Origin of the sequence: Ornithinimicrobium carbonis, from assembly GCF_050703245.1 — a bacterium.
In the GTDB taxonomy this organism is placed as follows: Bacteria; Actinomycetota; Actinomycetes; order Actinomycetales; family Dermatophilaceae; genus Ornithinicoccus.
The window spans coordinates 2,432,627-2,487,902 of record NZ_CP192647.1 but is presented as its reverse complement, the minus strand read 5'-3'; the positions used below and the strand labels follow the sequence as shown (position 1 = coordinate 2,487,902).

Annotated in this window: 54 protein-coding genes, 3 tRNA genes, 1 other RNA gene and 7 pseudogenes (2 of these 65 cut by a window edge); 35 read left to right on the top strand and 30 right to left on the bottom strand. The window is 71.4% G+C overall.

All coding sequences use genetic code 11. From position 1 onward, the window contains the following. The 3 genes from ACQ95T_RS12445 to ACQ95T_RS12435 all read left to right on the top strand — a co-directional run. Positions 1-997, top strand: the 3' portion of a protein-coding gene (locus ACQ95T_RS12445) for a toprim domain-containing protein (RefSeq protein WP_431472975.1). 422 nt of this gene lie to the left of the window's left edge; the window shows 997 of its 1,419 coding nt (coding positions 423-1,419); the start codon falls outside the window, past its left edge; it ends in the stop codon at positions 995-997. A 1-nt stretch (position 998) separates the two neighbouring features. Further along, positions 999-1,580, top strand: coding sequence for a hypothetical protein (locus ACQ95T_RS12440; protein WP_425941041.1), 582 nt, complete (start codon positions 999-1,001; stop codon positions 1,578-1,580). A gap of 113 nt (positions 1,581-1,693) precedes the next feature. Then, positions 1,694-1,766: transfer RNA gene (locus ACQ95T_RS12435), tRNA-Asn, on the top strand. 155 nt (positions 1,767-1,921) lie between these two features. Here ACQ95T_RS12435 and ACQ95T_RS12430 read toward each other — a convergent pair. Beyond that, positions 1,922-2,128: a helix-turn-helix domain-containing protein gene (locus tag ACQ95T_RS12430; protein WP_114906025.1), complete on the bottom strand. Its 207-nt coding sequence runs from the start codon at positions 2,126-2,128 to the stop codon at positions 1,922-1,924. Positions 2,129-2,291: 163 nt separating this feature from the next. Between ACQ95T_RS12430 and ACQ95T_RS12425 the strand changes: the two genes are divergently transcribed. The 3 genes from ACQ95T_RS12425 to ACQ95T_RS12415 all read left to right on the top strand — a co-directional run bounded on the left by ACQ95T_RS12425 (position 2,292) and on the right by ACQ95T_RS12415 (position 3,407). Next, a complete protein-coding gene (locus ACQ95T_RS12425; protein ID WP_075958334.1) occupies positions 2,292-2,495 on the top strand; it encodes a toxin-antitoxin system HicB family antitoxin in 204 nt (67 codons plus the stop codon). Positions 2,496-2,498: 3 nt separating this feature from the next. Continuing rightward, entirely contained in the window at positions 2,499-2,858 is a 360-nt protein-coding gene (locus ACQ95T_RS12420) for a type II toxin-antitoxin system death-on-curing family toxin (protein ID WP_425941039.1), read from the top strand. Between the two features lie 138 nt (positions 2,859-2,996). Then, entirely contained in the window at positions 2,997-3,407 is a 411-nt protein-coding gene (locus tag ACQ95T_RS12415) for a GNAT family N-acetyltransferase (RefSeq protein ID WP_134774227.1), read from the top strand. 81 nt (positions 3,408-3,488) lie between these two features. On the opposite strand, the gene ACQ95T_RS12410 is transcribed toward ACQ95T_RS12415, so the two are convergent. Further along, on the bottom strand, positions 3,489-3,740 hold the full coding sequence (locus ACQ95T_RS12410; RefSeq protein WP_425941036.1) for a hypothetical protein: 252 nt from the start codon (positions 3,738-3,740) through the stop codon (positions 3,489-3,491). Positions 3,741-3,923: 183 nt separating this feature from the next. On the opposite strand from ACQ95T_RS12410, the gene ACQ95T_RS12405 reads away from it, so the two are divergent. Next, positions 3,924-4,271 (top strand): PadR family transcriptional regulator, encoded by a 348-nt coding sequence (locus ACQ95T_RS12405; RefSeq protein WP_303374655.1) that lies wholly within the window; start codon positions 3,924-3,926, stop codon positions 4,269-4,271. Then, positions 4,268-5,260: a hypothetical protein gene (locus tag ACQ95T_RS12400; RefSeq protein WP_303374654.1), complete on the top strand. Its 993-nt coding sequence runs from the start codon at positions 4,268-4,270 to the stop codon at positions 5,258-5,260. The genes ACQ95T_RS12405 and ACQ95T_RS12400 overlap by 4 nt, the downstream gene beginning before the upstream one ends. Positions 5,261-5,380: 120 nt before the next feature. Here the strand turns inward: ACQ95T_RS12400 and ACQ95T_RS12395 are convergent, their stop codons facing one another. Then, entirely contained in the window at positions 5,381-5,620 is a 240-nt protein-coding gene (locus ACQ95T_RS12395) for a hypothetical protein (protein ID WP_425941034.1), read from the bottom strand. Positions 5,621-5,790: 170 nt separating this feature from the next. Here ACQ95T_RS12395 and ACQ95T_RS12390 point away from each other — a divergent pair, with 170 nt between their 5' ends. Next, positions 5,791-7,047: an IS256 family transposase gene (locus ACQ95T_RS12390; protein ID WP_425941857.1), complete on the top strand. Its 1,257-nt coding sequence runs from the start codon at positions 5,791-5,793 to the stop codon at positions 7,045-7,047. A 194-nt stretch (positions 7,048-7,241) separates the two neighbouring features. On the opposite strand, the gene ACQ95T_RS12385 is transcribed toward ACQ95T_RS12390, so the two are convergent. Next, positions 7,242-7,703 (bottom strand): NUDIX domain-containing protein, encoded by a 462-nt coding sequence (locus ACQ95T_RS12385; RefSeq protein WP_425944309.1) that lies wholly within the window; start codon positions 7,701-7,703, stop codon positions 7,242-7,244. Positions 7,704-7,823: 120 nt separating this feature from the next. Then, complete coding sequence (locus tag ACQ95T_RS12380) at positions 7,824-8,420, bottom strand: hypothetical protein (RefSeq protein ID WP_425944307.1); 597 nt, start codon at positions 8,418-8,420, stop codon at positions 7,824-7,826. 661 nt (positions 8,421-9,081) lie between these two features. Between ACQ95T_RS12380 and ACQ95T_RS12375 the strand changes: the two genes are divergently transcribed. The 8 genes and pseudogenes from ACQ95T_RS12375 to ACQ95T_RS12340 all read left to right on the top strand — a co-directional run bounded on the left by ACQ95T_RS12375 (position 9,082) and on the right by ACQ95T_RS12340 (position 16,551). Next, positions 9,082-9,312: a hypothetical protein gene (locus ACQ95T_RS12375; RefSeq protein WP_425944305.1), complete on the top strand. Its 231-nt coding sequence runs from the start codon at positions 9,082-9,084 to the stop codon at positions 9,310-9,312. A gap of 347 nt (positions 9,313-9,659) precedes the next feature. Then, positions 9,660-9,995: a hypothetical protein gene (locus ACQ95T_RS12370; protein WP_289019947.1), complete on the top strand. Its 336-nt coding sequence runs from the start codon at positions 9,660-9,662 to the stop codon at positions 9,993-9,995. Positions 9,996-10,004: 9 nt separating this feature from the next. Further along, positions 10,005-10,658, top strand: coding sequence for an ABC transporter ATP-binding protein (locus ACQ95T_RS12365; RefSeq protein ID WP_431472974.1), 654 nt, complete (start codon positions 10,005-10,007; stop codon positions 10,656-10,658). A gap of 77 nt (positions 10,659-10,735) precedes the next feature. Continuing rightward, positions 10,736-12,880 (top strand): hypothetical protein, encoded by a 2,145-nt coding sequence (locus ACQ95T_RS12360; protein WP_219977699.1) that lies wholly within the window; start codon positions 10,736-10,738, stop codon positions 12,878-12,880. 120 nt (positions 12,881-13,000) lie between these two features. Continuing rightward, positions 13,001-13,161: pseudogene (locus tag ACQ95T_RS12355) on the top strand (IS3 family transposase); the annotation flags it as partial. After that, a complete protein-coding gene (locus ACQ95T_RS12350) occupies positions 13,159-13,461 on the top strand; it encodes an integrase core domain-containing protein (RefSeq protein WP_425944313.1) in 303 nt (100 codons plus the stop codon). The pseudogene ACQ95T_RS12355 and the gene ACQ95T_RS12350, both read left to right, overlap by 3 nt. Before the next feature lie 1,105 nt (positions 13,462-14,566). Next, positions 14,567-15,277, top strand: coding sequence for a tyrosine-type recombinase/integrase (locus tag ACQ95T_RS12345; RefSeq protein ID WP_431472973.1), 711 nt, complete (start codon positions 14,567-14,569; stop codon positions 15,275-15,277). Next, entirely contained in the window at positions 15,277-16,551 is a 1,275-nt protein-coding gene (locus ACQ95T_RS12340) for a helix-turn-helix domain-containing protein (protein ID WP_431472972.1), read from the top strand. The genes ACQ95T_RS12345 and ACQ95T_RS12340 overlap by 1 nt, the downstream gene beginning before the upstream one ends. A gap of 524 nt (positions 16,552-17,075) precedes the next feature. On the opposite strand, the gene ACQ95T_RS12335 is transcribed toward ACQ95T_RS12340, so the two are convergent. Next, a complete protein-coding gene (locus ACQ95T_RS12335; RefSeq protein WP_431473830.1) occupies positions 17,076-17,381 on the bottom strand; it encodes a DF family (seleno)protein in 306 nt (101 codons plus the stop codon). 158 nt (positions 17,382-17,539) lie between these two features. Between ACQ95T_RS12335 and mobF the strand changes: the two are divergent. The 3 genes and pseudogenes from mobF to ACQ95T_RS12320 all read left to right on the top strand — a co-directional run. Beyond that, positions 17,540-18,388: pseudogene (gene mobF / locus ACQ95T_RS12330) on the top strand (MobF family relaxase); the annotation flags it as partial. Continuing rightward, positions 18,325-19,716, top strand: a pseudogene (locus ACQ95T_RS12325) (AAA family ATPase); the annotation flags it as partial. The pseudogenes mobF and ACQ95T_RS12325, both read left to right, overlap by 64 nt. A 559-nt stretch (positions 19,717-20,275) precedes the next feature. Then, positions 20,276-21,355 carry a hypothetical protein gene (locus tag ACQ95T_RS12320; protein ID WP_425944294.1) on the top strand — a complete coding sequence of 360 codons (1,080 nt, stop codon included), beginning with the start codon at positions 20,276-20,278 and terminating at the stop codon, positions 21,353-21,355. Positions 21,356-21,416: 61 nt separating this feature from the next. Here ACQ95T_RS12320 and ACQ95T_RS12315 read toward each other — a convergent pair whose 3' ends face one another. The 11 genes and pseudogenes from ACQ95T_RS12315 to ACQ95T_RS12265 all read right to left on the bottom strand — a co-directional run bounded on the left by ACQ95T_RS12315 (position 21,417) and on the right by ACQ95T_RS12265 (position 30,035). Next, positions 21,417-21,755, bottom strand: a complete 339-nt coding sequence (locus ACQ95T_RS12315; RefSeq protein WP_075957820.1) for a type II toxin-antitoxin system PemK/MazF family toxin — start codon at positions 21,753-21,755, stop codon at positions 21,417-21,419. After that, positions 21,739-21,936 (bottom strand): hypothetical protein, encoded by a 198-nt coding sequence (locus ACQ95T_RS12310; RefSeq protein ID WP_075957819.1) that lies wholly within the window; start codon positions 21,934-21,936, stop codon positions 21,739-21,741. Before ACQ95T_RS12310 ends, ACQ95T_RS12315 begins: the two co-directional genes overlap by 17 nt. 116 nt (positions 21,937-22,052) lie before the next feature. Continuing rightward, the gene (locus ACQ95T_RS12305; protein WP_431472971.1) at positions 22,053-22,652 is read right to left on the bottom strand and encodes a hypothetical protein; all 600 of its coding nucleotides are present in this window, start codon (positions 22,650-22,652) and stop codon (positions 22,053-22,055) included. 671 nt (positions 22,653-23,323) lie between these two features. Beyond that, positions 23,324-24,559, bottom strand: a complete 1,236-nt coding sequence (locus tag ACQ95T_RS12300; protein ID WP_425944290.1) for a tyrosine-type recombinase/integrase — start codon at positions 24,557-24,559, stop codon at positions 23,324-23,326. Between the two features lie 214 nt (positions 24,560-24,773). Further along, positions 24,774-25,715, bottom strand: a complete 942-nt coding sequence (locus ACQ95T_RS12295) for an amino acid ABC transporter permease (RefSeq protein ID WP_425944288.1) — start codon at positions 25,713-25,715, stop codon at positions 24,774-24,776. Then, positions 25,712-26,392 (bottom strand): amino acid ABC transporter permease, encoded by a 681-nt coding sequence (locus ACQ95T_RS12290; protein WP_425944286.1) that lies wholly within the window; start codon positions 26,390-26,392, stop codon positions 25,712-25,714. Before ACQ95T_RS12290 ends, ACQ95T_RS12295 begins: the two co-directional genes overlap by 4 nt. Positions 26,393-26,484: 92 nt before the next feature. Beyond that, positions 26,485-27,402: a glutamate ABC transporter substrate-binding protein gene (locus ACQ95T_RS12285; RefSeq protein ID WP_425944284.1), complete on the bottom strand. Its 918-nt coding sequence runs from the start codon at positions 27,400-27,402 to the stop codon at positions 26,485-26,487. Between the two features lie 12 nt (positions 27,403-27,414). Then, positions 27,415-28,187: pseudogene (locus ACQ95T_RS12280) on the bottom strand (amino acid ABC transporter ATP-binding protein). A 77-nt stretch (positions 28,188-28,264) separates the two neighbouring features. Continuing rightward, positions 28,265-28,338: transfer RNA gene (locus ACQ95T_RS12275), tRNA-Ile, on the bottom strand. Positions 28,339-28,419: 81 nt separating this feature from the next. Continuing rightward, entirely contained in the window at positions 28,420-28,842 is a 423-nt protein-coding gene (locus tag ACQ95T_RS12270; RefSeq protein ID WP_425944280.1) for a CBS domain-containing protein, read from the bottom strand. Positions 28,843-29,021: 179 nt separating this feature from the next. Continuing rightward, entirely contained in the window at positions 29,022-30,035 is a 1,014-nt protein-coding gene (locus tag ACQ95T_RS12265; RefSeq protein ID WP_425944278.1) for a C40 family peptidase, read from the bottom strand. Positions 30,036-30,443: 408 nt separating this feature from the next. On the opposite strand from ACQ95T_RS12265, the gene ACQ95T_RS12260 reads away from it, so the two are divergent. After that, positions 30,444-30,959: a DUF3145 domain-containing protein gene (locus ACQ95T_RS12260; RefSeq protein WP_425944276.1), complete on the top strand. Its 516-nt coding sequence runs from the start codon at positions 30,444-30,446 to the stop codon at positions 30,957-30,959. Between the two features lie 163 nt (positions 30,960-31,122). Here the strand turns inward: ACQ95T_RS12260 and ACQ95T_RS12255 are convergent, their stop codons facing one another. The 7 genes from ACQ95T_RS12255 to aceE form a co-directional block, all read right to left on the bottom strand. Further along, entirely contained in the window at positions 31,123-32,238 is a 1,116-nt protein-coding gene (locus ACQ95T_RS12255) for a glycosyltransferase (protein WP_425944274.1), read from the bottom strand. Between the two features lie 35 nt (positions 32,239-32,273). Continuing rightward, positions 32,274-33,536, bottom strand: a complete 1,263-nt coding sequence (gene fabF / locus ACQ95T_RS12250) for a beta-ketoacyl-ACP synthase II (protein ID WP_425944272.1) — start codon at positions 33,534-33,536, stop codon at positions 32,274-32,276. A 110-nt stretch (positions 33,537-33,646) separates the two neighbouring features. Continuing rightward, positions 33,647-33,895 carry an acyl carrier protein gene (locus ACQ95T_RS12245; protein WP_425944270.1) on the bottom strand — a complete coding sequence of 83 codons (249 nt, stop codon included), beginning with the start codon at positions 33,893-33,895 and terminating at the stop codon, positions 33,647-33,649. Between the two features lie 119 nt (positions 33,896-34,014). Beyond that, a complete protein-coding gene (locus tag ACQ95T_RS12240; protein ID WP_425944268.1) occupies positions 34,015-35,064 on the bottom strand; it encodes a beta-ketoacyl-ACP synthase III in 1,050 nt (349 codons plus the stop codon). Continuing rightward, complete coding sequence (locus tag ACQ95T_RS12235; protein ID WP_425944266.1) at positions 35,061-36,110, bottom strand: ACP S-malonyltransferase; 1,050 nt, start codon at positions 36,108-36,110, stop codon at positions 35,061-35,063. Before ACQ95T_RS12235 ends, ACQ95T_RS12240 begins: the two co-directional genes overlap by 4 nt. 108 nt (positions 36,111-36,218) lie before the next feature. Then, on the bottom strand, positions 36,219-37,397 hold the full coding sequence (locus tag ACQ95T_RS12230; protein ID WP_425944264.1) for a PucR family transcriptional regulator: 1,179 nt from the start codon (positions 37,395-37,397) through the stop codon (positions 36,219-36,221). An 89-nt stretch (positions 37,398-37,486) separates the two neighbouring features. Next, positions 37,487-40,246 carry a pyruvate dehydrogenase (acetyl-transferring), homodimeric type gene (gene aceE / locus ACQ95T_RS12225; protein WP_425944262.1) on the bottom strand — a complete coding sequence of 920 codons (2,760 nt, stop codon included), beginning with the start codon at positions 40,244-40,246 and terminating at the stop codon, positions 37,487-37,489. 141 nt (positions 40,247-40,387) lie between these two features. Here aceE and ACQ95T_RS12220 point away from each other — a divergent pair, with 141 nt between their 5' ends. The 6 genes from ACQ95T_RS12220 to ACQ95T_RS12195 all read left to right on the top strand — a co-directional run bounded on the left by ACQ95T_RS12220 (position 40,388) and on the right by ACQ95T_RS12195 (position 44,466). Beyond that, positions 40,388-40,687 carry a DUF3052 family protein gene (locus ACQ95T_RS12220; RefSeq protein WP_431472970.1) on the top strand — a complete coding sequence of 100 codons (300 nt, stop codon included), beginning with the start codon at positions 40,388-40,390 and terminating at the stop codon, positions 40,685-40,687. Then, on the top strand, positions 40,588-40,821 hold the full coding sequence (locus tag ACQ95T_RS12215; RefSeq protein WP_431472969.1) for a DUF3052 family protein: 234 nt from the start codon (positions 40,588-40,590) through the stop codon (positions 40,819-40,821). Before ACQ95T_RS12220 ends, ACQ95T_RS12215 begins: the two co-directional genes overlap by 100 nt. Next, positions 40,818-41,282 (top strand): peroxiredoxin, encoded by a 465-nt coding sequence (locus ACQ95T_RS12210; RefSeq protein ID WP_425944258.1) that lies wholly within the window; start codon positions 40,818-40,820, stop codon positions 41,280-41,282. The genes ACQ95T_RS12215 and ACQ95T_RS12210 overlap by 4 nt, the downstream gene beginning before the upstream one ends. Positions 41,283-41,357: 75 nt before the next feature. After that, positions 41,358-41,430 (top strand) — tRNA-Val (locus ACQ95T_RS12205). Position 41,431: 1 nt separating this feature from the next. Further along, on the top strand, positions 41,432-42,376 hold the full coding sequence (locus ACQ95T_RS12200; protein ID WP_431472968.1) for a Nif3-like dinuclear metal center hexameric protein: 945 nt from the start codon (positions 41,432-41,434) through the stop codon (positions 42,374-42,376). Beyond that, a complete protein-coding gene (locus ACQ95T_RS12195) occupies positions 42,373-44,466 on the top strand; it encodes a DUF7581 domain-containing protein (RefSeq protein ID WP_431472967.1) in 2,094 nt (697 codons plus the stop codon). The genes ACQ95T_RS12200 and ACQ95T_RS12195 overlap by 4 nt, the downstream gene beginning before the upstream one ends. A gap of 49 nt (positions 44,467-44,515) precedes the next feature. Here ACQ95T_RS12195 and ACQ95T_RS12190 read toward each other — a convergent pair whose 3' ends face one another. Next, positions 44,516-45,010: a YaaA family protein gene (locus ACQ95T_RS12190; protein WP_431472966.1), complete on the bottom strand. Its 495-nt coding sequence runs from the start codon at positions 45,008-45,010 to the stop codon at positions 44,516-44,518. Between the two features lie 284 nt (positions 45,011-45,294). On the opposite strand from ACQ95T_RS12190, the gene ACQ95T_RS12185 reads away from it, so the two are divergent. The 3 genes from ACQ95T_RS12185 to ACQ95T_RS12175 are packed head-to-tail and all read left to right on the top strand — an operon-like array spanning position 45,295 to position 46,927. After that, positions 45,295-46,617 (top strand): ribonuclease catalytic domain-containing protein, encoded by a 1,323-nt coding sequence (locus ACQ95T_RS12185; RefSeq protein ID WP_431472965.1) that lies wholly within the window; start codon positions 45,295-45,297, stop codon positions 46,615-46,617. Then, entirely contained in the window at positions 46,608-46,772 is a 165-nt protein-coding gene (locus ACQ95T_RS12180) for a hypothetical protein (RefSeq protein WP_431472964.1), read from the top strand. Before ACQ95T_RS12185 ends, ACQ95T_RS12180 begins: the two co-directional genes overlap by 10 nt. Further along, positions 46,769-46,927: a hypothetical protein gene (locus ACQ95T_RS12175; RefSeq protein WP_425944246.1), complete on the top strand. Its 159-nt coding sequence runs from the start codon at positions 46,769-46,771 to the stop codon at positions 46,925-46,927. Before ACQ95T_RS12180 ends, ACQ95T_RS12175 begins: the two co-directional genes overlap by 4 nt. A 65-nt stretch (positions 46,928-46,992) precedes the next feature. On the opposite strand, the gene rnpB is transcribed toward ACQ95T_RS12175, so the two are convergent. Both rnpB and ACQ95T_RS12165 read right to left on the bottom strand, forming a co-directional pair. Further along, an RNA gene (rnpB, locus tag ACQ95T_RS12170) (RNase P RNA component class A) lies at positions 46,993-47,372 on the bottom strand. Positions 47,373-47,395: 23 nt separating this feature from the next. Further along, complete coding sequence (locus ACQ95T_RS12165; protein WP_431472963.1) at positions 47,396-48,052, bottom strand: MBL fold metallo-hydrolase; 657 nt, start codon at positions 48,050-48,052, stop codon at positions 47,396-47,398. 82 nt (positions 48,053-48,134) lie between these two features. Here ACQ95T_RS12165 and ACQ95T_RS12160 point away from each other — a divergent pair. After that, positions 48,135-49,591, top strand: a pseudogene (locus tag ACQ95T_RS12160) (GuaB1 family IMP dehydrogenase-related protein). Between the two features lie 40 nt (positions 49,592-49,631). Here ACQ95T_RS12160 and ppgK read toward each other — a convergent pair. Together ppgK and map are read right to left on the bottom strand one after the other, a co-directional pair. Next, positions 49,632-50,387 carry a polyphosphate--glucose phosphotransferase gene (ppgK, locus tag ACQ95T_RS12155; RefSeq protein WP_425944240.1) on the bottom strand — a complete coding sequence of 252 codons (756 nt, stop codon included), beginning with the start codon at positions 50,385-50,387 and terminating at the stop codon, positions 49,632-49,634. Positions 50,388-50,439: 52 nt separating this feature from the next. Then, entirely contained in the window at positions 50,440-51,300 is an 861-nt protein-coding gene (gene map, locus ACQ95T_RS12150; RefSeq protein ID WP_425944238.1) for a type I methionyl aminopeptidase, read from the bottom strand. A 91-nt stretch (positions 51,301-51,391) separates the two neighbouring features. On the opposite strand from map, the gene ACQ95T_RS12145 reads away from it, so the two are divergent. After that, on the top strand, positions 51,392-51,625 hold the full coding sequence (locus tag ACQ95T_RS12145; RefSeq protein ID WP_425944236.1) for a hypothetical protein: 234 nt from the start codon (positions 51,392-51,394) through the stop codon (positions 51,623-51,625). A gap of 6 nt (positions 51,626-51,631) precedes the next feature. Here the strand turns inward: ACQ95T_RS12145 and ACQ95T_RS12140 are convergent. Then, a pseudogene (locus ACQ95T_RS12140) lies at positions 51,632-52,632 on the bottom strand (TIGR03557 family F420-dependent LLM class oxidoreductase). A 40-nt stretch (positions 52,633-52,672) separates the two neighbouring features. Between ACQ95T_RS12140 and ACQ95T_RS12135 the strand changes: the two are divergent. The 3 genes and pseudogenes from ACQ95T_RS12135 to ACQ95T_RS12125 all read left to right on the top strand — a co-directional run. Next, complete coding sequence (locus ACQ95T_RS12135) at positions 52,673-53,020, top strand: MGMT family protein (RefSeq protein WP_425944232.1); 348 nt, start codon at positions 52,673-52,675, stop codon at positions 53,018-53,020. Between the two features lie 4 nt (positions 53,021-53,024). After that, complete coding sequence (locus ACQ95T_RS12130) at positions 53,025-54,353, top strand: glutamine synthetase family protein (protein WP_425944230.1); 1,329 nt, start codon at positions 53,025-53,027, stop codon at positions 54,351-54,353. 53 nt (positions 54,354-54,406) lie between these two features. Continuing rightward, a pseudogene (locus ACQ95T_RS12125) lies at positions 54,407-55,276 on the top strand (bifunctional [glutamine synthetase] adenylyltransferase/[glutamine synthetase]-adenylyl-L-tyrosine phosphorylase); its annotated part runs 2,091 nt beyond the window's last position; the annotation flags it as partial.

Below are 55,276 nucleotides of genomic sequence, written 5' to 3'. Positions count from 1 at the left end.
CATGCTGCGCCGGATCCTGCGGGACGAGGCCGGACGGGCACCGGCCCGGGTCATCTTCACCTTCGACGGCGACGCCGCCGGGCAGAAGGCCGCGATGAAGGCCTTCGAGCACGACGAGCGGTGGGCGGCCCAGTCCTTCGTCGCGGTCGCCGACGAGGGGCAGGACCCCAACGACCTGTGGCTGCGGGGAGGGCCGGAGGCGGTCCGCGCGCTGGTGGAGGAGGCGACCCCGATGTTCGAGTTCGCCGTGCGCACCACCCTGGCCCCCTACGACCTGGCCCTGGCCGCGGAGCGGGTCCAGGCGATGCGGGCCGTCGCCCCCATCCTCGCAGGGGTCAAGGACCCGACGCTGCGACCGGAGTACGTCCGCGACGTCGCGGGCTGGATGGGCGTGGACCCCTCCGCCCTGACGGTCGAGGTGACCCGGGCGGCGGCCGCGCCCGCCCGGCCCGGACCCGCCCGGGCCGCCCCACCGCATACCCCCGCGGCGGAGCCGGTGGTCCCCGTGGCCGACCTGTCCGACCCGGTCCAGGTGGCCGAGCGGCACCTGCTCCAGGTGGCGCTGCAGTACCCCCTGGCCATCGTGGCCGAGGACATGGACGAGCTGCCCGCGGCCCAGCTGAGGGCACCGGTGCACCAGGCGGTGTGGCAGGCGCTGCAGCAGGCGGGGGGCGTGCACGCCGCGGCCAGCACCAGTGCGGCCGGCTGGACGCGCGCCGTGCTCTCCCGGACCCCGCCCACGGTGCAGGGGCTGGTCCGTGAGCTCGCGGTGGCGCCGCTGCCGACGCGGCTCGACCCGGGCACGGGGACGCCCTCGGAGGCCTACGTCGACTCGCTGGTGCTGCGGGTGCGCCTGGCCGCGTCCGAGCAGCGCATCTCCCAGACCATCAGCCGGCTCCAGCGGCTGACCCCCGGCGTCCCGGAGGCCCGCCGGGTCGACGAGGAGCTGATGGCCCTGCAGCGCGAGCACGCTGCCCTCAAGGACAGGATGAGCTGAGATGGCATGGTGGAGACGAGCACGGGCGGACCGGGACGGCCCGCCACGACCCGCACGGTCGGCGGGGGCTCCTCCGGAGGGGGTGCTGCCGGACCTGCTCCGGGGCGAGCAGGTCCTGGCGACCGCGCAGGAGGACGCGGACGGGCACTGGGTGGTGCTGACCACCTGGCGGTTGGTGGAGCGGACCGAGGAGGGTGCCACGGTGGTCGAGCGCCCCTGGCACGAGGTGGACAGCGGCGCCTGGGACCCCGACGAGTGGCTGCTCGCGGTGGACTTCGTCGACGGGGTGGGGCCTCGTCGCTGGCGGCTGCGCGACCGCACCGGTCCGGGGTCGGTGCCGGTCGTCGTGCGGGACCGCACGACGGCCAGCGTGGTCCTGACGCGGGGGGTGGATCTGGGCCCGCGCCGGACCGCCCGGGTGACGGTCCGCAAGGTGCTGCACAGCCGCGAGCTGGTCGAGCAGGTGCTGCTGGGTCCGGGCGCGCAGCTGGTCGACGCCCAGCTGGCCCGCGCCGTCCACGAGGCCCGGCGGGACGTGCGTGACCAGGCCGGGCTGGACCCCGACCCGCCACAGCTCGCCTGAGAGGTGCACCCCCGGGGGCCGGGTGACGGTGCTGAGCAGCGTGCTGCCGGTGAGACCGGCCCGGATTTCGGCGCCGTCGTGCCGTTTGCTACAGTCTCTTCGCGCTGCGACTTTCCCCTGTAGCTCAATTGGCAGAGCAGCCGGCTGTTAACCGGCAGGTTGTTGGTTCGAGTCCAACCGGGGGAGCGTTGTGAAAAGGCCTCTGAACTGCGGAAACGCAAGTTCAGAGGCCTTTCTCTTTTCGAGTGCAGCGACTATGCATCGTTCGCAGGTGGCTGCCTCTCGACCGGAGAGGAGCAGCCATGACCTTCTCGGTCGCTTCTCGGCACGACTCTGACCCCTCAGCCGGTCCGGCGCCACCCTCCGACTGGGCAGGAGTCGATGAACCTCTCGATCGAGTCGAGCTTGATCCGCAGCGTCTTGCGCCCGAGCCGGACGGCGTCGAGATGGCCGTCGGCGATGTAGCGGCGCACGGTCTTGGTCGAGACCGCGAGGACGTCGGCCGCCTCGGCCAACGACACGAGCTTGTGGGAGAGGGTGGCGGCCATGGTCGTCTCCTGGGGCAGGGGCGGCCTGTGTGACCGCACTCGTCCCCCAAGGCCGCCGAGCAGTCGCGAGTGGCCACCTGCGTCTGCCGCACGCCGAGCAATCGAGGCGCAGCGGCGCACGGGCCGCCCAAGGCGTCAGATACCAGAGTGATACCATCAGCGGATGGCGATGACTCTGCGGCTTTCTCCGGAGGACGAGCGCGCCTTGGCGGCCCTGGCCGAGGCCGAGGGTGTGAGCAAGCAGGAGGCGACGGTGCGGGCGATCCGGGAAGCGGCCGCGCGGCGCGGGCACGAGGAGCGTGTGCGCGAGTTGTCCGCACGGGGGCGTGAGCGGTACGCCGACCTGCTTGAGCGTCTCGGGCGCTGACCCTTGGAGTACCTGACTACGGAGGACCTGCTCGCCCTGGCATCGGACCTGCGCGTAGGTCCGATGCAGGACCTTGGCCTCTTGGACTCCGCCGCCCACCGTCCCCGCGCCAGCGTTTTCGGACGTGACGCCTATCCCGGCATCGATGCCAAGGCGGGTGCGCTGCTGGAGTCCATCGTCGTCAACCACCCGCTCGTCGATGGCAACAAGCGCCTGGGATGGCTCGCCGTAGTCGTGTTCTACGGCCTCAACGGCATCGACCTCCAAGCACCCGACGACGCCGCCTACGACCTGGTCATCGCCGTCGCCAGCGGCAAGGCCGACCACCAGGTGGCAGCCCGCCACCTGACCCAGTGGCACTAGTTCAAGCTACGGCTCGCGGCATGGTCGGACGCTAGGCGACGACAGCGGCAGAAGAGTGCACCACCCGGTGACAACACGCTCGCCGCCGGTCGCGCCTGGACCCAGGATGAGGTAGAGGAGCAGCTAGATTCTGGCCTCATGTCCTACACCGTCGCGCGGCGCAAGCCCACCGTCGAGGAGCACCGTCGATTGTCTGAGTCCGTCGGCTGGGCCGACGCCTTCTGGTGGGAGGCGATGCCCGCGTCCTTGGCCGGCTCTACCTGCGGTGTGGTGGTCCATCAGGACGGCGGTGAGCTCGTGGGGATGGGGCGGGTGGTGGGAGACGGTGCCTTCTACTTCTACATCCAGGACGTGGTGGTGCATCCGGACTATCAAGGCTGCGGGGTAGGACGGACCATCGTGGACGAGCTCGTGGACCAGATCAGGCAGCAGGCGCCGGGCCACTGTTTTGTCGGCCTCTTTGCCACACCGGCCGCAGAGACGCTCTATCGGAAGCTGGGGTGGGGAGAGCAGGAGATGCTCGGTATGTGGAAGGTCGTCAGGGACTGACGTGTGGGCGAAATGCGCGTCGACCGTCGGGATGACGGTCAGTCAAAGCACCAGCCGTCCTCGGCGCGGCAGAAGAGTGCGTCAGGCGGCTGCGTGGTGCGGGGCGCGACGGTCCTTGCGTAGCCATCTGAGCAGATGGAGCAGCGACTGGTGGATCGCAACTCCGACGGCGGTATTCAAGGCAGCCAGTCCAGCCGCTCCAAGGAACTCATTGGGTGACTCGATGATGCCGTCGAACCACAGAAGCAAGGGCCAGCCCAGGGTTCCGACCAGGAGGCAGGTCTTCCACCAGCGGCCGAGGACCAACCCGAACAAGAGCATCGTGGGAATCATCGGTCCCTCCTCAGATCCTCACCGTACGCCGTGAGCCCCGGTCCCTGGCCAGGATGCGATCAGCAGCAGGACAGTGCGTCTGCCAAGGGCGTCCGCCGTCGCGGCGAGCCTCTGAGGGTGTGAACCTCGTGGTGGACGGCGTGTCGCCGGCACATAGTCGTGTTACGCGAGTATTCATGTCCCATGAGTACCGGACTGAGGGAACCGTCGTTCTTGATCCTGACGGCATTGGTGAACCAGCCGCTGCACGGCTATGCACTGCTCGAGGCGGTCGAGGAGGCCTCCGGTGGTCGGGTGCGCCTGGCCGTGGGGAGCCTGTACGCCACGCTGGACCGAATGGCGGCTCAGGGGTGGGTCGCGGTGGCCGAGGAAGAGGTCGTCAACGGACGGCTGCGGCGGACCTACGAGATCACCGCTGCGGGAAAGAGCGTGCTCACCGCCGAGGTGGAGCGCATGAACTCGCTGGTGGTCGAGGCGAGCCGACGGCTTGGCTTCGCGCCCCGTCCGCGGCGGGCGGGAGGTGTGGCATGAGGGCATCGGCCTACGAGCACCTGTGTCACCTACTCACGCTGGCCTACCCCGAGCCGTACCGCAGCACCCACGGCGCCGAGATCGTCGGTGTGCTGCTCGACGCGGACGACCGCCGCCCGGGCACGTGGCGCAGGATCCGTGAGGTGGGCGGAGTCGTGGTCCATGCGGCCAAGGTCCGTGTCCTGTCGCCGCACGTCACTGGCGCTGAGGCTGCGCCACGCCCGTGGCACCTGGCGGGCATGCTTGTCATGATGGTGCTGGCCGTGGTGGCGACACAGGCCTGGACATCGGCTTTGGTACGCCTTGCTGACGCCGAGCGGGGAGACGGATGGCTGGACCCCCGCTGGCCGGTCCACGCGGCATGGCTCATCGCCGGCGTCATGATCTGGGCTCGCCGCCCGGCGGCAGCATGGGCGGCGATGCTGGTCGCAGCTGTCCTGGTCACCGCCTACCCGGTATTCGTCGCGACCGGCATCCCGTGGCCCGCTCAGGTGCCCGGTACGTGGGGCCACGCCACCCCGGCTGACCCATCGCCCGGGTTGCCGTTGACCGCCAGGGACGCCGCCTGGTGGGGCCTTTCCTTGGCTGCTGTGGCCATGACCGCCACCCCGCGCAGGCTCGCCACAGCCGTGGCCGCCCTCCCGCGCTTCGCGGTGGCGCGGGCCGCCCTCATCAGCGCCGGCCTCGCGGCAGTGACCGGACTGATCGCGCTTGCCGACGCCGCGGTCAACCACAGCTACTGGTTCACCGCCGAGCATGTGCGCACCTCGCCGCTGCCGGCATTCGTCGTCCTGGCAGTCCTGGCCGCACACCTGCGCGTGCGGGCGAAGACCGGAGCAGTCGTCCTGACCTTCGCCATCCTCGCGCTGGCCTCAGCCTCGGCAGCCCCGTCAATCTTCCAGCTGACAGCCGTCCTCACCGCAGCGGCCGGGGGTGTAGCCCTCGCACTGACCGCACACAGATCCATCAAGAGCCCCGCACGGGGATGAGTCGCGGCCACCCCGCCGTCCAGTGGCGTCAGGGCCGAGCGCCAACCGGCAGGACTTGAAAGCCACGCGCCCGCAGCGGCAGAACAGTGCGTCGCAGCCTCTTGCGGCTTGGTCGGCCAGCTAGTGCTCTGCGGCAAACCTCTTCAGTTCCTCGATGCCGAGCTCCTCATCTGAGTTCACCAGGAGTTCCTGCACATCCGCGGCGAACGGAAGTTGCAAGGGAGAAGAGCTGGCCGCGGCGTCGGGGTACAGCGAAACGCCAGGGTGCAACGAGGTGAGGAGGCCTGCTACCTGTATGTCCGACCGGTCACACTCTTGGGCGCCACGGAACCTCGCCACGTTACTCGCAGCGACCAGCACCGTGCGTGCCTCTTTACTGAAGGGCCGCATGTATCTCCTCGACATTCAGTGGAGTCCATCAGAGTGGTGTACGACGACCACGGTGGTGAGCGTGTCCTGCTGATGTAGGCGCGGTCACCGCGTGATCCTTCGAGTGAACCTTCCACAGCACTCTCGAACGGAGCATCACGATGACCGCTTCTCCCAGTATCGACCCTGAGGTCTTCCTGCACGAGCAGCTCGCGCAGGCGAGCCCGGACCTGATGCGGCACCTGCTGCAGTCCTTCATCAACACGCTGCTCTCGGGGCAGGCCGACGCGGTCTGCGGCGCCGACTACGGCGACCGCAGCGCCGAGCGGACCAACCGGCGTAACGGGTACCGGCACCGCGACCTGGACACCCGGGTCGGCACGCTGGACGTGGCGATCCCCAAGCTGCGCGAAGGTTCGTTCTTCCCCGACTGGTTGCTCGAGCGGCGCAAGCGTGCCGAGGCGGCCCTGACCACGGTCGTGGCGACCTGCTACCTGCTCGGGGTCTCCACGCGCCGCATGGACAAGCTGGTGACGGCGCTGGGCATCACCGGCCTGTCCAAGTCGCAGGTGTCGGTGATGGCGGCCGAGCTGGACGAGCACGTGGAGTCCTTCCGCACCCGGCCCCTGGACGAGGGGCCGTACACGTTCGTGGCCGTCGACGCCCTGGTGCTCAAGGTCCGCGAGGGCGGGCGCGTGGTCAAGGTGTCCGCGCTGGTGGCCACCGGCGTGAACGCCGAGGGCTACCGGGAGATCCTGGGCATCCAGGTCGCCACCGGGGAGACCACGGCCTCCTGGCTGGCGTTCTTCCGCGACCTGGTGGCCCGCGGGCTGACCGCGGCCGGTCCGGTGGGCCTGGTCACCTCCGACGCCCACGCCGGCCTAGTGGAGGCCATCGGCGCGACCCTGCCCGGGACCGCGTGGCAGCGGTGCCGCACGCACTACGCGGCCAACCTCATGGCCGCCACGCCCAAGTCGTCCTGGCCCTGGGTCAAGGCGCTGCTGCACTCGGTGTACGACCAGCCCGACGCGCCAGCGGTGCAGGCCCAGTTCGACCGGGTGCTGGAGACGCTGGCCGGCAAGCTGCCCGCGGTCGCCGAGCACCTCGAGGACGCCCGGGCCGACATCCTGGCCTTCGCCGCCTTCCCCAAGGAGGTGTGGCGCCAGATCTGGTCCAACAACCCCCAGGAGCGCCTCAACCGCGAGATCCGCCGCCGGACCGACGTCGTGGGCATCTTCCCCCACCGTGAGGCCATCATCCGCCTCGTCGGCGCCGTCCTGGCCGAGCAGCACGACGCCTGGGCCGAGCAACGCCGCTACATCGGCATCGACGTCCTCACCCGCTGCCGCCACGCCCTGGCCCCCACCACCACCGGACAGGAGGAAACCGCTGCTACGGTCCCCGCACTGACGGCCTGATCAACCCCACCGAGGGATCACCGTCGTACACCACTCCACCGGACTTGACCCGACATTCAGAGGTGGCGTCCTTCCCCAACTCGTAGTGACGATCCTGTCACGTTTGACGCTCTGAGCGCGGCAGAAGCGGATGCATCGAGTGAAGGGCCCCGGGGAGGAACGAACACGTCCTGGGAGGAGGTGCTCGTTCGGCCTTAGGTCCGCCGTCGGGTCAGTGCTGCACTGACCCAATCCTGCGTGCCCGTGGGATATAGAGGCAATGGTTCGGCGTCATCGTGCACGGATCGCCAGACGATGGGCACGACGCTGCCGTCAGACTCTGTGAGGGTGGCACCCGCCTTCGCCGGCATAGGGTTGAGCCGCCCCGAGTAGAGGAACACGATCTCGTGACCCTGCACCTCGTCGATGTGAAAGATGTTCCCGACGGCCGCAAGCAGCTCGAGGTCCTCTACGGCTGCCCCCAGCTCTTCGTAGACTTCGCGCAGTACAGCTTCCCTATGGGTCTCCCCGAATTCGACGCTGCCTCCGATAAGACGGTGGTAGCCCTCTGGGTTCTCGGCGGTAGGGACGTTTAGGGTAACTGCATGAGCCGAGGCAGCCTCGTTCGGCGCAATCAGCATCGCCTTGACACGGATCATGGAGCGGTCGACCGTCATGTGACGAGTCTAGTGAGGTGCACGTGGGATGCTGCTGCTTAACTCCAATAGCCCCGTATCCCAGACGCCCTTGGCGCGGCAATAGCGGACGGCGGCTGGTGTCAGGGTGATGGGTGCCTCTCACGGCGGTCCGGATGTGGGAGCATCGTCCCCCAGCGCCCGGCCCCTCACCACCGGCTGCGCCCGCGCCGCGGTCTCGTCTGCCCGTCGGGCGCGCTCGACGTGGTCGACGTGCAGTTGCACCACCGGGTGCTCGTGGAACTGACCTTCCAACACCGGTCCGCCGTGGAGGTACATGTCGATGGAGCGACCACCCGTCTGCCAATAGGCGGTAAAGCGGTAATCTTCGCCCTCGCGTCTAATCTCGTCCATCGGCTCACCCGCCATTTCGACAAGACGGGCGCGCAGCTCCTCCGCCAGCTCGGGCACGACGTCCTCCGACAGCCCGTGCCACAGGAACCAACTGATCCCGACGAACTCGTTCTCGAAGACGTGCCAGCCCACCGCCGGCCACGGGGCGCCCGGGCCACCGCTGTGCCAAGTCTCGCTCCCATGCTCTGACCGCAACCGTTCGGCACCCTCTGCCGCAATGCCGTGTCGCTCGAACCACGCGCTCCGTTCGCTCTGCGTCGTCGGCCATTCCGAGTCGACCAGCTCTCCCACGAGCCTGGCGACCTCCTCGACCGACGGCACGACCTGCCCCCCGTCACCGCCCATGACCAGCAGCGTAGACCCGCGCGCCGACAGGCGCACGCAGGCCGGAGGTGTATTCGTTTGCTCCGGATCTGGTCCGGCACGACGACCGGACGGCCCTTAGCGACCTCGCCTTGACACCGGGGAACTCGCCTGCGACCGGGGAGTGAGTGCTCAAGACGCTCCTGGGCCGTCGTTTCCCCACATCCGACTCTCATGTTGAGCAATCAGCGGCATGGTCGGATGGGGCGCTACGGCTCCATCGGCTCGGTGAGTGAGTCGTACAGCGAGGTCGGAAACGGCAGTTGTTCGTTCGAGTACGGACAACTACCCCAGCGGCGCCACGCGCGTCAGTGGTCTGCTTAATTGTGCATCCACTGACCGAGAAATGGCTCGGAAGGTCGGAACCCGTGCCCGTGTCAACCGCCCACGGCTGAGCGAAGAGAGCCAGCGCCTCGTACCCATCAGGGAACTCCACCGCAAGGTCAAGCCTTGATCCCGATCCAACGCCCCGACGAGGCGGTCGGCCTGTACGGCGTCGAGACGCAGCTAAAGGCCCAGGTCGCCTTCGACGACGCAATCGCCGGTACCACGCCGCGATGCTCGCCATGTTCGGGCTCGAGGACATGGCGGACCACCAACCAAGCCAGCATCCGTGAAAGGCGTGCTGGGCTAGGCTTCAGGAATGTCCAACTCGCAGCTCCTGCGCGCTCTCTCAGAGGCGCTCGAAGACCCCCAGGCCCTCCTGGCAGTCATCCTGGACTCCGAAGACCGAGAGGCCGCGATGGCCGCCCTCCAGGAGAGGTATGGCTGGGATGAGGTGCAGGCGATGACGGTGCTGGACATGCAGTTCAGACGGGCCACGCGCGCCGATCGGGACCTGATCATGCAGGAGTTCGAGCGCGCTCAAGACTGAGGCGCCGCGGCCTAGATGTCGGCGGACGCGGGTCCCGACCTGGGCTTGTAGCAGTAGTCCGACGCGGAAACGAGATCCGCACCCTTCACCCGCCAGTTCGCCTGGGCAGTCCTGGTCTCGAAGGTGAAGACCCCCTTCGTGTTCTGGCGACCGACCTCCTTCGTGCCGAGGTAGAAGGTCACCGTCTGCTGGCCGTTGACCCAGCCCGTGACCCCGATGTACTTCCTGCTTGATGATCCACCGCGGGGTTGTTGGCACGCAGTTCGAGGAGTATCGTCATCCCCCTCCAGAGAGAGGCGACTGTCCTCGGAGTGATCGGATGACATGTCATGAGAACAAAGAGGTTCTTGATTGGCGTTCTGGCGGCTCCCACCCTGCTTCTTGGCATTGGTGGGGGTATCGCGACTGCGGGGACCATCTACCAAGGCGGGGACTACTCCTACACGACGAGCGGTCACAAGCGGCCAGTGATCTGCGACATGGAGGCCGATGCGCGCACGGCCTACGTGCTGTGGGAAGCCGGCAACTACAACATTTCTGGACGGGTGAACGACATGGATGGGTCGTCCGGCTCCTGCTGGATGACCACCTATGACATCGCCACGAACGTGATGTTCCACAAGACGTGTGAAGACATCAACAACTGGCCGGACGCCTGCTCGAAGTGGCACAACCATTACTGAGCGATACCCGTGACCGCCGTTCTGGCGGACAGCATCGTGGGAAAGATCAACACGCACACGGTCTTTCCTAGGACAGCTTTCTCGGTCGAGCGTGGTGAGTGTCTGGCCATTACTGGCCCGTCGGGTAGCGGCAAGACGTCCCTGCTGAACTGTGTCGCCGGTCTGCTGCCACCGCACGAGGGTCAGGTTATGGTGGGCGGGGAAGACATCTACGCGTTGCCGGAGAAACAGCGCACGCGCATGCGGTTGACGCGCATGGGGATGGTCTTCCAGTTCGCCGAACTGGTGCCGGAAATGTCCGCGCTCGAGAACGCCTCACTGCCCCTGCGTTTGGCGGGAACAGCAGCCGCCCTGGCCCGGGTGGCGGCCATGGATCAGTTGCGTGCTACGGGAGTCGATTCGTTAGCCGAGCGATACCCTCACGAGCTGTCAGGAGGGCAGCAGCAACGAGTAGGAATCGCTCGTGCCCTCGCTCACGGGCCCGACATCGTGTTGGCCGATGAACCGACCGGCATGTTGGACCGCGCTGCGAGTGATGCTGCTGTGATGGAGGTGCTGCGTGAAGCTGCTGCTGACCGGGGATGCGCCCTCCTGATCGCCACGCACGATGCTCGGGTCTCATGCGCCGCGGACCGGGTGCTACGCCTCGACGAGCTCGTTTGATGCAGCGCGAACGCTGGACGCTGGCTCGTGGCGTGGCCTGGGATCGTGCTCCAGGTGCGAGAGTGCGGGCGGTCCTCGTGGCGTTCGTGGCCGCCTTCCTGATGCTCAGTGTATTGATCTCCTGCTCTCTGGTGATGCTGCGGCTGTTGCAAGACGAGCGGAGGATGGAGACCTCAGCCATACTCTCGCAGAGTCCCGAGCCAAGCGATGTTCACCTCCTCGTCAACGACGACCAATGGCGCGGGATAGACGTCACGGTAATCGCGTTGGAGCCGGGAACGGACTCGCCGTTGCCGGTGGGAGTGGAGAGTTGGCCACCGATCGGAGAATCCGTGGTGTCCCCAGCGCTATCGCGCCTGGCAGCCCAGCATCCAGAGCTGCGTCAGCGTTACAGTCCCGTCGCCGTGATCGACAGCCAGGGGGTGCCGTCCGGGGATGACCTAATGGTCTACAGCGTCCTCGCCCCAGGGGTGCTGAGCGGTGAGGACCAGGTGATCAGGGGCGAGGACGGAGTCTGGGTCGGTGAGGGCCCGGTTGCCCGGGTGAGTGGGTTCGGTGGTGATGGGCCGCCAGCGTTGACGCTGCGCCTGTTCCCCTCAGAGGCGGGCACCGCGGGGATGATCGGTGCCGGTAGCGCGATCTCCCTGGTCCTTCCGGCGCTGCTGGCAGTCATGGTGGGTCTTGGCGCGGGCAGTGAGTCCAGGCGCAGACGGTTCCGCATCCTGCACTCACTGGGCGCCTCCCGGGGCTACCTGGCTGGAGTCTCCTGGCGCGAGGTGGCGTTCCATGCCTGGCCCACGATGCTGCTCATAGCCTGCGCTTGGGCGGTGTTCGCGCCGATGATCACCTACCTTCCGGGCGTGGCCGAGACGGTATTCCCCGGTGACCTGTCCCTTCCCTGGTGGCTGCTGATGGTGGGTTTCGTTGGGTGCGCGGCGCTGGTCTCGGCCCTGGCCGCCGGGCAGGGCTGGTTCGCGGCCCGCGGGATGGCCGCGGCCAGGCCGACCTTGGAACCACGTACGCCCACGATCTGGTGGCTCGCGCCGGCTGCGGGGTCGGCAGGGTGTTTCCTGCTCGCCTCGGTGACCGGCGGCGAGCGGGCCACCGACCTGCGGTTCGCTGCGGTCGCCCTAGCGATCATTGGCATCCCGTTGGCCGTGCCCACCACGCTGCGTGCCGTGGGTGAGGCGATGACTCGCTCCATGGCGGCACCGATAGCCCTGGCTGGGTACACCCTGCGCTGGAGTCCGCGCACCTATGCTCGCCCGACGGTCGGGATCAGCGCCGCCATCGTCCTCTCACTGGCTGCCGCGGGATACATCGCCGTGGCCGAGCACCGTGAACAGCCTCGTGTTGTCACCAGCGCACCGCCCGTGGTGTCAGTGCAATGGCGAGGGGCCGAGCCCGACGCCCTGGACACCACCCACCCTCCCGGAGTATCCACCGTCATGCCCTTCGTCACGGTCGGGGAGGAGGGCGGGGACCAGCAGGTCCTCATCGGAGCGCGCTGCGATGAGATCGGCCCGGCCCTACGCGTACCAGTCACCTGTAACCGGGCCGACCCGCACACGCTGGTCAAGGGCCAGGAAGACATCAGGTTCCTGCTGAGGGCGCTGGGGGCGCTGGAGGATCCCTCCACGCCGCTTGAGCTGGCTACGCCGGCCTCAATCTACGCCGCGGTAGACGGGGCTCGCGGCGCCGCCCTGGTGACCTCCACTGAACTCCCCGTCGCTGCGTTGGCCGACACGGTAAGCACGTGGACAAGAGCTAGCCTGCCGTCCAGCGACGTCCGTGATGCCACGAGCGGCCAACCCCGCCCCTCTACTCTCGTACCGTGGGTCAAAGCTGCGGTCACCACCAGCCTGCTTGTCCTGGTCCTGACCGCGCTCCTGTCCTACCTCGACCGGGTGCGGGCGGCCGAGGCATCGCTCGGCCCGCTCCTGCGGATAGGAGCCTCGCGGGCACAACGACTCCAGATCAGCCTCGCCCTCACCCTGGTGCCGTTGCTCGTAGCCGGCGCCGTGAGCATCCTGCTGGGCTCCGGCCTGGGATGGCTATTCACCACAGGCACCGTGCCCTACCCTATCTCTGGGCTGATCATCTGCGGTGGCCTCATGGCGGCGGCACTTGCCACGAGTAGCGTCCTCGCCCTGGCAGGCGTCCGCTCTACCGATCGGACCTCTCCGCCATCCCGCATCCTGACCACGGAGACGTCCAGGTAAACCGGCTCTGCTCGACCACGCGAGTACGGCCAGTTCGCGGAGGGGGCTGGGCGAGAAGCTCCGTTCCGGCTCGCCGCCGTCGTCGTCGCCGTCGCCGTCAGCGGTGGTGTTGACCAGCCGAAGCGGCGGAGCTTCACCGCTGAGTTCAAGGCCGCGATCCCGCCGAGTACGACGCCGCCGACCGCGGTGAGCGGGGCGCGATCCTGCGCCGGGAGGGCTTGTACAGCTCGCACATCATCGAGTGGCGCAAGGCCGCCGCCGCCGGAGCGCAGGCCGGGCTGAAGTACGCCCCGGTCTTCCCCGAACGTTTCGGGTCCCTGGCCGACGCCGGCGCGTTCGCCGAGCAGTTCTTCGCCTACTACAACCACGAGCACCGCCACTCCGGCATCGGGCTGCACACCCCCGCCAGCGTCCACTACGGCACCGTCGACCAGGTCCGCGCCCAACGCCAGTCCACCCTGGACGCTGCCTACGCAGCCCACCCCGAGCGCTTCGGCCACCGCCGACCCCAGGCGCCCAAGCTGCCCCAGGCCGCGTGGATCAACCAGCCCTCACAGGAGGCCCTCATACAGACCGCCTGACGGAAACTGTCTCACCCGACTTGACACCTTCCGGGTACGCGTCCTGTCGGCCGCTAACGGTTCGCTCTGTGACCGACGCTCACCAACGGTATAGACATCCCCACTAGTGCATGGGTATGCCATCCAGCAAGAGCGCGCACATCGGCGGAGTCGTGATGTCACGCACCTCTGGGTGGAGCGCGTCACGCACTCCGTCGGGCAGCGCCGCCCTGTGGCCCACCGCCAGGCATGGTCCCGCGGCATGCCGGACGTGACGAGGCGGCGTTCGGCCCGCCGGCGCCGCGTGGTCGCGACGACGCGCGACTCGCTCCCGTCGAACGCCCTCCACTGCTGGCCACTGTGACCCGTCACCTTCGCCCTGCGACACGACCACGCCACCCAGACCGGCGACTCTGCGATGTATGCATGCTTGGCCCCGTCCGCTACCGACCGCCTAGCTTCCCATCCTGGCCCGCGCACGAGATGCGACCTGCGAGTCGACCGACGTCCCTACCGATTCTCCGCTGTGCTGAACCCGCACACACCTCTTTCATCCTGGCCCGAAGCGAGCATTATCGCGTCAGAAGTCACACCCGCCGGGGTCTGCGGATTAGTAGGGACTCCGACGGCCCCCCGCGGGCCCGTTGACCAGGGACGCCCAACTAGGTGTAACGTCAGGAGCAACAATATGGCTTCTGAGGCAACGACGGATCGGCGGTCCTGATGGTCGGCATACCGGGCTCGGCGGGGCTGGTCCTGGTCGCCGGGGTGGCTCATCTGAACGAGGAGAGCGCCGTCTTCGAGGCGATGCTGACCGGCTGGGGTCGTCAGCAGCGGTCCCGGCTGCTGGGCGAGAAGACCATCAGCGACCGGGTCCGGTTGGTCCGTCGGTTCACCGAGTTCGCCGAGTCCTACCCGTGGTCGTGGGGTCCTGGGGACGTGGAGGACTTCACGGTATCCCTGGCCAGCGGGGACGGTCGGCGGTCACCCTCGACGATCCGCGGGTACCACCTGGCGCTGCGGATGTTCTGCGATTACCTCACCGACGCGCGGTACGAGTGGCCCCGGCAGTGTCGCGACCGGTTCGGCTCGGTGCCCCTCGCAGGTGTGCCACGAGTGGAACACGGTGGCGCACCCGAACGAGTACGAGGGCCGTCCGGCACGGCGACCGCTCACCTACGGGGAGCTGCAGGATCTCTTCGACCACCTGGACGCCCAGGTCGAACGGGCCGCGTCCTCGGGCCGCAAGGGAGCGTTGAGCGCGTTGCGGGACGCGCAGGTCTTCAAGACCGCCTATGCGTTCGGCCTGCGCCGCAACGAGCTGTGCCGCCTGGACGTGGCCGACCTGCGCCCCAACCCGCACGTGCCCAGGTGGGGAACGTACGGCTCGGTGCACGTCCGCTACGGCAAGGCCGTTCGCGGCGGTACCCCGCGCCGCCGCACGGTCCTGGCGGTGCCCGAGTTCGACTGGGCCATCGAAGGGATGCGGCAGTGGGTCGAGCAGGCCCGTCCGCTGTTCGGCGTGCCTGGACATCCAGCCCTGTGGGTGACCGAGCGGCTCTCACGGGTCTCGTTGCGCCACTTCGACGCCCGTTTCGCGACGGTCCGCCACCAGGCGGGCCTGGACCCGGCGTTGTCGCTGCACTGCCTGCGCCACTCCTACGTGACTCACCTGGTCGAGTTCGGCTACCCCGAACGGTTCGTCCAGGAGCAGGTCGGGCACGCCTACGCCTCGACCACCGCGATCTACGCCTCGGTCAGCAACGACTTCAAGGACAAGACGCTCAAGGCCGCGCTGGAGCGCGTCTACGCACCCACCGATCAGGAGGACCAGTGATGACCGTCCGCACCGTGATGGGGTGGAACCTGCGTCAGGTGATGGCCACCCACGGCATGTACCAGACCTCCGAGCTCGTCCCGCTGCTGGCCGAGCGCGGGGTCCACCTGTCCCGTGAGCACGTCTACCGGCTGGTGGCCCGGACCCCGCAACGGCTGAACATGGAGGTCCTGGCCGCGCTGTGCGACATCCTGGACTGCGAACCGAACGACCTGCTGGTCCCTACCGTCGTGCAGGAGCAAGCCTCCAAGACCGGTACCGGGAGGGCGGACCGGGCATCGGTGACCTGCGCCCGATCCGGGCCCGGGTCCGCCGCCCTCCTGAGGACCGGTGAGCCCGCGCCCGCAGCTGCCGCGCCAGGACTGCGCGCACTGCGGGCGCCACGACCGATGCACCCGGGTCGTCCTGGAGAAGGCCGTCTGCCAGCGCTGCACGCTGCGTTTCGCCCGGACAGCCCAGCCCTGCCCCGGTTGCGGGCACATCAGGGTGCTGGCCTTCTACGACGACCGGCGCCGGCCGGCGTGCGCGGCCTGCACCGGCAACGAGACCGTCTACGCCTGCACCGCCTGCGGGCGGGAGGACTCCCCGTGGGGCCGGCTGTGCGGGCACTGCGCGCTGCAGGAGAAGGCCACCGTGCTGCTGTCCAGCCCCGACGGGGTCATCCACCCCCGGCTGCGGCCGGTGTACGACGCCCTGATCTCGGGCCCACGACCCCAGTCCACCCTGTACTGGTTCACCCGCTCCACCGGCCCGGCCACCCTGGGCGCGATGGCCCGCGGCGAGCTCGACATCTCCCACGCGACCTTCGAGGCCATGCCCGCGAGCAGGACGAACAGCTACCTGCGCGACCTGCTCACCGCCCTGGGGGTCCTGCCGCCCTTCCACGCCGAGCTCGAGCGGGTCAGCCCGTGGCTGGAGGAGCTGCTGAGCACCCTGCCGGCCGGGCAGTCCGAGGTCCTGGCCCGGTTCGCCCGCTGGCAGGTGCTGAGCAGGCTGCGCCGCCAGGAGCATCACGGGACCCTCACCCACGGCGCGATCTCGGCAGCCAGGGCGACCATCGTCGTCACCGCGCGCTTCATGGACTGGCTCACCGAGGACGGCACCGACCTGACCGACATCGGCCAGGGAGATCTGGACCGGTACGCGCAGCAGCACCGCGCCCGCGCCCTCGCGCTGCGACCGTTCCTGGCCTGGCGCGCCCGCACCGGTCTCGGAGGGAATCTGTCCGTGGCCACCCGCCCCAGCACCCAGCCCGCCGTCACCCTCTCCGATGAGGACAGGTGGGCGCACGTCCAGCTGCTCCTGCACGACGACACCATCCGCCTCTACACCCGCGTCGCCGGCCTGTTCGTCCTGCTCTACGCCCAACCCCTGGCCCGGGTCGTCCGCATGCGCGCCCACCAGATCACCGTCAACCCCGACGGCGTCGTCACCGCCACGTTCGACACCTTCCCCATCGAGCTGCCGGACCCGCTCGACCGCCTGGTTCGCACCCACCTGACCCGTCGGGGGCAGGCCTCCTACGCCAGCCGCGCCGAAATATGGCTCTTCCCCGGCGGCATTCCCGGCAAGCACCTGGCCACCGAGAACGTCCGCGCCCAGCTCGTCGAACGAGGCATCCAGCCCATGGCAGCCCGCAACGCCGCCATGTTCCAGCTCGCCGCGAGCATGCCCACCCCGATCCTCGCCGACATCCTCGGCCTGGCACCCAACACCGCGACCCGGTGGGCCGCCCTGGCCTCCCGCGGATGGAGCACCTACCCGCGCAACGCGACACCCACCTGCGCCGTGCTGATCCCTACGAAGCTGATGCTTCCGAGAGCGCTGCGACGAGCTGCTGCACGGTCGGCGACCCGGCCACCCCTTCCGGTGTGCGGTACAACCGGCACGACAACGCCACCGGCGCTGCTGGTTCAGCGAACGGATCCACACCATCGATCAGCACCGACGGCGAGCCCAGGAACCCGTAGGACTCCGCCTTCTCCGGCGTGTCCACCACCACGCGCTCCACCTCGACCGGCTCCCCGTGTACCTCGAGCGCCTCGCGCAGACGCGCCTGCGCCAGCTCCCAGTGCGGGCACCCGTCGAAGTAGAGGAATTGCACCTTCACCCGTTCATCCTGCCCCAGCTGCGCGTAGCGGAGGCCGGCGGGGTGTCCGCGATGCCGGTACCGAGGGGCTATAAGGACACGTTCCAATAGGGCTGTCCACCAGTACTCCGTGGCCACTCGCCAGCTGGCTGCGGCCTTGGGGTGCGTGCGTGATGACGCTGCACAAGCTGTCGGCGGGGTCGGGGTATGAGTACCTCACCCGGCAGGTCGCGGCGGGGGACGACGCCGGGATCGGTCGCCGCGGTCTGGAGGACTACTACGCGGCCAAGGGTGAGTCGCCCGGTCGCTGGGCCGGCTCCGGCCTGGTCGGGATCGACGGGCTCTGCGCCGGCGACCCGGTCACCTCGGAGCAGATGGCGAACCTGTTCGGCGCCGGCCGTCACCCGTTGACCGGTGTGGCGCTGGGTGCGCCCTACCGGGTCTACGACAGCGACGGGGGAGGGTTCGACGCCGAGGTCGCCCGCCGGCTGGACGCACGTGCTGACGACTCGACCGAGCCGGCGGAGCAGCTGGAGCAGGTCGCCGCAGCGCGCAGCGAGGTGGCGCGGGAGTTCTTCGTCCGCGAGCAGGGGAGGGAGCCGCGTGATGCCCGGGAGCTGGCTTCGGCGGTGGCTCGGTACTCGCGGCCGCAGCGGACCGCCGTGGCCGGGTATGACCTGACGTTCAGCCCGGTGAAGTCGGTGTCGACACTGTGGGCCATCGCCCCGCCCGAGATCGCCCAGGCGATGGCGGAAGCGCACGACGCCGCGGTGCAGGACGCGCTTGCCTTCCTCGAGCGGCAGGTGCTGTACACGCGAGAGGGTAAGAACGGGGCACGCCAGGTCGAGACCAGGGGCCTGATCGCGGCGGCCTTCACCCACCGGGACTCTCGCGACGGCGACCCCGACCTGCATACCCACGTCGCGGTCGCCAACAAGGTGCAGACGCTCGAGGGCAAGTGGCTCTCGATCTACGGGCGGGTGCTGCACCAGCATGTCGTCGCCGCGTCGGAGGCCTACAACACTGCCGTCGAGGCTCACCTGCGTGCTGCCCTGGGTGTCCGTTTCGTCGAGCGGCCGGGCGGGGGACCGGCGACAGGCGGCCGGTCCGTGAGGTCGAGGGGGTCGACCGCGCGCTGTGCGAGCTGTGGTCCCGGCGCCGGGGTGACATCACCGCCCGGCAGGAGGTGCTGTCCCGGGAGTTCCTGGAGGCGCACGGGCGTCCGCCGACACCGGTGGAGCAGATCGCCCTGGCTCAGCGGGCCAACCTGGAGACCCGGGCGGCCAAGCACGAGCCGCGATCCCTGACGGCGCAGCGCGAGACGTGGTGGGCGGAGGCGGCCGGGGTCCTCGGGGTGGAGGGTATCCAGCAGATGGTGGCGACCGTGCAGGGCCAGGCAGGGCGCCCTCTGCAGGAGGTCACCGACGAGTGGGTCGGCGAGGCGGCGCAGAGGGTGGTCGCCGAGGTCGAGGCGCGGCGGGCCACCTGGCAGGTCTGGCACCTGCAGGCCGAGGCCCAACGTCAGGTCCGTGGCCTGGACCTGCACCCGAGCATGGTCGCCGGCGTCGTGGGGCGGGTCGTCGACGCGGCGACGGTGGCGCGCTCGGTCAACCTCACCCCGGACCTGGATCCCATCGGCGAGCCGGACGGCTTGCGGCGACGCGACGGCACCAGCGTGTACCGCCACACCGGCAGCGACCACTACACCAGCCTTCGGGTCCTTCAGGCTGAGCAGCGGATCACCGCGGCCGCCGGCCGGAGCGATGGTGCTGCGCTCGCCCGTGAGGACGCTCAGCTCGCAGTCCTCGAGTCCTCCCTGCACGGGACGAGCCTCAACCGCGGGCAGGCGGACCTGGTCCTGGCGCTGGCCTGCAGTGGTCGCCGGGTGCAGCTCGTGCTGGCCCCGGCCGGGTCGGGCAAGACCACCGCCGTGCGGGTCCTCGCCGACGCCTGGCGCGGCCACGTCGGTCCAGTGATCGGACTCGCCCCGTCGGCGGCCGCCGCCACCGTGCTCGCCGAGGCGACCGGCGTACCGTCCGAGACCTTGGCCAAGCTCGTCCACGACCTCGACCACGAGCGCCCCTCCCAGCTGGACGAGGCAATCGGCCCGGACACCCTCGTGGTCGTCGACGAGGCGGGTATGGCGGACACGCTCACCCTGGACCGGGTGATCAGCCACGTCCTGGCCCGGGGCGCCTGCGTCCGTCTCATCGGCGACGACCAGCAGCTCGCCGCCGTCGGCGCCGGCGGAGCGCTGCGCGACATCGCCACCGCCCACGGCGCCGTACGCCTCGATGAGGTGGTCCGGTTCGCCGACCCCGCCGAGGCACAGGCGTCCCTGGCGTTGCGGGCCGGCGACGCCTCCGCACTCGGGTTCTACCTGGACCGGACCCGGGTGCACGTCGGGGACCTCGCCACCACCGTCGACGCCGTCTTCGACGCCTGGTCCCGGGACCGCGCCGGCGGGCGGGACAGCCTCATGCTCGCACCCACCGGCGAGCTCGTCACCAGCCTCAACACCCGCGCCCGGGCCGCGCGCCTGGGGAGCAGCGCCCCCGGTCGCGAGGTGGCCCTGGCCGACGGCACGCACGCCTCCGCCGGGGACGTGGTGATCACCCGGCGCAACGACCGACGGCTGGGCGTCGGCAGGTGCGACTGGGTCAAGAACGGTGACCGGTGGACCGTCACCGCCGTCGACGGACCCACCGTGAGCGTCCGTCACCTCAGCTCCGGACTCCGGACTCCGGACGCCGGTCGGCTACGTCGCCCAGCATGTCGAGCTCGGGTACGCCTCGACCGTCCACACGGCCCAGGGGATCACCACCGACACTGTCCACGGCATCGTCACCGGCCAGGAGTCTCGGCAGCTGCTCTACACCATGCTCACCCGCGGCCGGAACAAGAACCACGTGCACGTGGTGTCGGCCGCCGACCCCGACGGGCACACCCTGCCGCTGGTCGAGACGAGCAGCCCGGCCACGGCGACCGAGGTCCTGCAGGGCGTGCTGGCACGTGACGGTGCCGCGGTCTCGGCGACCACGGAGAGGGCACGAGCGGCCGACCCGGCGGCGCTGCTTCACGACGCAGCAGAAAGGTACGAGGACGGTGTCCTGGCCGGCGCCGAGAGGCTCCTCGGCCCCGGCTGGGGCGATCACCTGGAGTCTGCCGCCGAGGCTCTGGTCCCGGGTCTGCCCCACGCACCGGCCTGGCCCAGCCTGCGGGCCCACCTGATGCTCATCCAGGCCGACGGCCGCGACGCCGTCGGAGCCCTCACGGAAGGGTCCACCTACCGGGGGCTCGGCGACGCCGACGACCCTGCCGCCGTCCTGCTCTCACGTCTGGACCGCGCACCGGCAGGCGGCCCGCTCCCATGGCTGCCCGGCATCCCCAAGCGGGTGGGCGCCGATCCCGTCTGGGCCGGCTACCTCACCGCCCGAGCCGAACGGGTGCAGTCGCTGGCCGCCCAGGTGCGCCAGGGAAGCACTGCCGGCCAGCGGTGGGCGGCGCCCCTCGCGCCCCACATCAGTCCTGACCTCCTCGCCGATCTCACCGTGTGGCGGGCCGCCAGAGGCGTCAATCACACCGACTCGCGCCCGGTCGGACCGTTGGACGGCGGGGGAGCGGCCGGCCGGTACGCACGCGGCCTCGCCTGCAGGGTCACCGGTCAGCTGCCCGACGCGCTGCGGCACTGGGAGCATCTGATCGTCGAGCACGTCGGACACCGGGACTGGTTCACCCCGCAGCTGGCGCAGCGGCTGGACCGGCTGCACCGTGCCGGCGTCGACGTACCCGACCGGCTGGAGCAGGCGACGGCCCGGGGCCCGCTACCGGACGACGAGGCGACCTCGGCACTGTGGTTCCGCATGATCGACCCCCAGCAACAGGCCGCACTGCCCTCCCGCCGGACCGAGCCGAAACGGGTGCGGATGCGGCCAGAGGATTGCAGTCCTGCCCCCTCCGGTCCCGCCCCTTACGGTCCCAGCCGCTGAGCCACGGATGCCGGTGGGGTTGCTGAAGGTGACCCGACCGGAAGCCGTCCCGCGCGGCCAGTCACAGGTCCATGAGCAACGCAAGCGTCTCGCGGACCTCGCCGAGGACGACCGGGCCCACATTTCCCGTGCGTTCGTGAATGCGCGTCGTGGCGACGGAGCGCACATGCTGGCACTGCGCCGACGAGGGCGCCACCAGCCGGTTGCCCTCGTCGGGATCGATGACCACCTCGGTGCTGCTGTGACGCAGCGTCCGGGTCAGGGGGACGACCTGGACGACGTTCGGTTCCCCCCGCAAGACCCGATAGGCGGTCACCACGATGGCCGGGCGCCGAAGTCCCGCCTCGCTGCCCGAGGGCATCCCGAGATCGAGCTCGACGACGTCACCCGGCGTCAGCATCCAGCCACGCGCTCTCCTCGGCCGTGAGATCAGCCGCCAGGTCGCGCCCCATCGCGTCCTGACGCAGCGCCCGGATCGCGTTGCTCACGGTCTCGTCGATCGTCTCGTGGCGCTCGGCCGCGAGCCGAGTCACCCGTGCGTGCGTGTCCCGACTGATACGGATCGTCGTCGTCTCACCCATGAGACCAGCGTAGCCCGGTGTAGACGGATCCGTCTACAGCCGTGGACGGACCAGCGCTTAGCGCAGCGCGTCGCAGAGACTTGGCCGCCCCCGTACTTGCTGACGCCGGAGGTGGGTTACGGTGTCGACCGGCGGAACGCCTGGAGGCCGGCGACGGCCCCGGCTGCCCGGCGACGGACCGTGCGTGCCGACGCTGCGTAGTCCTCGGCGACGAGCTCGGCCACCGACGGGGTCATCAGGCCGCCCCGGCCCCGTCGCGCGGGTACGTTGAGCCGGGCCGCCTCCCTCGCCACGTCCAGGAGCAGGGCTCGGTCCTCGCGGGTCAGAGCGCCCGTGGCGGCAGCGTCCTCGAGAAGCTCAGCCAGCTCGCGCTCGGGGTCCGGCCCGGTGTCGAGGTCGGGCGCCTCCGGGACCGTCCCCATCGGGACCGCTGATGCCCAGACGCGGTCGCGGCGCAGCGCCGCGTCACCGACACCGAGGTCGGCCATCACCTCGCGCCGGGTCCGGGCCAGCAGCGTGGCTGCAACGCGTCGCGGCGGGTCGCCGCGGTAGGACCGAACTGTCAACCACAGCTGTCCGGCGACCAGAGCGTCGATGTCGGGGGAGAGGTCGGCCAGCTGCCTAGCCAGGTTCACCGCTCCCGGGACCAGGAGCCACGTGATCACCGAGACCGCTCCCACGTCGTGCTCGGCCGTGCGGGCGAGTGCCGCCAGCACCGCATCCCTCCCTTCCGGTGCCGTCTGCCCCAGCCGGCGCGGCAGGTCGAGCAGGTCCGAGACGACCAACAGCCCCGGTTCGGTCCGGCCCCAGTCATGCCAGTGGTCCCGCGCCCACCGCATGGGCGGTCGCTCGTGGGTGTCCACCCCAAGACAGATCGCTAAGCTCATCGTCGTCTCCTTCCACACCGCGTCGATGTGGCCCAGACGATGACGTGAGTGCGCTCCCGGTTACGTCTCCGGAAGCGTCCCCCCTGCACTCACGCCCGCGCCCCTGACGGCGTCGTCCCGTGGGTTGCTGGGCATGCCCGCGTGGCTCTGATGCGGGCGTTTGCGCAGGTCGCGGTGCGTCCCCCCAACGTCCCTAGCAACGTCTCTCCCTGGGCGGGGGCGCGTCTCTGGTCCTCTGTCAGGCAGCCGTCGCCTGAGCGCCCTGTCGAGCATCGCCGCAGGTCAGGGCCACGTCTCTGGGAAAGTCGGGGACGTCTCTGGGAAAGTCGGTTACGTCCCTGGAAAAGTTGGCTACGTCCCTCGCAAAGTTGATGGCGGCGAGGTGGTGCGGGGTGACGTCCAGCCCGCAGGGCTGGCCGCCCGAGCCACCAGGACTTAAGCCGGGGCCCAGTTGACCGGCCGATACCCAAGCGTGCGCAGCTCGTACCGGTCCGTTCCCGTCATCGTGTGCCCGCGGTCCCGAAGTCGACGGCTGCGAACGCAGCCGCGGTGAGCTCGTCCATCCGGCTCTGTGTCGCTCTCACGTAGCGCTCGGCCGCTTGGGTCGAGCTGTCCCCGAGGAACACCTTGACCTCGTCGATGTGCGCCCCGCGCTGGGCCATCCGCGTGGCGCCGGTCGCACGCAGATCGTGAAACCTGATGGGGCGACCCACCGCCTCGCGGACAGCGAGCCAGCCGCCTGAAGCCTTCCGGAACGTCGTCTCGGACAGCCAACCGCCATCGGGGGCAGGGAAGAGAAGCCCGTCCCTGCCCGTGCCGCACGATCGCAGGTGTTCGGTGACAGCGTCGACGACGGCGACGGGCATCCGCTGGTCGCGTGCTCCCGCCTTGCTCTTGGGGCCCTTCTCGTAGCGACGACCACCTGGGCCGGTGCCGACGGCGCGGTTGACCCGCACGACGGGCGGTGTCGCCCGCAGGTCGATGTCGGACTGGCGGAGCGCGATGATCTCGCCGAACCGCAGCCCGCAACCGAGGGCGAGCGCGACCATCGCCCGCCACTCTGGCCGGATGGTCGACATGATCAGCCGCAGGTCCTGGTCGTCGATCACTTCGGTCCGGACGCGGGAGCGCCCGCCGATGGAGCCGGCACCGTCGATCTTGAATGGGTTTACGGCTCCCGCAAGCACGCCGTCTGCGGCCGTCGCCGTCCGCATGATGGCCGAGCCGAGGGCGTAGCACTCGCGCGTCGTCTTCGGCTTGTCGTGGGGGAGCACGTCCTCGTACCAGCGGAGCACGACCGTCGGGGTGATCTGGTCGAGGGGGAGGTGCCCGAGGGTTGGTAGGAGGTACTTGTCGAGCCAGATCCGGTAGCCGCGACGGGTTGACTCCTGCAGGGGGCCGTTCTTGGTTCGGCGCGTGCGGAGCCAGACGGCGGAGTACTCGCCGAACGTGACGACGGCCTCTCGCTCGGCCCGCGCTCGCTCGGCCTCGGCGAGCTCGGCGAGGGTGACCCACGTCGCCCCGTCGGCGTTGAGGCGCCGCTCCTCGTCGCGGAGCCAGTCCCCGGCAGCCTCCTTGCCGTAGGTGGTGGGTTCAAAGGTGTGGGGTGCCGTGACCGTCTGGCCCCCGCGTCCGGAGGGGTGCCCGAGCGGGACCGTGAAGCGCGCCTGCCAGCGTCCAGACCGCATCCGCGTCACCTGCCCGAAGCGCCGGCGGGGCGATCTTGCATCGTTCATGCATCGGATCGTACGGCAAAAAGTGTCCTCTGATGGGCCTTCGGCGGACAGTTGGAGTCGCAGCAGTGCGGCTGTTTATGCAGGTCAGGGGCACGTATGTCCGGTTGTGTCTACGCAGGTCCAACAATCCTGCATGTTGGTTCGAGTCCAACCGGGGGAGCGGGAACCACGAGGGCCCGGCACCGATGGTGCCGGGCCCTCGTGCCGTCACGGGTCAGTAGCCGTCCTCGGCCGTTCCCGAGGTCGCCCCGGTCCCGATCGTGCCGTGCATGCCCACGCCGGCGGCCACGCCTGCGGCGTCGCCCATGGTGGCACTTCCGGGCGCGGCCTTGGCGGCGCTGCGCGAGCGGCGACGCTGCCGGTCCTCGATGGCCTCGGCGACCCGGCCCAGCCCGTAGTTGATGATGATGAACAGGGCTGCCGCGACCAGGTAGGCCGGCACGACGTTCGCCTCGGCCGACCCCAGCTGACGGGCCCGGGTCAGCAGCTCGGGGTAGAGGATGATGTAGCCCAGGGCCGTGTCCTTGACGATGACGATGATCTGGCTGACCAGGGTGGGCAGCATGGCCGTCAGCGCCTGGGGGATGAGGATGATCCGCCGCGTCTGCGAGGAGCTCAGACCGATCGACAGCCCGGCCTCCCGCTGCCCGTTGGGCAGCGAGCCCACCCCGTTGCGGATGACCTCGCACAGCACCGAGGAGTTGTAGAGCACCAGGCCGGTCACCGTGGCGATGAACGGGTTGAGCTCGTCGGGGAACCAGCCCTGGCGGGACAGGAAGAAGAACGTGAAGATCATCATGATCAGCACGGGCACGGCCCGGAAGAACTCCACGAAGACAGTGGTCACCCACCGCAGGGGCGCGAGGTCGGACATCCGGCCCATCGCCAGGACGAGGGCCAGCGACATCGAGATGACGATCGCGGCCAGGGCGGCGCGGGCCGTGTCCCAGAAGCCCGGGAAGTAGTAGTTCTTCCAGGTCTCCCACTCCAGGAACGGCATCCACTTGTCGGCCGTGAGCTGCCCACGGTCCCACATCCGCCATCCGATCCAGCCGAGCACCCCGAGCACGATGAGCGTGCCCACCAGCGCCATGATGCGGTAGAGCCGGACCGCCCGGGGACCGGGGGCGTCGAAGAGGACCTGCTGCGCGCTCATCGCCGCACCACCAGCTTCTGGGAGAAGTAGCTCACGGCCAGTCCGGTGGGAAGGGTGAGGATGACGAAGCCGACCGCGATGAGGAAGAAGTTCAGCAGGATGACGTCGGGCCGGAACTCGATCATGTTCCGCAGGGCGTAGGCCGCCTCGGCCACCCCGATCGCCACGGCGACCGTGGTGTTCTTGATCAGGGCGATGAGGACGTTGCCCAGCGGGGTGATCGCTCCCCTGAAGGCCTGGGGGAGGATGATGTGGCGCAGGTTCTGGGAGAACGTCAGCCCGATCGAGCGGGCCGCCTCGGCCTGGCCCACCGGGATCGTGTTGACCCCGCTGCGGATGGCCTCGGTGACGAACGCGGCGTGGTAGAAGGAGAGCCCGATGACGGCCAGCCGGAAGTTCAGGTCGGCGATGAAGGTGTCCGAGGTGCGCGAGGCGGGCTCGATCCCGAGCTGGCCCCACAGCCCCAGGCTGCAGAAGATGATGATGAGGGTCAGCGGGGTGTTGCGCAGCAGGGTCACGTAGGCGGCGCCGGCCCGCTGCAGCACACCCACGGGCGAGAGCCTCATGATGGCCACGATCGTGCCGATGATCAGGGCGAAGAGCGAGGACCACAGGGCCAGTCGGATGGTCATCCAGAAGGCTGCCAGGACGTTGAAGTCGTTGATCAGCTCGAGCATCGGGATCCTTCAGCGGGGCGACGGGGCCCGGCCGGCACACCCGCAGGGCGGTGCCTGGGGTGTGCCGGCCGGGATGGGCGTGCTGGGCGGCCTCAGCCGCAGTGTCCGCCGATCTCCGCCGGCGGGTTCAGGTCCGGGTTGGCCGTGTAGTCGGCGGCACCGAGGTTGTCCTCGATGATGCCCTCCATCGTGCCGTCCTCCCAGAAGCCCTGGAGGATCTCGTTGATCTCCTCGCAGCGCTCGGAGTCCTTGTTCAGGCCGACGCCGTAGTTCTCCTCGCTGAAGGGAGCACCCACGACCCGCAGCTGGCCTGCGTACTGGTCCTGGGCGGCATACCCCGCCAGGATGGTGTCGTCGGTGGTGAGGGCGTCGATGGTGCCGTTGGCCAGCTGCTCGACGCACTCGGAGTAGGTGCCGTACTCCTGCAGCTGGACGCCGGGCACCTCCTCCTGCACGTTCGTGGCCGAGGTCGAGCCGGTGACCGAGCAGAGCAGCTTGCCGTCCAGGTCGTCAACACCCTCGATGTCGCTGTCCGACGTGACGAGGAGGTCCTGCCCGGCGACGAAGTACGGCCCGGCGAACTGGACCTCCTCCTTGCGCGCGTCGGTGATCGAGTAGGTCGCGAAGATCATGTCGACCTGGTTGGTGGTGAGGAGGTTCTCGCGCTGAGGCGTGGGTGCCTCGCGCCAGGTGATGTCCTCCTCGGCGACGCCGAGGGCCTCGGCGACAGCGATGGCGACGTCGACGTCCATGCCGGAGTACTCGTCACCCTCCTGCAGTCCGAGACCGGGCTGGTCGAACTTGATGCCGATGGTCAGGCCCTCGCCCGAACCCCCGGCGGCTGCGTCCTCGGTGTCACCGGCGTCGTCGGCGGCGGCGTCGTCGGCGGTGTCCTCGGCGGCGGTGCCGCCGTCAGCGGCGTCGTCGGTGTCGTCGCCGCCGCAGGCGCTGAGCACCAGGGCCGAGGCCGCCAGGACTGCGGCGATGCGGAAGGGGGAGTGCTGCTTCACGGTGGTTCTCCTTCAGTGGGTGAGGATCTTGCCGAGGAAGTCCTTGGCACGGGCTGACTGGGGGTTGGTGAAGAACTCCTCGGGGGTGTTCTCCTCGACGATCGCGCCGTCGGACATGAACACCACGCGGTCCGCGGCCTTGCGGGCGAAACCCATCTCGTGGGTGACCACGATCATGGTCATGCCGCTCTTGGCCAGGGAGATCATCACGTCGAGAACCTCGTTGATCATCTCGGGGTCCAGGGCCGAGGTCGGCTCGTCGAAGAGCATCACCCGGGGCTCCATCGCCAGGGAGCGCGCGATGGCCACCCGCTGCTGCTGGCCGCCGGAGAGCTGGGCGGGGTACTTCTTGGCCTGGTGGGCCACGCCGACCCGTTCGAGCAGCGCCATCGCGTGCTTCTCGGCGTCCTTGGGCTTCATGCCCCGGACCCTGATGGGACCCAGCGTCACGTTCTCCAGGATCGTCTTGTGCGAGAACAGGTTGAACGACTGGAACACCATGCCGACGTCGGCGCGCAGCCGGGCCAGGGCCTTGCCCTCCTGCGGGAGGTCCTGACCGTCGATGGTGATGCTGCCCGACTCGTAGGTCTCCAGGCGGTTGATGGTGCGGCACAGCGTGGACTTGCCCGACCCGGAGGGCCGATGACCACGACGACCTCGCCCTCGTGCACGGTGAGGTCGATGTCCTGGAGCACGTGCAGGTCGCCGAAGTGCTTGTTGACGTTCTCCAGGACGACCAGCGGCGCGGCGGTCGCGCGGTCGGCCGGGGACGGCGTGTCGGTCATGACGGGCACACTAACGGCATCTGACCTGCAGCGTCAGCGGTTGTGCGGACAGTGTCACCGAGTTGTGACCTTGGGGGTGGGCCAGGTCGGGCTTGAACCGACGACCGACGGATTATGAGTCCGCTGCTCTGACCGGCTGAGCTACTGGCCCGGAGGAACGATCCTAACGGCCGGGGGAGGTGCCCCGGGACGGGCCCTGGAGGCGCGGGCCTGGAGCTCGGGCCTGGAGGCGTCAGCGCCGCAGGTAGTCCTCGAGCATGTCGCGCTCGGCCTCCAGCGCGTCGAGCCTGGCCTTGACCACGTCGCCGATGGACACGATGCCGCGCAGCCGGCCGCCCTCCACGACGGGCAGGTGGCGCAGTCGCTGCTCGGTCATCGTCGTGGCCAGCTGGACCAGGTCGTCCCCGGAGGTGCACGTGTGCACCTCGGCCGTCATGAGGTCGGAGAGGGGGGAGTGGGTTCCGCTGCCGCCCCGCAGGTGGTGAACGACGTCCCGCTCGGAGACGATGCCGACGACACCCCCGTCCTCGTCCACGACCACGACGGCACCGATCCGGTGCTCGTCGAGGGTCTCCAGCAGCTGGGTCACGGTCGCCGTCGGCGGGAGGGTCACCACCGACGCGCCCTTCTTCTTGATCAGGTCGGAGACGCGCATGTTCGACGTTAGCACGCGGCGTCGCCCGGCCGCCCGGTCGGAAGTCGCCCGGCCGCCCGGTCGGAAGTCGCCCGGCCGCCCGGTCGGAACCGGCCCGGCCGCCCGGTCGGAACCGCCCCGGACGCACGACGACCCCGACCGGTCACCGGTCGGGGTCGTCGGGGGGTGCGTGGGGCGGGTCAGCCGATCCGGCCGTACCAGATGTTGCTGGAGACGAGCGGGCCGTAGCGCACGCCCGAACCGGGGTTCAGGGCCTCGTAGGTCATGCCGTTACCGGCGTAGATGCCCACGTGGTAGAAGTCGTTGTAGAAGACCAGGTCGCCCGGCTGCGGGTTGGAGACCGGGGTCACCGCGGCCTTCTGGCCGGCGACCGTCCGCGGGATGTTGATCCCCGCCTGCTGGAACACGTACCACGTGTAGGACGAGCAGTCGAAGGAGTAGGGCGGGGTGCCCAGCAGCACGTACGGGTACCCGACGTAGGCGGCGGCCACGGACAGCACGGACCCGCCGACCGGGGCGGGAGCCGCCTGCTGGACGGGCTGGGTCGCGACCGGCTCGGGAGCGGCCTGCTGGGCCGGAGCGGCCTGCTGGGCCGGAGCGGCCTGCTGGGCCGGAGCGGCCTGCTGGGCCGGAGCGGCCTGCGTCTGCTGGACGGGAGCAGGCTCGGGCTGCGGAGCGGCCTGCTCCTGGGGCGCGGCGACCGGCTCCTCGGCGGCGGGGGCTGCCGGCTGGGGAACGGCATCCTCGGCGGCCGGCTCCTGGGTCTCCTGCACGGGGGCGGCGTCCTCGGGAGCGGGCTCGACGTCGGCGGTCTCGACCTCCAGCGTGCTGGCCGAGAAGCCCGACCCGTCCAGGAGGGTGCTGACCGTGGCCGCGTCCTCGGGGGCCTCCCGCGCCTCGCTGCGGTCGGCCGCGCCCTGGTCGCGCAGCTCGGAGAGCGATGAGCTGCGCAGGCTCGCGAGCTGGGCGGCCTCCTCGGAGGGGTCCACCGGGGCCTGGGCGTCGCGCACGGCGCCGGTCAGGTCGTCGGTGAGGGCCGCGGTGACGTCGTCCTGGGCGGCGCCCGGGTCCTGCTTGAGGGTGACGGCACCCGCGGTGGCGACCGTGCCGGCCACCAGACCGCCGATCATCAGGGCGGCGGCGCTGCTGCGCGGCGCGGTGCTGGAGAGTCGGTGCTTGCCGGTGAACTTCATAGAACCTCCGGGGGCGTGCTGGACGCACGACCTCGTTGTGCGGGGCGCGCAGGCACAGGGAAGACCTGGGCGCCATGGTCAGGGCGGGGCGAACCGAAGATCGGGGGGACAGGTGCGCCTGAATCAGGTTACGAAAAGATCACGAAATGACCAAGTCTGACCGGCGTGTTGTGACGCATGTGACAAATTGTGACTCGAGTGGCAGCACAACGGCGCAGGTCACCCCCCGTTTCGTGACGTGGCTCACGCGGCCGGACGGCACGTCCGAGATCGTGACCGTGGCGCACTTGATACTGGAGTGACGACAGAGCACAATGTGACAAAACCGCACAGCGGGCCGACGCCGGCCGGCCGTTCCGTGTCACGAGGTCGTTGGGGAAGACGTCCCTCACCACACAGGAGGCCAGGATGTCAGTCGTCATGCCCCGAGTCATGACCCGCGGAGTGGTGTTCGTCCACTCCGCGCCGATCGCGCTGTGCCCGCACATCAACTGGGCCCTCGAGGGGGTCCTGGACACGCGCGTGAGCCTGGACTGGGTGCCCCAGCCCGTCGAGTCCGGTCTCGTGCGCACCGAGTTCTCCTGGACCGGCGAGGCGGGCACCGGTGCCCTCATCGCCAGCGCCATGCGCGGCTGGGACGGCCTGCGGTACGAGGTCGTCGAGGAAGCCAGCCGCGGCAGCGACGGGATGCGGTGGACCCACACCCCGGCCCTGGGCATCCACCAGGCACGTCTGTCCGCCAACGGTGACGTCGTCGTCAACGAGGACCGGCTGCGCACCGTCGTCGAGCAGGCCGAGGGCAACGCCGCCGTGCTCGCCGCCGAGCTGGACCGCGTCCTCGGGGCGGCCTGGGACAGCGAGCTCGAGGTGTACCGCCACGCCGGCGAGGGCGCACCCGTCACCTGGCTGCACAAGGTCGGCTGACCCCGCCCAGGTCCCGCAGAGCGTCCCCGCGTCCGCTCCCGACGACCTGATCCGACGACCAGGTCGTCGGGCGGATGCCGGGTCCGGCCCGGGTTCCGCGCCGCCTGTGAGGCACGGAGCCCGCCCGGGCGGCCCGGCCGCCCGTCTCAGCCGGACGTCCGTCTCAGCCGGACGTCCGGCGCGCGGCGACGTCGGTGTGCACGGCGAGCATGGCCTGCGCAGAGGCCCGCCAGTTGAACCGCTCGGCCTGCTCCCGGGCCTGGACGGCGGCCCGGGGCCGTGCCAGGAGCGCCTCGACGCCGTCGGCGAAGGCTGCGGGGGTGGACGGGGCCACGTGGCCGGCGTGCCCGACCACCTCCTGCAGGGCCCCCTCGTCGGGGCACACCACCGGAACGCCGCAGGCGAGCACCTCGAGGGCGGCCAGGCCGAAGGTCTCCAGCGGTCCGGGGGCCAGGGCGACGTCCGCGGTCCCCATCCGGGCGGCCAGCTCCGCACGGTCGGTGATGTAGGAGTGGAAGACGACCGGCAGGTCCCGGGCACGTTCGATGAGCTCGTCGCGCAGGGGGCCGTGCCCGAACACCGTCATCTCGACGTCGTGGCCGCGCCGGACGAGCTCGCGCACGGTCTCCACCGAGAGCGCCGGACGCTTCTCGGGAGACAGTCGCCCGCAGTGGACCAGCCGGACCGGATCACCGGGGCCCGGCGGTCGGTAGGTGGCGGGATCCCGCACCGGCCGGAAGGTGTCCAGATCCACCCCCAGGGGCACGACCCTCGCGTCGATGCCGTTGCGGTGGAACTCCTCCGCCGCGAAGCTGCTGGGGCACACGATCGCGTCGTAGTCGTGCGCGCTACGGCGGTTGATGAGGTCCGCGGCCCACACCGCCGGCCCGTCCGGAACGGGGGTACGGCGCACGAGGATGCCCGTCATGTGCTCGTGGCTGATCATCACCGAGCCGATGCCGCGCCGGCGGGCCCAGCGGCCCATCCACCGCGTGGTGGACCGGTCGGAGACCTCCAGGGCGTCGGGGGCCACGGCGTCCATGAGCCGGGACAGGCCGCGGCGCTCGAACATCAGGGAGTAGCCCGTTCCCGGGACGGGCGTCGCCGGGACCCGGTAGACGGTGCCCTGAGCCTCCTGGCTGATCTCCTGCCCCGGACCCGGGACGATGAGCGAGGCCTCGTGGCCGAGCTCGCGGTAGTGCTGGCCCCAGGCCCGCAGCGCCGTCTTGATCCCGCCGGACGTCGGACTGACGAAGTTGGCGACGCGCAGGATGTGCATGGGACGGCGAGCCTACCCGCCGCCCCCTGCCGGCCTCACCCGCGGCTGCGGAACGCGAGCGCCACGTTGACCCCGCCGAACCCGAAGGAGTTGTTGACGGCGGCCAGGTCCCCGTCCGGCAGCGGGCGAGGGGCCCCGGTGACCACGTCCAGGTCGATCTGCGGGTCCTGCCGGTCCAGGTTGATGGTGGCCGGCACGGTCCTGGCGTGCAGGGTCTGGACGGTCAGGACCGCCTCGAGCGCGCCGGCGGCCCCCAGCAGGTGGCCCGTCATCGACTTGGTCGCCGTCACCGGGACCCGGTCGGTGTGCGCGCCGAAGGCACGGCGGATCGCGCGCGCCTCGGCGGCGTCCCCGACGGGGGTGGACGTGGCGTGCGCGTTGATGTGCGCGATGTCGCTCATCGACAGGTCGGCGTCGGCCACGGCCTCGGCCATGGCGCGCGCGGCCCCGGCGCCGTCGGGCTCGCCCGCGGTGATGTGGTAGGCGTCGCTGGACATGCCCACCCCGACGAGCTCGGCGTAGATGCGGGCCCCGCGGGCGAGCGCGTGCTCCTCGGCCTCGAGCACCATGACAGCCGCTCCCTCGCCCATGACGAACCCGTCCCGGTCCACGTCGTAGGGGCGGGAGGCCCGCTGAGGGTCGTCGTTGCGTCCGGACAGCGCGGTCATCGCGGCGAACGCGGCGATCGGCAGCGGGTGGATGGCGGCCTCGGTGCCCCCGGCGACCATCATGTCGGCCCGGCCGGAGCGGATCATCGAGAACGCCAGGCCCATGCCCTCGGCACCGGAGGCGCACGCGCTGACGGGGCAGTGGGCACCGGCGCGGGCCGTGAGGTCCAGGGACACGGCCGCGGCGGGCCCGTTGGGCATGAGCATCGGGACGGTCAGCGGGAAGACGCGACGGGGCCCGCGGGTGCGCAGGTTCTCCCACTGGTCCAGCAGGGTCCACACGCCACCGATGCCGGACCCGACCGCCACACCCAGACGCTCGGGCTCGATCTCGGGGCTGCCGGCGTCGGCCCAGGCCTCCCGGGAGGCGATGAGGGCGTACTGGCCCGAGGGGTCGTTGCGGCGCACCTCGACCTTGGGGAGCACCTCGCTGGGCGGGGTGTGGATCTGGGCCGCGAAGGTGATCGGCAGCTCGTGCTCGTCGATCCACTCCTGGGGGATGTCCCGGGCGCCGGAGCGGCCCGCCAGGACCGCGTCCCAGGTCTGCGGCGCGGTGCCGCCGACGGGGGTGGTGGCGCCCAGGCCGGTCACGACGACGCGGCGGGGGGTCGGGCTGGGGCTGGGGGACATCTGCACGACCTCCGGGGTCGGTCGGGGCGGCGGTGCCGCGGACAGGACGGGGTATGGGGTGGGGCGCCTCCCGGCGCGGCCGCTGGGGACCGCGCCGGGAGGGGGGAGCGTCAGCCCTGGTTGTTGGCGATGTAGGTCACCGCGTCCCGGACGTGGGTGAGGTTCTTCACCTCGTCGTCGGGGATGCGCACGCCGAACTTGTCCTCGGCGTTGACCACGATGGTCATCATCGAGAGGGAGTCGATGTCCAGGTCCTCGGTGAAGGACTTGTCCATCTGGACCTCCTCCTGCTCCAGACCGGTCTCCTCGTTGACGATCTCCGCGAGACCCGCGAGGATCTCCTGCTCGGTCATGGCCATCTGTCCTGCTCCTTCGGTTGAGGGGGTGACCCGGGTGCTTCCCGCCGGGCCTCGGGTGGTCTCGTGGGGGGCGGGGGCGGGAGGGGTGCTCCGACCGCCGCATTCGGACAGGGGCCTGCTCACGGCATGACGACGACCTGGGCGGCGTAGACCAGGCCCGCGCCGAACCCGATCTGCAGGGCAAGCCCGCCGTGGCGGGCCTCGCCCTCGTCGAGCATCCGGGACATGGCGAGCGGGATCGAGGCTGCCGAGGTGTTGCCCGTCTCGGCGATGTCGCGCGCCACGGGCACGTGCTCGGGCAGCTTGAGGGACTTGATCATCGCGTCGGTGATGCGCATGTTGGCCTGGTGGGGCACGAAGGCGTCCAGGTCGTCGGTGGTGACGCCGGCGGCCGCGACGGTGTCGATGGCGACCTGGGCCATCGAGAACACCGCCCACCGGAAGACGGTCTGCCCCTGCATGACGAAGGAGGGCCAGGCGATCTCCTCGGCGCGCCGCGGGTCCTCCATCGCCGGCCGCAGCTCGGTCCAGGACTCCCGCTGGGTGATCGCGTCGGTCTTGTCGCCCAGGCTGCCCCACAGGGTGGGACCGATGCCGGGGGTGTCCGAGACGCCCACGACGGCCGCACCGGCACCGTCGCCGAAGATGAACGCCGAGCCGCGGTCGTGCTTGTCGGTGAAGTCGGACAGCTTCTCCACCCCGACGACGAGGACGTGGTCGGCCGTCCCGGCCCGGACCATGTCGTTGGCCAGGGCGATGCCGTGGCAGTAGCCGGCGCAGGCGGCCGAGACGTCGAAGGCGGCCGGGTCCGGGATCCCGAGCCGGTGGCCCAGCTCGGGCGCCGCGGCCGGGGTCTGGTAGGGGTGGGTCACGGTGGCGACGATGATCACGCCGATCTGGTCCGGGCCCACCCCTGCGCGCTCCATCGCCTGCCGGGACGCCGCCTCGGCCATGTCCACCACGGTCTCGTCGTCCCGGGCGAACCGTCGGGTCACGATGCCGGAACGCTGCTGGATCCACTCGTCGGAGGAGTCGATGAAGCGGCAGATCTCCTCGTTGGTCACCACCCGCTCGGGCCGGTAGCCGCCCAGCCCGAGGATGCGGGCGTGGCGGAGCGTGCGGGGACCGGCGAGGGTCGGGGCGGGACGACCGGGACGAGGTGTGGTCACGGGGTGTCCTCCTGGGGGTGCTGGTGCTCGGGCTGGCCGGGGTGCGGGGGAGCATCGGGTCCGGCGTCCTGGGGCCCACCGTGCTCCTGGATCATCCGGCGGGCCTGGTCCAGGTCGTCGGGGGTCTTCAGCGCCAGCGTCTCGACGCCGCGCAGGGCCCGCTTGGCCAGGCCGACGAGGGTGCCGGCCGGCGGGATCTCGATGAGACCCGTGACCCCCATCGCGAGGAAGGTGTCCATCGTCAGGTCCCAGCGCACCGGGTTGGACACCTGACGCACGAGGCGGCGCAGGACCTCCTCGCCGTCGTCGACGACGGTCCCGTCGGCGTTGGAGACCAGCGGGACCGCGGGGTCCTGGGCCGCCAGGTCCAGCACGTGGCGCGCCAGGCGGTCCACCGCCGGGTCCATGTGCCGGGTGTGGAAGGCACCGGCCACCTGGAGGGGGACGACGCGGGCCCGGGCGGGCGGCGCGCCGTCCAGGGCCGAGAGCTGCTCCAGCGTGCCGGCGGCCACCACCTGGCCGGCGCCGTTGAGGTTGGCGGGGGTCAGACCGAGGGAGTCCAGGACGGCCAGGACCTCCTCCGGGTCGCCGCCGACGACGGCGCTCATCCCGGTCGGTGCGACGGCCGAGGCCTGGGCCATGCCACGTCCCCGCTCGCGCACGAACGCCACCGCCTCGTCCTCGGTGAGCACACCGGCGAAGGCGGCGGCCGTGATCTCCCCGACGGAGTGCCCTGCGGTGGCGCCGACGGGGGAGGCAGCCCGCCCGTCGGCCCGACCGGCGTCGTCCCCACGGTCCGGGGCGGCAGCGCGATCGACGCCGAACAGGGCGGACAGGGCCACGAGCCCGGCGCCGACGATGAGGGGCTGGGCGACCGCGGTGTCCTTGATGGTGGGAGCGTCCGAGGTGGTCCCATGGGCCACGAGGTCGCTCTGGGCGACCTCGGAGAGGCGTTCCAGACGCTCGGGCAGCCCCGGGAGCTCGAGCCACGGAGCGAGGAAACCGGGAGCCTGGGAGCCCTGTCCGGGCGCGACGATCACGAGCACGCCCCCCACTCTGCCCGGCGGCGGCACGGGACGGCGTCAGCGTTCCCGACGAGAAGGCACGGCCGTCTTTGGAGGTTTCCTCCAAGGTGCGTGCGGAATCAGGCCTGCTCAGCGTGGCGGACGGTGCCGTGCGGTCATGCGGCCGAGCGCCAGGGAGACCTGCAGGACCCAGGCGTCCCGGGGGTCGTGGGCGTCCAGCCCGACCACGTCGGCGGCGCGACGCAGGCGGTAGCGCACCGTGTTCGGGTGGAGGAACAGCGCCCGCGCGGTGGCCTCGAGCGCTCCGCCGTGGTCGAGATAGGCCTGGACCGTCTCCAGGAGGGGCGAGGAGTGGTCCCGCAGCGGTCGGTAGACCCGGTCGACGAGCATCCTGCGGGCCGGCTGCTCACCGAGCAGCGCCCGCTCGGGCAGCAGGTCGTCGGCACCGACCGGTCGGGGCGCCTGCGTCCAGGCGGGCAGGGCGTCGCAGGCGGACAGGGCGGCCCGCACGCTGCGGCCCGCGGCGAACAGGTGCGGCACCCGGGGACCGACGACGACGGGTCCGGGCGCGAAGGAGGGGGCGAGCGCGCGGGCGTCGGCCGAGGGGTCGTCGCTGCCGCCCAGCACGCACACGAGCCGGCGGCCGAGCGCGGCGGTCAGGACCGAACGGCCGGCGCGCTGGGCGGCCTCGCGGACCCTTTCCAGGGCCGGGCCGGAACCCCCCTCGGGCAGGGCGCCGACGAGGACGGCGACCCCGGTCACGTCCTCCCAACCGAGCTCGGCGGCGCGGGAGGCCAGGGTGTCGTCCGCCTCTCCCCGCACGATCGCGTGGACGACGAGGGACTCCAGCCGGGCATCCCACCCACCGCGCTGCTCCGCTGCGCGGGCGTAGACGTCGGCGGCGGCGAAGGCCACGTCGCGCGAGTAGCGCAGCACCGCCTCCCGCAGCCGCGGGCGCTCGTCCTCCCCGACCAGCTCGTCCACGGCGTCCTCGACGGTGGCTACCGCCGTGCGCGTCAGGTCGAGGGCCTGACGCAGGGAGATCGTCTGGGCCAGGGCCCGCGGGGCCGTGGTGAACAGGTCGCCGGACACGGTCCGCTCGGGGGTCCCGTCGGCATACCAGGTGAGCAGGGTGCTGATCCCGCCCTGGGCGATGAGACCCACCCAGGAGCGGTCGTCGGGGCTGAGCGCCGTGAACCAGTCGTGCTCCTCGGCCATCCGCCGGGTGACCCGCGTGGCGAGCTCCCCGGCCCGTCGTTGCAGCGGCTCAGGTCGGGAGGCCGCGCCCGCGGCGGGGGAGGAGGGCACCGTTGCAGCCTAGTGATCCGGGACCCCCGGGCGCGGCGGCCGGCACGTCTGCCGGCCGCCCCGCCCGGGCGGTGTCGACGGGACGGCGCTCAGGCGTCCCCGCCCACGTTGCCGGAGGTGCCCGCATTGACGTCGAGCAGACGGTAGCGGTCCGCCGCCTCGCGGGGCACCTGCGGGTCGATCTCGCCGCGGTCGGCGAGCATCTGCAGGGCCTTGACCGCCATCGAGGGACCGTCGATGTGGAAGAACCGGCGGGCGGCGGCCCGGGTGTCGGCGAAGCCGAAGCCGTCGGCCCCCAGGGCGTGGTAGTCCTCCGGCACCCACGGGGCGATCTGGTCCTGGACCGCCCTCATGTAGTCGCTGGTCGCGATGATCGGGCCGGTGCCCTCGGAGAGGCGGCGGGTGACGTAGGGGACACGCCGCTCCTCGTCCGGGTGCAGGAAGGCGTCCTCGTCGCAGGACATCGCCTCGCGGCGCAGCTCGGACCAGGAGGTGACCGACCACACGTCGGCGTGCACGCCCCAGTCCTCGCGGAGCAGCTCCTCGGCCTCCAGGGCCCAGGGCACCCCGACGCCGGAGGCCAGCAGCTGGACCTGGCGGCCCTCCTCCGCGGGCTCCGCCTTCGTGATCCGGTGCATGCCTTTGAGGATGCCCTCGACGTCCACGTCCTCCGGCTGGGCCGGCTGCCGCATCGGCTCGTTGTAGACGGTGATGTAGTAGAAGACGTCCTCCGCCTCGCCGCCGTACATCCGCTCCAGCCCCGCGGGCAGGATGTGCGCCAGCTCGTAGGCGTACGCCGGGTCGTAGGAGACGCAGGCCGGGTTGGTCGAGGCCAGCAGGGGTGAGTGGCCGTCCGCGTGCTGCAGCCCCTCGCCCGCCAGGGTCGTCCGGCCCGCGGTGGCTCCGATCATGAACCCGCGCACCAGCTGGTCGGCCGCGGCCCAGATCCCGTCACCGGTGCGCTGGAACCCGAACATCGAGTAGAAGATGTAGAACGGCACCATCGGGACCGAGTGGGTGTCGTAGGAGGTGCCGGCCGCGGTGAAGGCCGCCACCGATCCGCCCTCGTTGATGCCGACGTGCCAGATCTGGCCGCTCGTGGACTCCTTGTAGGCGAGCATGAGGTCGGCGTCCACCGAGGTGTAGTTCTGGCCGTGGACGTTGTAGATCTTCGCCGTGGGGAAGAAGCTGTCCATGCCGAAGGTGCGGGCCTCGTCCGGGATGATCGGCACCAGGTGCTTCCCGAACTCCTTGTCGCGCATCCACTCCTTGAAGATGCGGACCAGGGCCATGGTGGTGGCCACGTTCTGCTTGCCCGAGCCCTTCTTGGCCACGTCGTAGATCTTGGTGTCCGGCAGCGTCAGCTCGCCGACCTTCGACGGATCGCGCTTGGGCAGGTACCCGCCCAGCTCCTTGCGACGCTCCTGCAGGTAGCGGATCGCCTCGTCGTCCTGACCGGGGTGGTAGTACGGCGGCTTGTAGGGGTCGGCCTCGAGCTGCTCGTCGGTGATCGGGATGCGCAGGCTGTCCCGGAAGCCCTTGAGGTCGTCCAGGGTCATCTTCTTCATCTGGTGGGTCGCGTTGCGGCCCGCGAAGTGTGTCCCGAGGCTGTACCCCTTGATGGTGTGGGCCAGGATCACGGTCGGCTGTCCGGTGTGCCGCAGGGCGGCGGCGTAGGCGGCGTACACCTTGCGGTAGTCGTGCCCGCCCCGCTTGAGCTTCCACCAGACGTCCTCGTCCGACCAGTCCTTGACCATCTCCTTGGTGCGCGGGTCGCGCCCGAAGAAGTGGTCGCGGATGAAGGCGCCGTCGTTGGCGCGGAAGGTCTGGAAGTCCCCGTCGGGGGTGGAGTTCATCAGGTTGACGAGCGCTCCGGAGGTGTCCTTGGCGATGAGCTCGTCCCAGCCGCGGCCCCACAGCACCTTGATGACGTTCCAGCCGGCGCCGCGGAAGTAGCTCTCCAGCTCCTGGACGATCTTGCCGTTGCCGCGCACCGGCCCGTCGAGCCGCTGCAGGTTGCAGTTGACGACGAAGGTGAGGTTGTCCAGCTCGTCGTTGGCCGCCACCTGGAGCAGGCCGCGCGACTCCGGCTCGTCCATCTCGCCGTCGCCGAGGAAGGCCCACACGTGCTGCTGGCTGGTGTCCTTCAGGCCGCGGTTGTGCAGGTACTTGTTGAACGCCGCCTGGTAGATGGCGTTCATCGGACCCAGGCCCATCGAGACCGTGGGGAACTGCCAGAACTCCGGCATGCTGCGCGGGTGGGGGTAGGAGGGCAGCGGCTGGACGTCGTCGTCCAGACCCCGGCTCTTCTCCTGACGGAAGCCGTCCAGCTCCTTCTCCGAGAGCCGTCCCTCCAGGAAGGCGCGGGCGTAGATGCCGGGCGAGGCGTGACCCTGGAAGAAGATCTGGTCGCCGCCGCCCTCGTGGTCGCGTCCTCGCCAGAAGTGGTTGAAGCCGACCTCCCACAGGGTGGAGATCGAGGCGTAGGAGGAGATGTGGCCACCTACGGAGATCTCGGGGTGCTGGGCCCGGTGCACCATGACGGCGGCGTTCCAGCGGATCCAGGCCCGGTAGCGCCGCTCCATGTCCTCGTCACCGGGGAACCAGGGCTCGCGCTCGGGCGGGATCGTGTTGATGTAGTCGGTCGTCGTCAGCGACGGGAGCCCCACCTGGGAGTCACGAGCGCGCTCCAGCATGCGGAGCATCAGGTAGCGGGCACGACCCCGGCCACCGGCCTCGATCGCGGAGTCGAGCGACTCGAGCCACTCCTGGGTCTCGTCGGGATCCGTGTCCGGGACCTGGCTCGGCAACCCGTTGAGGATCGGCCCGACTGGACGCTCGAAAGACATGAGGCAACCTTTCCGTCGTGGTGACGGGGCCAGTCTGTCACGAGGGGTGGACGTCGGGTCAGGTCGGTCGGCCGCCGCCCCGAGGGCCCGGGCGACGCCACCTTTACATCCGGGCCACCCTCTAGTTGTGTAGTCCTCACCATGGACGGTGAGAGGAACGTGAACGAGATCGACACGGACGCAGGCCCGCTGGTCGCGCCCGCCCGACGGCTGGGTTTCGCCCCGGGCCAGATCGTCGTCGAGTACGGCGACGACGACGACGTCGAGGAGGACCTCAGGGCCGCCGTGGAGGCCTCGTCGAGGGTCCCCTGGAGGGGGAGGACTACGACGGGGTCGTCGACGTGGTGCTGCTCTGGTGGCGCGACGGCGACGGTGACCTTGCCGACGAGCTCGTCGACGCCCTCACCACGCTCGAGGAGGGTGGGTTCATCGCCCTGCTGACGCCCGGTGCCGGACGGCCCGACCGCGTGGCCGCCCACGAGGTCCAGGAGGCCTGCACGACGTGCTCCCTGTCGGCCGCGGGCGCCATCCCCCTGGGCGCCTGGATCGGCCAGCGTCTCGTGGGTCGCCGGTGACGGCATACCCGCAGGTGGGGGCCCTCGCTCCCGACCTCGACCTGCCCGACCAGCACGGCGACCGGCAGCGCCTGGCCGACCTCGTCGCCGAGCGGCACCTGCTCATGGTGTTCTTCCCCTTCGCGTTCTCCTCGATCTGCACCGGGGAGCTGCTGGAGATCCAGCTGAACATCGACGAGTTCGTCAACGACCGGGTCCAGGTGGTGGGCCTCTCCTGCGACCCCACCTCCTCCCTGCGGGCCTGGTCCGCGCACGAGGGCTACCGCTTCCCCCTGCTGTCCGACTTCTGGCCCCACGGCCGGGTGAGCCGCGCCTACGGCGTGCTCGACGAGGACACGGGGGCCGCCGCGCGCGGGACGTTCCTGGTCGACCCGCGGGGGGTGGTCACGTGGAGCCTGGTCCACGGACCGGGGGAGGAGCGCCCCATCGGCCTGCTGCACGAGGCGGTCAGGGGCCTGTAGCACCGGGCACGGCGCCCGTCGTCCCGACACGCGTGCCGAACCGCCCGGGCGGACTGGCACAATGGTCGCCCCTAGGGGCCTGTAGCTCAGCTGGTAGAGCGCCGCGTTTACACCGCGTAGGTCGTCGGTTCGAGCCCGGCCGGGCCCACGTGGACAACAGCAGAGAGGTCGCCGGCAGCAGCCCCGAGGGGCTGCCGCTGCGCGAGGTCGTCGCGGTGCTCGAGGAGCTCTACCCGCCCGCCACCGCCCAGTCGTGGGACCGCCGCGTCGGCCTGGTCGCCGGTGATCCCGACCAACGGGTGCGCAGCGTCCTGCTCGCCGTCGACCCGACGCTGGAGGTGGTCGCCGAGGCGGTCGCCGCCGGTGCCGACCTCGTCCTGACCCACCACCCCCTGCTGCTGCGGGGCATCCACTCCGTCGCGACGACCAGCGCCAAGGGCGCCACCATCACCGACCTCGTCGTCAACGACGTCGCGCTCTACTGCGCGCACACGAACGCCGACGTGGCCGATCCCGGGGTCGGCCATGCGCTCGCCCGGGCGTGCGGGCTGGAGGAGACCGACGCCCTGCAGGTGGTGGAGGACCAGGAGCTGGGCAGGGTGGGGGACCTGCCCGCGCCCACCACCCTCGCCGACCTCGCCACGACCCTCCACGCAGCCATGCCGCCGACCGCGTCGGGGGTGCGGGTCGCGGGCCCGCCCGGGGCGTCCGTGCGCAGGGTGGCGGTGCTCGGTGGTGCCGGGGACTCGGCGCTGGACGCCGCCCGCCGCAGCGGTGCCGACGCCTACGTCACGGCCGACCTGCGGCACCACCCCGCCCTCGAGGCCCGGCAGGAGGCCAGGGCCGCCGCGCGGAGCCGGGGGGCGGACCCCTCCGCGGGAACGCCCTACCTGGTCGACGCGGGGCACTGGGCCAGCGAGTCGTTGTGGCTGCCGATGGTGCGGCGGCTCCTGGCCGACCGGCTCGGCGGTAGCGTGAGCCTCTCCCTGTCCACCGTGCGCTCCGACCCCTGGGACTTCGTCGTCGGAGCCCGTCCGCCCGAGGTGGGCCCCGTGACCGCCCGTCCTGCACCCCGACCCGGAGGTATGCCGTGAAGGCCAGCCCGCAGATGCAGTCCCGACTCCTTGACCTGCTCGACCTCGACACCCGGCTGACCCAGCTGGACCACCAGCTGCGCACCCTCCCCGAGCTGGTCGACATCGCCCGGCTCGAGGCGGCCGAGGCGGACCTGCGCGCCGAGGTGGTGCGCACCGAGACCGCGGTCTCGGACCTCCAGCGGGAGGTGGCCAAGGCCGAGGCGGCCGTGCAGCAGGTGCGCGACCGGGCCGCCCGGGACCAGGCCCGGCTCGACGCCGGCACCGGCACCTCGAAGTCCCTGCAGGGGCTGCAGCACGAGCTGGCCTCGCTGGAGCGGCGCCAGGGGGTGCTCGAGGACGAGCAGCTGGAGGTCATGGAGCGGGTGGAGGCCGCCCAGGGCTCGGCCGACCGGGCCGCCCGGGCGCACGCCGAGCACGCCGAGCGGCTGACGTCCCTGCGCGCCCAGCGCGACGAGAAGGCCGCCCGGATCAGCGCCGAGCGCGAGGAGGTCGCCCATGGTCGGCCGGCGGTCGTGGCCGACCTGTCCGCGGAGCTGCTCGCCCTCTACGACCGGGTGCGGGCGCACAGCGGGACCGGCGCGGCCCCGCTCGTCCAGCGCCGGTGCGGCGGCTGCCGGCTGGACCTCAACGCGGTCGACCTCTCGCGGATCCGCAACGCGCCGAGAGGACGAGGTGCTCCGGTGCGAGGAGTGCGGCCGCGTCCTCGTGCGGACCTCGGAGTCCGGTCTGTGAGCCTGCGCCCGGCCCTGGTGGTCGAGGCGGACGGCGGTTCCCGGGGCAACCCGGGCGTGGCCGGCTACGGGGCGCTGGTCAAGGATGCGCGGACCGGGGAGCTGCTGGCCGAACGGGCGGTGCCTCTCGGCCGCGCGTCGAACAACGTGGCCGAGTACAGCGGCCTCGTGGCCGGACTGCAGGCCGTGCTCGACCTGGGCCTGGCGACCGACGCGGCCGTCGAGGTCCGGATGGACTCCAAGCTGGTCGTGGAGCAGATGTGCGGGCGGTGGAAGATCAAGCACGAGGACATGCGCCGGCTGGCACTCCAGGCCCGTCAGCTCGTCGACCAGGTCCAGGCCGCCGGGGGCACGGTCCGGTTCACCTGGATCCCGCGGGAGCGCAACGGTGCGGCGGACGCGCTGTCGAACGTGGCGATGGACGGACGCATCGTCCACCGTGACCTCCTGGGGGAGGGCGCCGGCTCCGACCGGCCCGGGGAGGCGCCGGAGGTGTCCACGGTCACCGGTCCCGGTGGCCCCACGTCCGGGCGGGTGGGCCGCGGCGTGGCCCCCGGCGACCGCCCCGGCACCGGCCAGGTCTTCGGCGACGCCCGGGTGCCCCTCACCGACGTCTTCGTCTCCGACGAGACCGTGCCGACGCTGGAGGGGCAGACGCGGCTGGTCCTGGTGCGCCACGGGGTGACCGACTTCACCCAGGGTCACCGGCTCGACGGGCGGGGAGGTGCCGACCCTGCCCTCAACGCCACCGGTCTGGCGCAGGCCCGGGCCGCCGCCGTCGCCGTCCGGCGTCTCCTCGACCGTTCGGACCCCGGCCGGGTCACCGTGGTCTCCTCGTCCCTGCGGCGGGCCCGCCAGACGGGACAGGTCGTCGCCGACCACCTGGGGGTGCCCCGGGAGGAGGACGCCGACTGGGACGAGCAGGGGTTCGGCTCCTGGGACGGTCGGGCCATGCCCGACCTGGTCCGGGAGAGCGCCGCGGACCTCGCCCGGCTCCGGCACGACCTCGACTTCGCCCCTCCCGGCGGGGAGACCCGGCGCGAGCTCGACCGGCGGGTGGGCGGCGCGCTGGGACGGGCGATCTCGCGCGGCGGCACCGTCGTCGTCGCCACCCACCGGGTGGTGCTCATGTCGGTGCTCGGCCGGCTGCTGGGCATCGACCACTCGAGGGCCTGGTCGGTGGCCACCGCCCCCACGTCCCTGACGGCCGTCGAGGTGTGGGCCGACGGCGGGGTGCAGGTGGAGTTCGTCAACGACACCCACCACCTCTACGACCCGGCGTTCGCCGACGACGTGGCCCAGACCGAGGCCCGGGTCCGCATCCTGGACAGCTCCCTCGAGGGCCCGCCCGGCTAGTGCCGCCGCGTGCTCCCGCCGAGCACCGACGGGCGTCCCGTGCCTGGAGCTACCGGGCCACGACGTCGAGGATCCAGGACCGGCCCCGGCGTGCCGGCTCGTGCAGCGCGACGTCGAACTCCTGGCCGAGCAGGGCGGGGAGGTCCTGCACGCGCCGGGGGTCGGCCGGCGTGCGGCACAGGGCACGGGCCACCAGGCCCCGGGTGTGCTTGGCCATGTGGGTGGCCCCCGGGACGCGGACCTGCACCCACCGCGGCGCGAGCGCCTCCCCCGGTGCCCAGGCGGCGGCATACGTGCTGGAGCGGCAGTCCACGACCAGTCCGAGGCCCGCGGCCGCCTCGAGCACCGGACCCAGGTGAGGACGCCAGAACGACGCGAGCGGGCCCGGGCCCGGCAGAGACACGCCCATGGACAGACGGTAGGGAGCCAGCCGGTCGGTGGGGCGGACCGCCCCGTAGAGGGCAGAGACGACGACCAGCCTCCGGGTGGCGCGCCGGGCGGAGGCGAGGTCCAGCGAGGCCAGGTCCAGGGCGTCGTAGAGCACACCGGTGTACAGGTCGCGGGCGGCAGCGCGGGGGCCTCCTGCAGGCGCAGGTTGCGCGCGACCTCCGCGGCGACTCCGGGGCCGACGCCCAGCACGGCGGCCGCGTCTGGTCGCGCGCTCGCCCGGGCCAGCGCGGCGGCGACCTGCGCCCGGGCAGGGGCCAGGGCCGGGAAGGAGAGGGTGTGCGGACGCGCGGGGGCCCCGCGGCCGCGGGTCGCCTTGGACTCGGAGGGGGGCAGCAGGATCAGCACGACACGCAGGGTAGGCGACGTAGGGTGGCGGCCATGGTTCAGCGTGCGACACGGCTCTCCGGCACCGGCGGGCACACCCAGCTGCTGGAGCGGGCCTTCGAACGGGCGCGCGCCGAGCAGGACCTGCCGACCGGCTTCTCCGCGGAGGTGCTCGCCGAGGTGGAGCGGGCCGTGGCGGCCCCGGACCTGCCCGACCGCGACGAGACGGGGGTCCCCTTCGTCACGATCGACCCGCCGGGGTCCATGGACCTGGACCAGGCCCTGCACGTCGAGCGCGACGGCGAGGGCTACCGGGTGCGCTACGCGATCGCCGACGTCCCCGCGTTCCTGCCCGAGGGCGGAGCGCTGGACGCGGAGGTGCGCCGCCGGGGTATGACGGTCTACTGCCCCGACGTGCGCGTGCCGCTCCACCCGCCCCATCTCAGCGAGGACGCGGCCAGCCTGCTGCCGGACGAGGTGCGTCCCGCCTACGTGTGGGACATGCGCCTCACCGCCGGGGGCGAGCGCGACCGGGCCGACCTCTACCGGGCGATGGTGCGCTCGGTGCGCCGCTACACCTACGAGGAGGTGCAGGCGCTGGTGGACGGGGGAGGGGCCGAGGACACGCTCCTGCTGCTCAAGGAGGTCGGTGAGCTGCGGATCCGGCGCGAGGACGAGCGGGGCGGGGCCAGCCTGCCGATGCCGGAGCAGGAGGTGGAGGTGGACGAGGAGGGCCACTACCACCTGCGCCTGCGGCCCCTGCTCGCGGCCGAGGACTGGAACGCCCAGGTCTCCCTGCTCACGGGCATGGTGGCCGCCCGCATCATGCTCGAGGCCGGCACCGGCATCCTGCGCACGATGCCGAGCCCCGACGCGGGCGCCGTCGCCCGTTTCCGGCGGGAGGCCAGGGCCCTGGGCGTCCCGTGGCCCGAGGGCCTGACCTACGGCCGGTTCCTGCGCACCCTGGACCGCGACGACCCCGCCCACCTGGCCGTCATCAACGCCGCCACCAGCCTGTTCCGCGGAGCCGGCTACACCGTCCTCGACGGCACGTCCCCGCCCGAGGACGAGGTGGTCCAGGCGGCCATCGCCGCCCCGTACACCCACACGACCGCCCCCCTGCGCCGCCTCGTCGACCGGTTCTCGCTGGCGGTGTGCGAGGCCCTCGTGCACGGGCGGGAGCTGCCCTCCTGGGTCGAGGAGGCGCTGCCGGTGCTGCCCGATCTCATGGCCGAGGCCGACCGTCGGACCCGGGCCGTCGAGCGCTCCTGCCTCTCGTCGGTCGAGGCCGCCGTGCTCGCCGACCACGTCGGCGGCACCTTCGAGGCGGTCGTGGTGGACGTCGGGCGGCGGGGGGGGACGTCGTCGTGCAGCTGATCGACCCGCCGGTCAGCGAGCTCGCCGAGGGCCGCGCCGAGCCCGGCACCGCCGTGCGGGTCGAGGTCGTCGCCGTCGACGTGCTCGCCGGGCGGGTCGACCTCCGGATCGTCGACGGGGCGCACGTCGACGGTGTGGCAGAATCGGCGTCATGAGCTTCCGCGCACCCGCCCCGACGTCCGACGCCGTGCCGACGGGGACGGCCGACACCCGGTCGATGAACAAGGTGCTGTCGGTGATCCCGATCGGGGTCGCTGCGTTCACCGCGGTCTTCGTCGTCGTCGACCTGCTCACCGGCGCCCTGGGCTGAGCACCGCCGGCCGCCCCCTGGGCTGAGATATCGCCGGCGGCGCCCGGTGCGGACGGGGCCTGGTGAGGATGAGTCGGCCGGTACGCCGGGTTCTGTCCCTCCGCGCCGTCGCCGGCGCTGCGGAGGTGGCGGCCATCCATCTACGACGGCCGTTGCCGACCGCCTCCAGCGACCTACCCGTGCGCTCGGGCGGGCAGCCCTCGAGCACGCACTGTCTGGTCTTGCTCCCGGTGGGGTTTACCGAGCCACGCCAGTCACCTGGCGTGCTGGTGGTCTCTTACACCACCCTTTCACCCTGACCCACCGGCGGACCGGTGGGCGGTCTACTTTCTGTGGCACTGTCCCGCGGGTCGCCCCGGGTGGCCGTTAGCCACCACCGTGCCCTGTGGAGCCCGGACGTTCCTCGGCGGACCCGAAGGTCCGACGCGGCCGCCTGGCCGACTCATCCTCAGCCTCCCAGTCTACCGCTCAGAGCGTCGCCGCCCCGACACCCCGAAGGTCGAGCACCTCCACCCCGCCCTCGGCACCGAAGTCACCGATGTGCTTGAGGTACATCGAGCGGCCCGTGTCGTTGAGGAGACCGTCGTGCACCGGGACCACGCCCCGCCGCGGGGGGACCCTGCGCACGAACTCCAGCGTCTCGGCGATCTTGCCCCAGGGCGCGTTGACCGGGACGGCGAGCAGGTCGACCGGTCCCGGGTCGGCGTCCAGGGCGTCACCCGGGTGGAACAGGGCGGTCCCGCCCGCCTCCAGGACCACGCCGGTGTTGCCGATCCGCTCCACCCAGGGGTGGATCACGGCGTGCTGCTCGCCCACCGGCCGCAGCTCGACGGGTCCCAGGTCGACGCGGCCGCCCGGCTCGAGCCGCTCCAGCCGCCCGCCCAGGCCCTGGTCGGCGAGCAGCTCGGCCGTCTGGGACTCCACGAGCACCCGGGCGTCGGGGTTGGCCCGCAGGAGCTCGGGTCCGCGGCGCGGATCGAGGTGGTCCGGGTGCTGGTGGGTCACCAGGACCGCGGTGAGTCCGGTCAGGTCGTCCAGGTCGGAGAAGGTCCCCGGGTCGACGAGGATGCGCTGGTCCTGCTCCTCGAGGAGCAGGCAGGCGTGGCCCCGGTGCGTCAGCTGCATGGTCTACCTCCGTCAGGTCGGTGTCGGCCCCACGCTAGGACGCCCGCTGGTGCTGCGCCAGGGGTGCGTACGCTGGGGCACCGTGGAGTTCCTCAACGGTATGCGGCCGACGCACGAGCTGACCTACGCCGACGTGTTCATGGTTCCCTCCCGCTCGGCGGTGACCTCGCGTCTGGACGTGGACCTGACCACCCCCGACCGGGTGGGGACCACGGTCCCGGTGGTGGTGGCCAACATGACCGCGGTCTCCGGCCGTCGGATGGCCGAGACGGTGGCCCGTCGGGGGGGTGCGGCCGTGCTGCCCCAGGACATCCCCCTGCCCGAGGTGCGGAGGACGGTCGAGCGCGTCAAGGCCAGCCACCCCGTCTACGAGACCCCGATCGTCGTCGAACGGTCCGCCCCCGTGGCCCAGGTCCTGTCCGTCATGGGCAAGCGGGCGCACCGGGCCGCGGTCGTCGTGGAGGCGGGTCGGCCGGTCGGGGTGGTGACCGAGGCCGACTGCGAGGACGTGGACCGGTTCTCCTCGGTCGCAGAGGTCATGCAGGAGCCCCGGGTGGTCCTGGAGGACGGCGTCGACCTGCGCGCGGCCTTCGACGACCTCGAACGCAGCCGCGCGGACCTGGCCCCCGTGGTCGCCGGGGGACTGCTGAGGGGCATCGTCACCCGCACCGGTCTGCTGCGCTCGGCGATGTACGCGCCGGCCGTCGACCCGGAGGGCCGGCTGTGCGTCGGCGCGGCGGTGGGGATCAACGGGGACGTGCCGGCCAAGGCGGCCGAGCTGCTGGCCATCGGGGTCGACGTCCTCGTCGTCGACACCGCACACGGGCACCAGGAGAAGATGCTCGAGGCACTGCCGCAGGTGGTCGCCGCCCGGGACGCCCACGCGGACCGCACCGGTGTCCGGGTCCCGGTCGTCGCGGGCAACGTGGTCTCCCGGGCCGGGGTGCACGACCTGGCCGCGGCCGGGGCGGACATCGTCAAGGTGGGGGTGGGGCCGGGCGCCATGTGCACGACCCGGATGATGACCGGTGTCGGGCGACCGCAGTTCTCCGCCGTCGTGGAGTGCGCGGAGGCGGCCCGGGAGACCGGGGCGCAGGTGTGGGCCGACGGCGGTGTCAAGCACCCCCGCGACGTGGCCCTGGCCCTGGCCGCCGGGGCCGCGTCGGTCATGGTCGGGTCCTGGTTCGCCGGGACCCTGGAGTCGCCGGGCGACCTCATGCGCGACGCGGAGGGCCGGGCCTACAAGGAGTCCTTCGGGATGGCCTCGGCCAGGGCGGTGCGTCAGCGCACCAGGGACCTGTCGGCCTTCGACCGGGCCCGGTCCGCGCTGTTCGAGGAGGGCATCTCCTCGGGCCGGATGTTCCTCGACCCCCACCGCCCCGGGGTGGAGGACGTCCTGGACCAGATCGTCTCCGGGGTGCGCAGCGCCTTCACCTACGCAGGGGCCCGGACCGTGGGAGAGTTCCACACCCGGGCCGTCGTGGGGGTCCGGGGGCCGCCGGGTTCGAGGAGGGCAGGCCGCGCCACACCTCCTGGTGAGGCGCAGCCCGGGCGGCCGGTCGATCCTGTCCGCCGTCGCTCAGTCCTCCACGTGCCGCGTGTACCAGGCGGCGCCGATGATCCCCGCGTCGTTGCGCAGCTCGGCGGCCACCACCGGCGCCCGCAGGTGCAGCAGCGGAAGGAACTTGTGGGCCTTCTTCGACACGCCGCCGCCCACGATGATCAGGTCGGGCCAGAGGAGGTTCTCCACGTGGGAGTAGTAGCGCTGCAGCCGCTCGGCCCACTCCTCCCAGGAGAGGTCCTCCTCCTCGCGCGCGCTGCTGGCCGCCCTCGTCTCCGCGTCGTGGCCGTCGAGCTCCAGGTGGCCCAGCTCGGTGTTGGGCAACAGCTCACCACCCCGGAACAGCGCGGACCCGATCCCCGTGCCCAGCGTCGTCAGCAGCACCACGCCGTCGTTGCCCCGACCGGCGCCGTAGTGCATCTCGGCCACGCCGGCGGCGTCCGCGTCGTTGACCACGTGCACCGGCCTCTCGAGGTGCCGGGAGAACAGCGCGTCGGCGTCCGTGCCGATCCAGCTGGGGTCGATGTTGGCGGCCGTCCGCACCACGCCGTGGTGCACCACGGCGGGCACGGTGATCCCGACCGGGCTGTCGGCGTCGATCTCGTCGAACTCGTCGATGATCTGGGCCACGATCTCGGCCACCGCCTCGGGAGTGGCGTCGTCGGGGGTGTCGATGCGGACCCGGTCGGTCGCGAACGCGCCCTTCTCCAGGTCGACGGGGGCACCCTTGATGCCGCTCCCGCCGATGTCGACGCCGAGGATGTGCTGTCCCATGGTGGTCCTTCCGGTGGCTGGGGGACGGGCCACTGACGGCGGCCCGGGCTGGTCAGGGGAGGGTGAGGATCTCCGGGCCGTCCTCGGTGATAAGGATGGTGTGCTCGAACTGGGCGGAGGGACGGCCGTCGGCCGTCAGGACCGTCCAGCCGTCGTCCCACTCCACCCACTCGTGCGTGCCCAGGTTGAGCATCGGCTCGATGGTGAAGGTCATCCCCGGCTCGATGACCGTGTCGTAGTCCGGGGCGGCGTCGTAGTGGGGGATGACGAGCCCCGAGTGGAACGCCTCGCCGACACCGTGGCCGGTGAAGTCGCGCACGACGCCGTAGCCGAACCGCCTGGCATAGCTCTCGATGACCCGCCCGACCACGTTGATCTGCCGCCCGGGACGGGCCGCCCGGATCCCCCTCATCAGGGCCTCGTGCGTGCGCTCGACGAGCAGCCGGGTCTCCTCCGCGACGTCGCCGCACAGGAACGTCGCGTTGTTGTCGCCGTGCACGCCTCCCACGTAGGCGGTGATGTCGATGTTGCAGATGTCCCCGTCCCGCAGGGGCCGGTCGTCCGGGATGCCGTGGCAGACGACCTCGTTGACGGAGGTGCACAACGACTTGGGAAAACCCCGGTAGCCCAGCGTGGAGGGGTAGGCCCCGTGGTCCAGGAGGAAGGCGTGGCCCGCGCGGTCGATCTCGTCCGTGGTGACCCCCGGGCGGACCATCTCGCCGCACAGCTGCAGCGCCCGGGCGGCGATCCGACCGGCGTGCCGCATCCGCTCGACGGTCTCGGCGTCCTTGACCTCCGACCCCCGGAACGGCGCCGGCGCCGGCCGGTCGACGTACTCCGGGCGGGGCAGGTCGGTCGGGACGGCGAGACGGGGACTGATCTTTCCGGGGGCGAGGGGTGTGCTCGTCGGCATAGGGTCGAGTGTAGGTGGCCCGTCCCGAGGCGGCCCACGGCCCGAGGAAGTGCAGTCGTGCCCCACGGGCACCACCACCGGAGGAGACGGTATGCAGTACTGGTTCAACACCCGCACCGGCCAGGTCGAGGCGGGGGACGACCCCGAGCGTGCCCGCAGCCACGACCTGCTGGGGCCCTACGCCACCGAGGAGGAGGCCTCTCGGGCGCTCGACATCGCCGCGGAGCGGACGGCCCGCTGGGACGAGGAGGAGGCGGCCGAGGACGAGTGGCGCACCGGTGACCCGCAGGCCCGGGACTGGGACGCCAACCCGCTCAACGGCTGACGTCGCTCACCGGCGCAGCGCTGGAAGCACCTCCCGGCCGAAGACCTCGATCCACTCCGCCTGGTTGCGCCCGACGTTGTGCAGGTAGACCCGGTCGAAGCCGTGGTCGAGGTAGCTCTGCACGTGGGCCCGGTGCACGTCCGGGTCGCTGGAGATCACCATCCGCCCCTCGAAGTCCTCGGCGCGCACGAGCGCGGCCATCTGGGCCAGGTCGTGGGGGGAGCGGATGTCGGCCTTGGGGAACTTCATCCCCCCGTTGGGCCACTCGGTGAGGGCGTTGGCCACGGCCTCCTCGTCGGTCGGCGCCCAGGAGAGGTGGAGCTGCAGCACCCGGGTCATGCCGTCGGGGTCCTTGCCGGCGTCCCTGGCCCCCTGGGCGAACCGGTCCAGGAGCATGCCGACCTTCTCGTGCGGGGCCCGACGGTGATGATCCCGTCGGCGTGGCGACCGGTACGGCGGGCGTTCACCGGTCCTGCCGTCGCCACGAGGATCGGCGGCGCCTGCTCGGGCATCGTCCACAGACGGGTGGTCTCCATGCGGAAGTGCTCTCCGGCCCAGCGCGAGTCCTTGCCCTCCCGGGATGAGGTGAACAGCTGGGAGATCAGCTCCACCGCCTCGAACATCCGGCGGGAGCGCTCGCCGGCCTCGGGCCAGTAGCCGCCGACCACGTGCTCGTTGAGCGCCTCGCCGGCCCCCAGGCCCAGCCAGGTCCGGCCCGGGTACATGGCCTCGAGGGTCGCCGCGGCCTGGGCGACGATCGCCGGGTGCCAGCGGAAGCTGGGACACACGACCCCCGGGCCGAGGTCGCCCCGGGTACGTTCGCCGACCGCCGTCAGCACGTTCCAGACGAAGGCGGACTCGCCCTGGGCGGGCACCCACGGCTGGAAGTGGTCGGCCGCCATGCAGCCGGAGAAGCCGTGCTCCTCGGCCAGCGCGGTCAGGCGCACGGCCTCCGCGGGGTGGAACTGCTCGAGCATGGCGGCGTAGCCGATCGTGGGGGTGCTCATGACGAGAGCGTAGGCGGCGCACGCGGGTAGGGTCCGACGGATGGACGACCTCCTCGTGGAACGGGTCCTGCGGGCGGTCGAGGCGGTGCCGCCGGGCCGGGTGGTCAGCTACGGGGACCTCGCCTCGCTCGTGGGCACGGGTCCTCGTCACGTGGGGGCGGTGATGGCGCGGTGGGGCTCCGGCGTGCCGTGGTGGCGGGTGACCGACCGGTCCGGGCGGTTGCGGCCGGACCTGCTCGCGCGGGCCCGGGAGCAGTGGCTGCAGGAGGGGATCGGGCTGAGCACCGACGGCCGGGGCGTCCGGTTCGAGGCCCACCGGGCCGACCTCGACCGCCTCGCGCAGGACCACGCCCGGGCCACCGCGGACCTGGACGATGCGGCAGGATGAGGTCATGAACCGCCAGCAGGAGTACGTCCTCCGCACCATCGAGGAGCGGGACATCCGGTTCGTCCGGCTCTGGTTCACCGACATCCTCGGCACCCTGAAGTCGGTGGCGGTGGCCCCCGCCGAGCTCGAGCAGGCCTTCACCGAGGGCATCGGGATCGACGGCAGCGTCATCGAGGGGTTCACGAGGGTGTACGAGGCCGACATGGTGGTCCAGCCGGACGCCGACACCTTCCAGGTCCTGCCCTGGCGGGAGCGGACGGCCCGGATGTTCTGTGACATCCACATGCCGGACGGGAGCCCGGCCGCCACCGACTCGCGGCACATCCTGCGCCGGGCGCTGGACGCCGCCGGGCAGGAGGGCTTCACCTTCTACACCCACCCGGAGATCGAGTTCTACCTCTTCAAGGAGCCCTACGACCCCTCGGTCGGCCCGGTCCCGGTCGACCAGGCCGGCTACTTCGACCACGTCGCCCGCGGGGACGGCCACGACTTCCGTCGCGGCGCGATCGAGATGCTGGAGCAGATGGGCATCTCGGTCGAGTTCAGCCACCACGAGGGCGGCCCCGGCCAGCAGGAGATCGATCTGCGCTACGCCGACGCCCTGTCCATGGCGGACAACATCATGACCTTCCGCACGGTCGTGCGAGAGGTCGCCCTCCACGAGAAGGCGTTCGCCACGTTCATGCCCAAGCCGCTGGCGCCGCACCCGGGCTCGGGCATGCACACCCACGTGTCGTTGTTCGAGGGGGACACCAACGCGTTCTACGAGCCCGGAGCCTCCTACGAGCTGTCCACGACCGGACGGCGGTTCATGGCCGGGGTGCTGGCGCACAGCCGCGAGATCTGCGCGGTGACCAACCAGTGGGTCAACTCCTACAAGCGCCTCTGGGGCGGCGGGGAGGCCCCCGCCTACGTGTGCTGGGGGCACAACAACCGCTCGGCGCTGGCCCGGGTGCCCATGTACTCCATCGGCAAGGGTCACTCCCGCCGGATCGAGGTCCGCTCGATCGACGCCGCCTGCAACCCCTACCTGACGTATGCCGTGATCCTCGCCTCGGGCCTGCGCGGCATCAAGGAGGGCTACGACCTGCCCCCCGAGGCCGAGGACGACGTGTGGGCGCTGACCGACAGCGAGCGGCGCGCCCTGGGGATCGACCCGCTGCCGCAGAGTCTGGGGGAGGCGGTCGCCGTGATGGAGGAGTCGGACCTGGTCGCCGAGGTCCTGGGCGAGCAGGTCTTCGACTTCTACCTGCGGAACAAGTGGCAGGAGTGGGGCGAGTACCGCTCCCAGGTCACCCGCTTCGAGCTCGACCGCTACCTGCTGCACCTGTGAGGTCCGGACCCGTGCGGCGTCGTGGTGGTCCGCCGGGGGAGGACGACGGGCCGGTGACGGCGGCCGAGCTGGCCCGTGCCGGGGTCGCCGACACCCGTCGCTCCGGCGGGCTCCTCGCCGAGGTCGTGGAACGGGCGGGCGCGGAGCTGGACGTCCCCGCGCTCCTGGGGGACCTGTCCCGGGTCGCCGACCCGGACGCCGCGCTCCTGGGGCTCGTCCGGCTCCTGGACCCGCGCACCACCGCGACCGACGGGTCCCGCACCGACGGGGCGGTGCTCCCCGTGGTGCGTGGGGGAGGCACCGCCCGCCGCCGGCTGCTCGCGCTGCTCGGGGGGAGCGGGGCGCTGGCCGACCACCTCGTCCGCCACCCCGAGCACCTGGAGGACGTCGTGGGGGGGGCGGACCCCGACCCGGCCCAGGTGGAGGACGCGGTCAGGGGGACCTCGGGCCGGGAGGGGGCCGAGGCGCTGCGCGTGGCCTACCGCCGTCAGCTGCTGCGGGTGGCGACCCGGGACCTCACCAGCGAGGACCCGGTCGACCTCCTCCCCGTGGTCGCGGCGGAGCTGGCGGAGCTGGCCGGCGCGGCCCTGAGGGGGGCGCTGGTGCTGGCCCGGGACGAGACCGAGGACGAGGCCTGCTGCGACCTCGCCGTCGTGGCGATGGGCAAGACGGGGGGGTGCGAGCTGCGAGCTGAACTACATCAGCGACGTGGACGTGATCTTCCTGGTCGGCCCCCGGGACGGGACGTCGGAGGAGCAGGCCCTGGCCGTCGGGGCGGCGCTGGCCAGCGCGGTGATGCGCGTCTGCGGGCAGTCCACGTCCGAGGGGTCCCTGTGGCCGGTCGACGCGGCGCTGCGCCCGGAGGGCAAGAACGGCCCGCTCGTGCGCTCGCTGCACTCCCACCGCGAGTACTACCAGCGCTG

Coding starts and splice junctions, on each gene's coding strand:
- ACQ95T_RS12440 (WP_425941041.1), top strand. CDS start 999: ATGGCATGGTGGAGACGAGCACGGGCGGACCGGGACGGCCCGCCACGA.
- ACQ95T_RS12430 (WP_114906025.1), bottom strand. CDS start 2,128: ATGGCCGCCACCCTCTCCCACAAGCTCGTGTCGTTGGCCGAGGCGGCC.
- ACQ95T_RS12425 (WP_075958334.1), top strand. CDS start 2,292: ATGGCGATGACTCTGCGGCTTTCTCCGGAGGACGAGCGCGCCTTGGCG.
- ACQ95T_RS12415 (WP_134774227.1), top strand. CDS start 2,997: ATGTCCTACACCGTCGCGCGGCGCAAGCCCACCGTCGAGGAGCACCGT.
- ACQ95T_RS12410 (WP_425941036.1), bottom strand. CDS start 3,740: ATGATTCCCACGATGCTCTTGTTCGGGTTGGTCCTCGGCCGCTGGTGG.
- ACQ95T_RS12405 (WP_303374655.1), top strand. CDS start 3,924: ATGAGTACCGGACTGAGGGAACCGTCGTTCTTGATCCTGACGGCATTG.
- ACQ95T_RS12400 (WP_303374654.1), top strand. CDS start 4,268: ATGAGGGCATCGGCCTACGAGCACCTGTGTCACCTACTCACGCTGGCC.
- ACQ95T_RS12390 (WP_425941857.1), top strand. CDS start 5,791: ATGACCGCTTCTCCCAGTATCGACCCTGAGGTCTTCCTGCACGAGCAG.
- ACQ95T_RS12385 (WP_425944309.1), bottom strand. CDS start 7,703: ATGACGGTCGACCGCTCCATGATCCGTGTCAAGGCGATGCTGATTGCG.
- ACQ95T_RS12380 (WP_425944307.1), bottom strand. CDS start 8,420: ATGGGCGGTGACGGGGGGCAGGTCGTGCCGTCGGTCGAGGAGGTCGCC.
- ACQ95T_RS12375 (WP_425944305.1), top strand. CDS start 9,082: ATGTCCAACTCGCAGCTCCTGCGCGCTCTCTCAGAGGCGCTCGAAGAC.
- ACQ95T_RS12340 (WP_431472972.1), top strand. CDS start 15,277: ATGACCGTCCGCACCGTGATGGGGTGGAACCTGCGTCAGGTGATGGCC.
- ACQ95T_RS12315 (WP_075957820.1), bottom strand. CDS start 21,755: ATGCTGACGCCGGGTGACGTCGTCGAGCTCGATCTCGGGATGCCCTCG.
- ACQ95T_RS12310 (WP_075957819.1), bottom strand. CDS start 21,936: ATGGGTGAGACGACGACGATCCGTATCAGTCGGGACACGCACGCACGG.
- ACQ95T_RS12300 (WP_425944290.1), bottom strand. CDS start 24,559: ATGAACGATGCAAGATCGCCCCGCCGGCGCTTCGGGCAGGTGACGCGG.
- ACQ95T_RS12295 (WP_425944288.1), bottom strand. CDS start 25,715: ATGAGCGCGCAGCAGGTCCTCTTCGACGCCCCCGGTCCCCGGGCGGTC.
- ACQ95T_RS12290 (WP_425944286.1), bottom strand. CDS start 26,392: ATGCTCGAGCTGATCAACGACTTCAACGTCCTGGCAGCCTTCTGGATG.
- ACQ95T_RS12270 (WP_425944280.1), bottom strand. CDS start 28,842: ATGCGCGTCTCCGACCTGATCAAGAAGAAGGGCGCGTCGGTGGTGACC.
- ACQ95T_RS12265 (WP_425944278.1), bottom strand. CDS start 30,035: ATGAAGTTCACCGGCAAGCACCGACTCTCCAGCACCGCGCCGCGCAGC.
- ACQ95T_RS12260 (WP_425944276.1), top strand. CDS start 30,444: ATGTCAGTCGTCATGCCCCGAGTCATGACCCGCGGAGTGGTGTTCGTC.
- ACQ95T_RS12255 (WP_425944274.1), bottom strand. CDS start 32,238: ATGCACATCCTGCGCGTCGCCAACTTCGTCAGTCCGACGTCCGGCGGG.
- fabF (WP_425944272.1), bottom strand. CDS start 33,536: ATGTCCCCCAGCCCCAGCCCGACCCCCCGCCGCGTCGTCGTGACCGGC.
- ACQ95T_RS12245 (WP_425944270.1), bottom strand. CDS start 33,895: ATGGCCATGACCGAGCAGGAGATCCTCGCGGGTCTCGCGGAGATCGTC.
- aceE (WP_425944262.1), bottom strand. CDS start 40,246: ATGTCTTTCGAGCGTCCAGTCGGGCCGATCCTCAACGGGTTGCCGAGC.
- ACQ95T_RS12220 (WP_431472970.1), top strand. CDS start 40,388: ATGGACGGTGAGAGGAACGTGAACGAGATCGACACGGACGCAGGCCCG.
- ACQ95T_RS12185 (WP_431472965.1), top strand. CDS start 45,295: ATGGTTCAGCGTGCGACACGGCTCTCCGGCACCGGCGGGCACACCCAG.
- ACQ95T_RS12175 (WP_425944246.1), top strand. CDS start 46,769: ATGAGCTTCCGCGCACCCGCCCCGACGTCCGACGCCGTGCCGACGGGG.
- ACQ95T_RS12165 (WP_431472963.1), bottom strand. CDS start 48,052: ATGCAGCTGACGCACCGGGGCCACGCCTGCCTGCTCCTCGAGGAGCAG.
- ppgK (WP_425944240.1), bottom strand. CDS start 50,387: ATGGGACAGCACATCCTCGGCGTCGACATCGGCGGGAGCGGCATCAAG.
- map (WP_425944238.1), bottom strand. CDS start 51,300: ATGCCGACGAGCACACCCCTCGCCCCCGGAAAGATCAGTCCCCGTCTC.
- ACQ95T_RS12145 (WP_425944236.1), top strand. CDS start 51,392: ATGCAGTACTGGTTCAACACCCGCACCGGCCAGGTCGAGGCGGGGGAC.
- ACQ95T_RS12135 (WP_425944232.1), top strand. CDS start 52,673: ATGGACGACCTCCTCGTGGAACGGGTCCTGCGGGCGGTCGAGGCGGTG.
- ACQ95T_RS12130 (WP_425944230.1), top strand. CDS start 53,025: ATGAACCGCCAGCAGGAGTACGTCCTCCGCACCATCGAGGAGCGGGAC.